At 71.7% G+C, this 56,432-nt stretch carries 51 protein-coding genes and 2 tRNA genes; 23 read left to right on the top strand and 30 right to left on the bottom strand.

Going from position 1 to position 56,432, the window contains the following annotated elements:
• Positions 1 to 59 precede the first annotated feature (59 nt).
• Positions 60 to 1,397: a M6 family metalloprotease domain-containing protein gene (locus CG719_RS15615; protein ID WP_100569229.1), complete on the bottom strand. Its 1,338-nt coding sequence runs from the start codon at positions 1,395 to 1,397 to the stop codon at positions 60 to 62.
• Between the two features lie 400 nt (positions 1,398 to 1,797).
• Here CG719_RS15615 and CG719_RS15620 point away from each other — a divergent pair, with 400 nt between their 5' ends.
• Positions 1,798 to 3,906, top strand: a complete 2,109-nt coding sequence (locus tag CG719_RS15620) for a putative bifunctional diguanylate cyclase/phosphodiesterase (protein ID WP_234375601.1) — start codon at positions 1,798 to 1,800, stop codon at positions 3,904 to 3,906.
• Between the two features lie 6 nt (positions 3,907 to 3,912).
• Here the strand turns inward: CG719_RS15620 and CG719_RS15625 are convergent, their stop codons facing one another.
• From CG719_RS15625 to CG719_RS15645, 4 genes are all read right to left on the bottom strand, one after another.
• Positions 3,913 to 5,061, bottom strand: a complete 1,149-nt coding sequence (locus CG719_RS15625) for an LLM class flavin-dependent oxidoreductase (protein ID WP_100569230.1) — start codon at positions 5,059 to 5,061, stop codon at positions 3,913 to 3,915.
• Positions 5,062 to 5,417: 356 nt separating this feature from the next.
• Positions 5,418 to 6,572 (bottom strand): glutathione-independent formaldehyde dehydrogenase, encoded by a 1,155-nt coding sequence (locus CG719_RS15635; RefSeq protein ID WP_100569396.1) that lies wholly within the window; start codon positions 6,570 to 6,572, stop codon positions 5,418 to 5,420.
• Between the two features lie 189 nt (positions 6,573 to 6,761).
• The gene (locus tag CG719_RS15640) at positions 6,762 to 7,493 is read right to left on the bottom strand and encodes a maleate cis-trans isomerase family protein (protein ID WP_100569231.1); all 732 of its coding nucleotides are present in this window, start codon (positions 7,491 to 7,493) and stop codon (positions 6,762 to 6,764) included.
• Positions 7,490 to 8,317, bottom strand: a complete 828-nt coding sequence (locus tag CG719_RS15645) for a maleate cis-trans isomerase family protein (protein WP_100569397.1) — start codon at positions 8,315 to 8,317, stop codon at positions 7,490 to 7,492. Before CG719_RS15645 ends, CG719_RS15640 begins: the two co-directional genes overlap by 4 nt.
• Before the next feature lie 200 nt (positions 8,318 to 8,517).
• On the opposite strand from CG719_RS15645, the gene CG719_RS15650 reads away from it, so the two are divergent.
• Positions 8,518 to 9,465, top strand: coding sequence for a D-2-hydroxyacid dehydrogenase (locus CG719_RS15650; protein WP_100569232.1), 948 nt, complete (start codon positions 8,518 to 8,520; stop codon positions 9,463 to 9,465).
• A gap of 18 nt (positions 9,466 to 9,483) precedes the next feature.
• The gene (locus CG719_RS15655) at positions 9,484 to 10,887 is read left to right on the top strand and encodes an amidase (RefSeq protein WP_100569233.1); all 1,404 of its coding nucleotides are present in this window, start codon (positions 9,484 to 9,486) and stop codon (positions 10,885 to 10,887) included.
• On the opposite strand, the gene CG719_RS15660 is transcribed toward CG719_RS15655, so the two are convergent.
• On the bottom strand, positions 10,868 to 11,362 hold the full coding sequence (locus CG719_RS15660; RefSeq protein WP_100569234.1) for a DUF3830 family protein: 495 nt from the start codon (positions 11,360 to 11,362) through the stop codon (positions 10,868 to 10,870). The genes CG719_RS15655 and CG719_RS15660 overlap by 20 nt on opposite strands.
• A gap of 228 nt (positions 11,363 to 11,590) precedes the next feature.
• Between CG719_RS15660 and ehuB the strand changes: the two genes are divergently transcribed.
• The 5 genes from ehuB (at position 11,591) to CG719_RS15685 (ending at position 14,921) form a co-directional block, all read left to right on the top strand.
• Entirely contained in the window at positions 11,591 to 12,490 is a 900-nt protein-coding gene (gene ehuB, locus CG719_RS15665; protein WP_100569235.1) for an ectoine/hydroxyectoine ABC transporter substrate-binding protein EhuB, read from the top strand.
• A 15-nt stretch (positions 12,491 to 12,505) separates the two neighbouring features.
• Positions 12,506 to 13,249, top strand: a complete 744-nt coding sequence (gene ehuC, locus CG719_RS15670) for an ectoine/hydroxyectoine ABC transporter permease subunit EhuC (protein WP_100569236.1) — start codon at positions 12,506 to 12,508, stop codon at positions 13,247 to 13,249.
• Entirely contained in the window at positions 13,246 to 13,890 is a 645-nt protein-coding gene (gene ehuD / locus CG719_RS15675) for an ectoine/hydroxyectoine ABC transporter permease subunit EhuD (RefSeq protein WP_100569237.1), read from the top strand. The genes ehuC and ehuD overlap by 4 nt, the downstream gene beginning before the upstream one ends.
• Positions 13,880 to 14,713 carry an ectoine/hydroxyectoine ABC transporter ATP-binding protein EhuA gene (gene ehuA / locus CG719_RS15680; RefSeq protein WP_100569238.1) on the top strand — a complete coding sequence of 278 codons (834 nt, stop codon included), beginning with the start codon at positions 13,880 to 13,882 and terminating at the stop codon, positions 14,711 to 14,713. The genes ehuD and ehuA overlap by 11 nt, the downstream gene beginning before the upstream one ends.
• Positions 14,714 to 14,847: 134 nt before the next feature.
• Positions 14,848 to 14,921, top strand: a tRNA-Lys gene (locus CG719_RS15685).
• Positions 14,922 to 14,964: 43 nt separating this feature from the next.
• Here the strand turns inward: CG719_RS15685 and CG719_RS15690 are convergent.
• From CG719_RS15690 to CG719_RS15705, 4 genes are all read right to left on the bottom strand, one after another.
• Positions 14,965 to 15,426, bottom strand: coding sequence for a DUF3592 domain-containing protein (locus CG719_RS15690; RefSeq protein ID WP_100569239.1), 462 nt, complete (start codon positions 15,424 to 15,426; stop codon positions 14,965 to 14,967).
• A gap of 99 nt (positions 15,427 to 15,525) precedes the next feature.
• A complete protein-coding gene (locus tag CG719_RS15695; protein ID WP_100569240.1) occupies positions 15,526 to 16,131 on the bottom strand; it encodes a lytic polysaccharide monooxygenase auxiliary activity family 9 protein in 606 nt (201 codons plus the stop codon).
• 118 nt (positions 16,132 to 16,249) lie between these two features.
• Positions 16,250 to 17,395: an SPFH domain-containing protein gene (locus CG719_RS15700; protein ID WP_100569241.1), complete on the bottom strand. Its 1,146-nt coding sequence runs from the start codon at positions 17,393 to 17,395 to the stop codon at positions 16,250 to 16,252.
• A gap of 73 nt (positions 17,396 to 17,468) precedes the next feature.
• Positions 17,469 to 18,770 (bottom strand): peptidoglycan-binding protein, encoded by a 1,302-nt coding sequence (locus tag CG719_RS15705; protein ID WP_100569242.1) that lies wholly within the window; start codon positions 18,768 to 18,770, stop codon positions 17,469 to 17,471.
• 186 nt (positions 18,771 to 18,956) lie between these two features.
• Here CG719_RS15705 and CG719_RS15710 point away from each other — a divergent pair.
• The 3 genes from CG719_RS15710 to CG719_RS15720 all read left to right on the top strand — a co-directional run bounded on the left by CG719_RS15710 (position 18,957) and on the right by CG719_RS15720 (position 23,438).
• Positions 18,957 to 19,033, top strand: a tRNA-Lys gene (locus tag CG719_RS15710).
• A 449-nt stretch (positions 19,034 to 19,482) separates the two neighbouring features.
• A complete protein-coding gene (locus CG719_RS15715) occupies positions 19,483 to 21,507 on the top strand; it encodes a glycosyltransferase family 2 protein (RefSeq protein WP_100569243.1) in 2,025 nt (674 codons plus the stop codon).
• The gene (locus CG719_RS15720; protein ID WP_100569244.1) at positions 21,504 to 23,438 is read left to right on the top strand and encodes a kelch motif-containing protein; all 1,935 of its coding nucleotides are present in this window, start codon (positions 21,504 to 21,506) and stop codon (positions 23,436 to 23,438) included. Before CG719_RS15715 ends, CG719_RS15720 begins: the two co-directional genes overlap by 4 nt.
• 83 nt (positions 23,439 to 23,521) lie before the next feature.
• On the opposite strand, the gene CG719_RS15725 is transcribed toward CG719_RS15720, so the two are convergent.
• The 8 genes from CG719_RS15725 to CG719_RS15760 form a co-directional block, all read right to left on the bottom strand.
• A complete protein-coding gene (locus CG719_RS15725; RefSeq protein ID WP_100569245.1) occupies positions 23,522 to 24,550 on the bottom strand; it encodes a glycoside hydrolase family 6 protein in 1,029 nt (342 codons plus the stop codon).
• 83 nt (positions 24,551 to 24,633) lie between these two features.
• Entirely contained in the window at positions 24,634 to 25,311 is a 678-nt protein-coding gene (locus CG719_RS15730) for a sortase domain-containing protein (RefSeq protein ID WP_100569246.1), read from the bottom strand.
• A 503-nt stretch (positions 25,312 to 25,814) separates the two neighbouring features.
• Entirely contained in the window at positions 25,815 to 26,594 is a 780-nt protein-coding gene (locus CG719_RS15735; RefSeq protein WP_100569247.1) for an HAD-IIA family hydrolase, read from the bottom strand.
• 150 nt (positions 26,595 to 26,744) lie between these two features.
• Positions 26,745 to 27,446 carry a phosphonatase-like hydrolase gene (locus CG719_RS15740; protein ID WP_100569248.1) on the bottom strand — a complete coding sequence of 234 codons (702 nt, stop codon included), beginning with the start codon at positions 27,444 to 27,446 and terminating at the stop codon, positions 26,745 to 26,747.
• A gap of 7 nt (positions 27,447 to 27,453) precedes the next feature.
• On the bottom strand, positions 27,454 to 28,578 hold the full coding sequence (locus CG719_RS15745) for a TIGR03364 family FAD-dependent oxidoreductase (protein ID WP_100569398.1): 1,125 nt from the start codon (positions 28,576 to 28,578) through the stop codon (positions 27,454 to 27,456).
• Positions 28,579 to 28,732: 154 nt separating this feature from the next.
• Positions 28,733 to 29,488, bottom strand: a complete 756-nt coding sequence (locus CG719_RS15750) for a GntR family transcriptional regulator (protein WP_100569249.1) — start codon at positions 29,486 to 29,488, stop codon at positions 28,733 to 28,735.
• 49 nt (positions 29,489 to 29,537) lie between these two features.
• Positions 29,538 to 30,266 carry a hypothetical protein gene (locus tag CG719_RS15755; RefSeq protein ID WP_234375602.1) on the bottom strand — a complete coding sequence of 243 codons (729 nt, stop codon included), beginning with the start codon at positions 30,264 to 30,266 and terminating at the stop codon, positions 29,538 to 29,540.
• Between the two features lie 219 nt (positions 30,267 to 30,485).
• A complete protein-coding gene (locus CG719_RS15760) occupies positions 30,486 to 31,661 on the bottom strand; it encodes an ROK family transcriptional regulator (protein ID WP_100569251.1) in 1,176 nt (391 codons plus the stop codon).
• A 141-nt stretch (positions 31,662 to 31,802) separates the two neighbouring features.
• On the opposite strand from CG719_RS15760, the gene CG719_RS15765 reads away from it, so the two are divergent.
• Together CG719_RS15765 and CG719_RS15770 are read left to right on the top strand one after the other, a co-directional pair.
• A complete protein-coding gene (locus CG719_RS15765; RefSeq protein ID WP_100569252.1) occupies positions 31,803 to 32,873 on the top strand; it encodes a Gfo/Idh/MocA family oxidoreductase in 1,071 nt (356 codons plus the stop codon).
• The gene (locus CG719_RS15770; protein WP_100569253.1) at positions 32,870 to 33,364 is read left to right on the top strand and encodes a heme-degrading domain-containing protein; all 495 of its coding nucleotides are present in this window, start codon (positions 32,870 to 32,872) and stop codon (positions 33,362 to 33,364) included. The genes CG719_RS15765 and CG719_RS15770 overlap by 4 nt, the downstream gene beginning before the upstream one ends.
• Before the next feature lie 42 nt (positions 33,365 to 33,406).
• On the opposite strand, the gene CG719_RS15775 is transcribed toward CG719_RS15770, so the two are convergent.
• Positions 33,407 to 33,859, bottom strand: coding sequence for an SCO4225 family membrane protein (locus CG719_RS15775; RefSeq protein ID WP_100569254.1), 453 nt, complete (start codon positions 33,857 to 33,859; stop codon positions 33,407 to 33,409).
• A 141-nt stretch (positions 33,860 to 34,000) separates the two neighbouring features.
• Between CG719_RS15775 and CG719_RS15780 the strand changes: the two genes are divergently transcribed.
• Positions 34,001 to 34,903 carry an LLM class F420-dependent oxidoreductase gene (locus CG719_RS15780; RefSeq protein WP_100569255.1) on the top strand — a complete coding sequence of 301 codons (903 nt, stop codon included), beginning with the start codon at positions 34,001 to 34,003 and terminating at the stop codon, positions 34,901 to 34,903.
• Between the two features lie 30 nt (positions 34,904 to 34,933).
• On the opposite strand, the gene CG719_RS15785 is transcribed toward CG719_RS15780, so the two are convergent.
• From CG719_RS15785 to CG719_RS15800, 4 genes are all read right to left on the bottom strand, one after another.
• Positions 34,934 to 35,821, bottom strand: a complete 888-nt coding sequence (locus CG719_RS15785) for a fumarylacetoacetate hydrolase family protein (RefSeq protein WP_100569256.1) — start codon at positions 35,819 to 35,821, stop codon at positions 34,934 to 34,936.
• A 170-nt stretch (positions 35,822 to 35,991) separates the two neighbouring features.
• On the bottom strand, positions 35,992 to 36,696 hold the full coding sequence (locus CG719_RS15790; protein ID WP_100569257.1) for a YidC/Oxa1 family membrane protein insertase: 705 nt from the start codon (positions 36,694 to 36,696) through the stop codon (positions 35,992 to 35,994).
• 91 nt (positions 36,697 to 36,787) lie between these two features.
• Entirely contained in the window at positions 36,788 to 37,153 is a 366-nt protein-coding gene (locus CG719_RS15795) for a DUF6412 domain-containing protein (protein WP_100569258.1), read from the bottom strand.
• A gap of 95 nt (positions 37,154 to 37,248) precedes the next feature.
• Positions 37,249 to 37,776, bottom strand: coding sequence for a winged helix-turn-helix transcriptional regulator (locus tag CG719_RS15800; RefSeq protein ID WP_100569259.1), 528 nt, complete (start codon positions 37,774 to 37,776; stop codon positions 37,249 to 37,251).
• 136 nt (positions 37,777 to 37,912) lie between these two features.
• On the opposite strand from CG719_RS15800, the gene CG719_RS15805 reads away from it, so the two are divergent.
• Together CG719_RS15805 and CG719_RS15810 are read left to right on the top strand one after the other, a co-directional pair.
• Positions 37,913 to 39,346 (top strand): MFS transporter, encoded by a 1,434-nt coding sequence (locus tag CG719_RS15805; RefSeq protein ID WP_100569260.1) that lies wholly within the window; start codon positions 37,913 to 37,915, stop codon positions 39,344 to 39,346.
• Between the two features lie 170 nt (positions 39,347 to 39,516).
• Positions 39,517 to 40,557, top strand: coding sequence for an SEC-C domain-containing protein (locus CG719_RS15810; protein WP_100569261.1), 1,041 nt, complete (start codon positions 39,517 to 39,519; stop codon positions 40,555 to 40,557).
• Positions 40,558 to 40,578: 21 nt separating this feature from the next.
• On the opposite strand, the gene CG719_RS15815 is transcribed toward CG719_RS15810, so the two are convergent.
• The gene (locus tag CG719_RS15815) at positions 40,579 to 41,520 is read right to left on the bottom strand and encodes a LysR family transcriptional regulator (protein ID WP_100569262.1); all 942 of its coding nucleotides are present in this window, start codon (positions 41,518 to 41,520) and stop codon (positions 40,579 to 40,581) included.
• 96 nt (positions 41,521 to 41,616) lie between these two features.
• On the opposite strand from CG719_RS15815, the gene CG719_RS15820 reads away from it, so the two are divergent.
• Both CG719_RS15820 and CG719_RS15825 read left to right on the top strand, forming a co-directional pair.
• Positions 41,617 to 42,804, top strand: coding sequence for a nuclear transport factor 2 family protein (locus CG719_RS15820; RefSeq protein WP_100569263.1), 1,188 nt, complete (start codon positions 41,617 to 41,619; stop codon positions 42,802 to 42,804).
• A 273-nt stretch (positions 42,805 to 43,077) separates the two neighbouring features.
• Positions 43,078 to 46,215: a DUF3427 domain-containing protein gene (locus CG719_RS15825; RefSeq protein ID WP_234375603.1), complete on the top strand. Its 3,138-nt coding sequence runs from the start codon at positions 43,078 to 43,080 to the stop codon at positions 46,213 to 46,215.
• A gap of 12 nt (positions 46,216 to 46,227) precedes the next feature.
• On the opposite strand, the gene CG719_RS15830 is transcribed toward CG719_RS15825, so the two are convergent.
• A complete protein-coding gene (locus CG719_RS15830; protein ID WP_199836662.1) occupies positions 46,228 to 46,887 on the bottom strand; it encodes an ATP-binding protein in 660 nt (219 codons plus the stop codon).
• A 216-nt stretch (positions 46,888 to 47,103) separates the two neighbouring features.
• Between CG719_RS15830 and CG719_RS15835 the strand changes: the two genes are divergently transcribed.
• Positions 47,104 to 47,949, top strand: coding sequence for a helix-turn-helix domain-containing protein (locus CG719_RS15835; RefSeq protein WP_100569265.1), 846 nt, complete (start codon positions 47,104 to 47,106; stop codon positions 47,947 to 47,949).
• Positions 47,949 to 48,167, top strand: coding sequence for a DUF397 domain-containing protein (locus CG719_RS15840; protein ID WP_100569266.1), 219 nt, complete (start codon positions 47,949 to 47,951; stop codon positions 48,165 to 48,167). Before CG719_RS15835 ends, CG719_RS15840 begins: the two co-directional genes overlap by 1 nt.
• Positions 48,168 to 48,226: 59 nt before the next feature.
• Here CG719_RS15840 and CG719_RS15845 read toward each other — a convergent pair whose 3' ends face one another.
• Positions 48,227 to 48,457, bottom strand: coding sequence for an e9imm peptide (locus CG719_RS15845; RefSeq protein WP_100569267.1), 231 nt, complete (start codon positions 48,455 to 48,457; stop codon positions 48,227 to 48,229).
• 163 nt (positions 48,458 to 48,620) lie between these two features.
• On the opposite strand from CG719_RS15845, the gene CG719_RS15850 reads away from it, so the two are divergent.
• Together CG719_RS15850 and CG719_RS15855 are read left to right on the top strand one after the other, a co-directional pair.
• Positions 48,621 to 49,343 carry a hypothetical protein gene (locus tag CG719_RS15850; RefSeq protein WP_159024886.1) on the top strand — a complete coding sequence of 241 codons (723 nt, stop codon included), beginning with the start codon at positions 48,621 to 48,623 and terminating at the stop codon, positions 49,341 to 49,343.
• Between the two features lie 328 nt (positions 49,344 to 49,671).
• Positions 49,672 to 51,576, top strand: coding sequence for an FHA domain-containing protein (locus CG719_RS15855; RefSeq protein ID WP_100569269.1), 1,905 nt, complete (start codon positions 49,672 to 49,674; stop codon positions 51,574 to 51,576).
• A gap of 176 nt (positions 51,577 to 51,752) precedes the next feature.
• On the opposite strand, the gene CG719_RS15860 is transcribed toward CG719_RS15855, so the two are convergent.
• Both CG719_RS15860 and CG719_RS15865 read right to left on the bottom strand, forming a co-directional pair.
• Positions 51,753 to 52,931, bottom strand: coding sequence for a M20 family metallopeptidase (locus CG719_RS15860; protein ID WP_199836653.1), 1,179 nt, complete (start codon positions 52,929 to 52,931; stop codon positions 51,753 to 51,755).
• Between the two features lie 20 nt (positions 52,932 to 52,951).
• Entirely contained in the window at positions 52,952 to 54,391 is a 1,440-nt protein-coding gene (locus CG719_RS15865; protein ID WP_100569270.1) for an MFS transporter, read from the bottom strand.
• Between the two features lie 123 nt (positions 54,392 to 54,514).
• Here CG719_RS15865 and CG719_RS15870 point away from each other — a divergent pair, with 123 nt between their 5' ends.
• Positions 54,515 to 55,501: an Lrp/AsnC family transcriptional regulator gene (locus CG719_RS15870; protein WP_100569271.1), complete on the top strand. Its 987-nt coding sequence runs from the start codon at positions 54,515 to 54,517 to the stop codon at positions 55,499 to 55,501.
• A gap of 26 nt (positions 55,502 to 55,527) precedes the next feature.
• On the opposite strand, the gene CG719_RS15875 is transcribed toward CG719_RS15870, so the two are convergent.
• Entirely contained in the window at positions 55,528 to 55,725 is a 198-nt protein-coding gene (locus CG719_RS15875) for a DUF1737 domain-containing protein (RefSeq protein WP_100569272.1), read from the bottom strand.
• 71 nt (positions 55,726 to 55,796) lie between these two features.
• Positions 55,797 to 56,270, bottom strand: a complete 474-nt coding sequence (locus tag CG719_RS15880) for a carboxymuconolactone decarboxylase family protein (protein ID WP_100569273.1) — start codon at positions 56,268 to 56,270, stop codon at positions 55,797 to 55,799.
• Positions 56,271 to 56,432: the final 162 nt, after the last annotated feature.

Raw genomic sequence — 56,432 nt, forward strand, 5'->3', positions numbered from 1 at the left:
CGCGAAGAGCGATCCGGTCTCGCCATCGCTGTATGTGTGCGGCATGCGCGCGACAGGCGTCACGCCGTGGTGATCTTGACGGTGTACGCGCCGGACGCCGTGCGGTTCTCCACCTCCACCCGGACCCCGTCGCCCGGCACGGTGAAGCTCTCCCCCACGTCGATCGGGGCGTCGGCGAGCGCGGGCTGGACCGAAGACTCCTCGCAGGCCCCGGTGTGCGGATGGGCGTCGATCACCTCGATCGGGCCGCCACCGGACTCCGCCCCGCTGCGCACCCGGTACACCAGCACCCCCTGCCGGCACCCGGTCACGTCGTTGCCGATCGACGCCCGCGCCTCGATGGCCAGCACGCTGTCGCTCCCGGTGCGCACCACCACCAGCTTCGTTCCGCCGCCGAGCCCGAACAGCGGCGGCCCGGCGGCGGCCGTCACCGACGGACCCTCCTCCGGCGGGCTCGCTCCCGCCGGGCCCGCCTCCACCGGCTCCAGGGTCACCCGGGTCGGCCCGCCTCCCCGCACGCAGGTCACCTGACGGGGGTTCAGCCAGCCGAGCTTCCACTTGTGCCAGGCGAAGAGGTCGGGGGACAGGCCGAACTGGCTGCCCATCAGGTCCCAGTCCCCGACGTAGGTGTCCCAGTCGCCCTTGCCGTCCGCGGGCCGGTGGTACAGGTCGGGCAGGTCGAAGACGTGCCCGGTCTCGTGGGCGAGCACCAGCCGGTCCGGCGGGTGCCGTTCGAAGACGGTCACCACCCGCCGGATCTCCTTGCCGTCGGCCACCAGCGGGGTGTCCAGGTTGACGACCTTCGTCGCGTCCGAGTCGACGCCGGGCGCGTCCGGGTCGGCGACGAAGTAGACGATGTCGTAGCGCGAGAAGTCGACCTGGGGATCGGCCGCGGCTAGCGCGTCCCGCAGATACGCGGTGCGGTCCCGGGCGTTCCAGTCACGGTGCACGGCGTACGCGGTGGACGGGCGCGGCATCCGGATCCAGCGCCGCAGCGGGTGGGGGCGCAGGGTGAACCTGCCGTACGACGCCTGTTCGAAGTACCGGCTGGTGGCCGGGAAGTGGTCGGCGGCGAGTTCGGCCGGGGTGGTCCGCGGGGTGGAGTCCGGGAAGGACAGGAACACGAGGACGGCGTTCAGCGTCCGGGTCGGCCGTACGTAGGCGGGGTTCCAGGTGTCCAGCCCCTCCGAGTGGTGGGCGTCCGTGCGTCGCAGGGCGCAGGGCGCGGGGGAGAACGGTTCGGCGACCGAAGGGCCGCCCAGGATCGAGGTGGCGGCGACCGCCGACATGGTGGTGAACACGGCCGCGGTACTGCGCAGCCTGGGACGTGCCCCGGCCAGGTTCAGCGCGTTGCGGACGTCATGGCCGAGTGCCTTCAGGGGCGGCTGACACGGCACGGGGACCTCCGGGGGCGGTTCACGGGACACCGACCCCAGCCTGTGGGAGTTTGGAGAAGTACGCCCTGTTTGTCTGCACCGGAAGGGTGAGGGAGGCGAGTTCACGGCAGGACGGCCCGACAGAGGTCCGGGAAAAGAACACCTCCGGACCGCTCACGGAACGTCACAGATGGTCAGCCGTACAAAGAACTCGTCCATGTGTGGTCGAAAACGATGTCGGTGAGTGGCCGGTCGTCGCGCGGGACAGGCGAGTGGCTGGAAGGGGTTCGCCGACGGCATCTATGATCGACACACTTTTCCTGCACTTTCCTGCGCGGACACGGGCCGGGACGCCGTCCACCAGCCGGCGGACCACCCGACGAGACCGAAAAGAAGACCGAGTGCACTGCGGGAGCGAGCGGTGAGCGGAACGTCCGAAGGGCCGACGCCCGCGGCAGACCTCATCCGACCTACTGTCACGGAGAGTGATGCCGCGAGGCCTCCGGGTACGGACCCGGTCGCGGCGGTCGCCGCCGAGCGGGCCGTGGCCCCCACCGCGCCCGCGCCCTCCGGCACCGGTCCCGCCGGGTTCCTGCCCGCCCACGGCCTCACCCGGATGGCGGAACCGGCCCCGGCGGCCCCCCGATTCACCGTCCTGGCCGAATCCGCACCGGCCGTCGTCGACCTGCTCGGGTCCGCACCACCGCCGGCCGGCACTGTCCCGGAACCGGAATCAGTCCCGGATTCCCACCCGGACGCCGACGCCCTCTCGGAGCCCGGCCCGGACGCCGGGGCCGAGCGTCCCTTTCGGTCCGCCTTCTCCGCGGCGCCGTTGGCGATGGCCGTCGTCGACCCCGAGGGCCTGGTCGTCAGTGCCAACGAGACCCTCGGCGCGCTCCTCGGCACCGGCCCCGACGAGCTGACCGGCCGGCCCGCCGCCGAGCTGGTGGACCTCGCCTCCGACGCGCGCACCCGCAACGCCTACGCGGAGGTGCTGCGCGGCCGGCAGGCCCGGCTGCGCTGCGCCCGCCGGCTCAAGCACCCGGACGGCCACCGGCTGTGGGTCCAGGTGACGGTCGCGCCGCTGACCCCCGGCTCCCCCGGCGTGCTGCTGTCCGTGGCGGACATCAGCGCCCGGCGCGAACTCCAGGCCCGGCTGCGGCACTTGAAGAACCACGACCCGGTGACCCAGCTGCCCAACCGCACCCTGTTCTTCGAGCGCCTGTCGGCCGCGCTGGAGACGGAGTCGTACGAGGGCGGCGGGAGCGGCCGGATCGGCCTGTGCTCCCTGGATCTCGACGGCTTCAAGGCGGTCAACGACACCCTCGGCCACCGCATCGGCGACCGGCTGCTCGCCGCCGTGGCCGAACGGCTGACCCGGTGCGCGGACGCGGCAGGGCACGGCCGGACCAGCACGCCGCTGGTGGCCAGGCTCGGCGGCGACGAGTTCGCGCTGCTCGTCGAGGACTCGACCGGCACCGAGCAGCTCGCGGAGCTGGCGGAATCGGTTCTCTCGGCCCTCCAGGAGCCCTTCGAGGTCGCCGGCCGGCGCCTGTCGGTGTCGGCGTCCATCGGCGTGGTCGAACGGCGCGCGGCCGGTTCGTCGGCCACCGCGCTGATGCAGGCCGCCGACACGACGCTGTACTGGGCGAAGGCCGACGGCAAGGCCCGCTGGACCCTGTTCGACCCCGAGCGCAACGCGCACCGCATGACCCGCCAGGCCCTGGTCTCCACCCTGCGCGCGGCCGTGGAGCGCGGCGAGTTCGCCCTGGAGTACCAGCCGCTGGTCGGCATGGAGGACGGGCGGCTGCGCGGGGTCGAGGCCCTCGTCCGCTGGCGGCACCCGGAGTTCGGCACGCTGACGCCGAATCGGTTCATCGCCCTTGCGGAGGAGGACGGCTCGATCGTCCCGCTGGGCCGCTGGATCCTGGGCACCGCCTGCCACCAGGCCCGCCGATGGCAGCTCGACCACCCGGACGAGCCGCCGATCTTCGTCAGCGTCAACGTGGCCGTCCGCCAGGTGTGGGACTCCGACCTCGTCGCGGACGTGGCCGAGGTCCTGGCCGAGACCGGTCTCGCGCCGCACCTGCTGCAGCTGGAGCTGACCGAGTCGGCCGTGATGGGCTCGGCCGGCCGGCCGCTCGAGGCGCTGCGCTCCCTGAACGACATGGGCGTCCACATCGCCATCGACGACTTCGGCACCGGGTACTCCAACCTCGCCTACCTCAGCCGGCTGCCGGTGTCGGCGCTGAAGCTGGACGGCTCCTTCGTACGCGGATTCCAGCACGAGGAGCCGGAGGGCGCGGCGAGACGGCCGAACCCCGCGGACGAGGTCATCGTGGAGGCGATGATCCAGCTCGCGCACCGGCTGGGGCTGACCGTCACCGCCGAGTGCGTGGAGACGTCCGACCAGGCGAGCAGGCTGCGCCGGATCGGCTGCGACACCGGGCAGGGGTGGCTGTACTCCCGGCCGGTGTCGCCGGACCGCATCTCCGAGCTGCTGGGCGGCCGCGCCTGCGGACGCGGCTGAGCCCGCTCAGTCGCCGGGCTGGGTACTGACGTCGGCCGGCAGTCCGTAGGCGTCCGCGATGAGTTCGTAGCTGCGCAGGCGTACGGCGCCGCTGTGCGCGTTGCTCGTGATCATCAACTCGTCGGCGCCGGTGCGCTTTTGCAGGTCGTCGAGACCGGAGCGGACCTCGTCGGGGGTGCCGTGGACGACGTTGGCGTTCCAGGAGTCGACGAACTCCCGCTCCATCGGGCTGAACTCGTACGCCTCCGCCTCCTCGGGGGTGGGCACGAGACCGGGGCGGCCGGTGCGCAGCCGGACCATGTTCAGGGCGGCGGCCAGCACCTGGCGACGCGCCTCGCGCTCGTCCTCGGTGGCGAGGGCCGCGACACCGATGAGGGCGTACGGGGCGTCCAGCACCGCGCTCGGGCGGAACGAGTCGCGGTAGAGGTCGAGGGCGGGGACGGTGTTCTGCGCGGAGAAGTGGTGGGCGAAGGCGAACGGCAGGCCGAGCGTGCCGGCCAGGCGGGCGCTGAAGCCGGAGGAGCCGAGCAGCCAGACCGGCGGGCGGTGCGGGGACTGCACGCCACCCGGGGAGGTCGCCTGGACCGGGCCGGGGACGGCGTGGACGCGGCGGTAGGGGTGGCCGTCGGGGAAGTCGTCGTCGAGGAAGCGGATCAGCTCGGCGAGCTGCTGGGGGAAGTCGTCGCCGCCCCGGTCGATGGGGGTCCCCCCTGCTCGAGCGGAGCCGAGAGCTTGGGGGAGTTCGGTGCGGCGCAGGGCGGCGGCGGTGGCGCCGTCCGTGCCGGGGGCGCGGCCGAGGCCCAGGTCGACCCGGCCGGGGGCCATGGCCTCCAGGGTGCCGAACTGCTCCGCGATGACCAGCGGCGCGTGGTTGGGCAGCATGACGCCGCCGGAGCCGAGGCGGATGCGTTCGGTGTGGGCGGCGAGGTGGGCGAGGATCACGGCCGGGGAGGAGGAGGCGACGCCCGGCATCGAGTGGTGCTCGGCGACCCAGTAGCGGTGGTAGCCGCGGGACTCCGCCGTCTTCGACAGGGCGACGCTGGTGCGCAGCGCGTCGGTGGCGGTGTGGCCCGCGCCCACGGTCACCAGGTCCAGTACGGACAGGGGTACCGGGGCGGTCCCGTGTGTGGTGCCCTTGATCTCGTCTCCCGCCACGGGTGCCTCCAGCTGGTTGACCGTTCACTTTCCTGATCGGGGTCAACAGGGCACCGCTGCCATTTGTTCCTTGCCCACCCACCCGCCCGTCTCGGTTGCGTTCAGAGGAACCGCCACGGGGCTCCGCCCCGGACCCCGGGGCGCGAGGATCCGCCGCGGACCCCGGGGCGCGTCACTTCGCCCCCCGCCCCCCGGACCGCGAAGCTCGCCCCCGGCCCCCCGGCCCCCCGGACCCCGGGACCCCCGGACCCTCGGATCCCCGGATCCCCGGACCGCGTGCCTCCGCCCCGGGCCCGTCGGGCCCGGGCCCGTCGGGCCCGGGGCGGAGGGCCCCGTGCGGCTCCCTCGGACCGTGTTCACGCCGCGAGCGCGTGACCCGGGTGGAGGACCACCTTGGTGTAGCCCTCGATCCGCTTGTCGAACTTCTGGTACGCCTGGGGCGCGTCGGCCAGCGGCAGCTCGTGCGAGACCACGAAGCTGGGCTTGGCGCGCCCGGCCATGATCAGATCGCGCAGCTGCCGGTTGTACTGCTTGACGTTGCACTGGCCGGTGCCCATCTGCTGGCCCTTCTCGAACATCTTGCCGATGGAGACCAGCAGCTGGCCGTGCTTGGCGTGCTCGTCGGGGCCGCCCGGGTCGGAGGGCACGTACAGACCCGGCACGCCGAGCATGCCGGTGGGCCGCACCGTCATGACGAGGGTGTTCAGGACGACGGCGGGCTCCTCGTGGCTGACGTCCTTGTGCGACTGGGCCTGGTAGCCGACGGCGTCCACACCCTTGTCGGTGCCCTCGCCGTTGGTCATCTCCTTGATCTGCTCGGCAGGGTCGCCCCTGGTGAAGTCGATGGGGATGGCCCCGATCTCCTCCGCCTTGGCGAGCCGCTCGGGCACCCGGTCGACCGAGAACACCTTCGACGCGCCGCGCAGCAGTGCCGAGTAGGCGGCCATGAGGCCCACCGGTCCTGCGCCGAAGACGGCGACGGACTCGCCGGGCTTCACCTGGGCGAGTTCGCAGCCGTGGTAGCCGGTCGGGAAGATGTCCGCGAGCAGGACGAAGTCCGTCTCGAACTCTTCGCCCGGCGGCAGCTTCAGGCAGTTGAAGTCGGCGAACGGCACCCTCAGCCGCTCGGCCTGGCCGCCGGTGTAGGGGCCCATCGCCACGTATCCGTAGGCGCCTCCGGCGAAGCCGGGGTTCACCGTGAGGCAGAACCCGGTCTTCCCGGCGAGACAGTTCTTGCAGAACCCGCAGGCCACGTTGAACGGCATCACGACCCGGTCGCCCCGGGACAGCGACGTCACGCCGTCCCCGGTCTCCTCGACGATGCCGAGGTTCTCGTGGCCGAAGACGATGCCGGACTGGGCGGCCGTGCGGCCCTCGTACATGTGCAGGTCGGACCCGCAGATCGCGGTGGACGTGACCCGTACGATCACATCGTTCGGGTGCTGGATCTGGGGATCGTCGACGTCCCTCACCGTGACGTTGAAGGGCTTTTCGTAGACGACGGCTTTCACCTGGGTCACCTCCGCGTCGAACGCTGGACGACGGCGGCGACGACGGGCCGTTGCCGGGGGGGACACCAACCAGGGGGATGACACAGGAAGGCGGGGGCGCTCGGTCGTCCCGGGCCCCGGGCGTTCTCGCTGCACCGCCGGACACTTCCAGAGTCCGCCCGCGTGACCGCGACCGCAACCGCGCCGGTGTCACGCCTGGACGATCGGCTCCCGTGTGAACAGCGCACCCAGAGCGGGGGCGTTGACGCGGCGGTCGGTGAGCCGCAGCGCCTCCCAGACGGTCACCTGGTTCGCCGTGAGGACGGGCTTGCCGAGCTGCTTCTCCAGGGCGGGCAGGTGGGAAACCGTGTGCAGGGCGGTGTCGGGCAGCAGGACCGCGTCCGCCCCGGGGACGTCCGCCTCGCGCGCCAGGGCCAGGATCTCCGCCTCGCCCCAGGTGCCCGCCTCGGCGGCGGTGACGATCCCGGCGCTGCGGGCGGCGGCCACCTCCACCTTCCCCGCGTGCAGGAAGTCCGTGAACAGGCGGGTGACGTCCTCGGGGTAGGTCGCGGCGACCGCGACCCGGCGGGCGCCGACCTCGGCCGCCGCGTGCACGAAGGCGAACGAGGTCGAGGAGGCCGGCGTGCCCGCCGCCCTGGCCAGCTCGCGGACCTGCTCGTGCGCGCCCTCCCAGCCGCGTACGAAGCCGCCGCTGGTGCACGCCCACACCACCGCCTCCGCGCCGGACAGCCGCAGCCCCTCCACGCCCCGGGCGAGCCGCTCGGGCGCGCCCATCTCGTACAGCGCGTCCACCCGGTGGACGTCCTCGCCGATGTCGGTGTGGACCAGGTCCACCCGGATGTCGCTGCCCAGGAGCTGCTCGATACGCGGATAGTCGTCCTCTGCGGAGTGGCCCGGGTAGAGGAATCCGAGTGCGGTCATGGCCTGCCTTCCTGCGGTTCGTCGGACAGTACGGGCCAGGCGCCGCCGTCCTCGTGCCGCGGCCTGGGCGGCGCGGGAGGCACACCGGACGGCAGCGCCTGGTACGGCCCCACGGGTCGGGTACCCAGCCGGCGCAGGGCAGCCCACATCGTGACCTGGTTGGCCGAGATCACCGGTATGCGCAGTTCGGCCTCCAGCTGCGGGATCACGTCGTAGGTCGGCAGGTTCGTGCAGGACAGGAACAGCGCCTGCGGCTGGTCGCCGCGGGCGGCGCGGCGGGCCATGTCGGCCACGCCGCGGTACGGCACCTTCCAGATGTGCCGGGTCAGCCCCATGCAGGCGCACCCGGTGACGGTGACGCCGGCCTCGGCCAGGTAGTCCTGGAGGGAGCGCGTCAAGGACACCGTGTACGGGGTCACCAGCGCCACCCGCCGGGTGCCGAGTTCCGTGAGCGCCTCGAGGAGGGCCCCGGGCGTGGTGACCGCGGCCACCGCGCCCGCCCGTGTCATCGCCGCGCACAGGGCGCGCTCGCCGGCGATCCCGCCGACGAAGCTGCCCGAGGCGCAGGCGTAGGCGACGACCTCGGGCGTGACGGCGGTCAGGGTGCGCACCGCGGCGGCGAGCGTCCGGTGCTCGCTGACCAGCCGGGCCAGGTCCAGGCTCACCTCGACCGGCATGAACGGCGTCCGGGTCAGGTGCAGCGAGACCTCGTCCGGCGCCCACCGCCACAGCTCGCGGTCCAGCGCGAAGTCGAAGGGGGCGACGACCCCGACTCCGCGCTGCGGGCGGGGTCCGCCGAGGAAGGAGATCCCCGTGCCGTTCATGTCGTTCGTGGCGTCCACGGCAGACACCTGCCTCACGTGCGGGAGACGGAGGGGCGCCGCCGACGGCAGGTGAACGACACGGTGGGACAGCGGAGAGCAACCGTCCGTACGGACGCCCGTGTTGACGATGGTGGATTCGGGTGCGAGCGTGGTCAATCCGTGCACGTCAGACGGCCGCCCCTTTCGAGAAACGGCTCGCCATGAGTGTCCCCGTCCTGCTCGTCCTGGACGCCGATCCGCCGCCGCGTCTGGGCCGGCTCACCGGCCGCGCCCGGATCGTGCGCACGGACGCGGCCGGGCTGGCCGCGCGGCTGCCCGAAGCGGACGTGCTGCTCGTGTGGGACTTCGCCTCCACCGCGGTGCGGGACGCCTGGCCGGGCGAGGGGCCGCGGCCGCGCTGGGTGCACACGGCGAGCGCGGGTGTGGACCATCTGATGTGTCCGGAACTCGCGGCGTCCCCCGCGGTGGTGACCAACGCCCGGGGCGTGTTCGACGAGCCGATCGCCGAGTACGTCGCCGCGCTGGTCCTCGCCCTGGCCAAGGACCTGCCGCGGACCCTGGACCTCCAGCGCGAGGGGCGGTGGAGGCACCGCGAGTCGCAGCGGGTGGCCGGTACGCGCGCGTGTGTCGTGGGCTCCGGGCCGATCGGCCGGGCGATCGCGCGCACGCTGGGCGCGCTGGGGGTGCGGGCGGCGGTCGTCGGCCGTGCCGCGCGCACCGGTGTGCACGGCCCGGAGGACCTGGACCGGCTCGTCGCCCGCGCCGACTGGGTGATCGCGGCGGCTCCGCTGACCGAGGAGACCCGCGGCATGTTCGACGCCCGCCGGTTCGGGCTCATGCAGCCCTCGGCGCGCTTCGTCAACGTCGGCCGGGGGCAGCTCGTCGACGAGGAGGCGCTCGTCCGGGCGCTCACGGACCGCTGGATCGCGGGCGCCGCCCTGGACGTCTTCCAGGACGAACCCCTCACCCCCGACAGCCCGTTGTGGCGGGTGCCGGGCCTGGTCGTGTCCCCGCACATGAGCGGTGACACGGTCGGCTGGCGGGACGAACTGTCGGCCCAGTTCGTCGAGTTGTACGGCCGCTGGGAGGCGGGCGAGCCGCTGCCGAACATCGTCGACAAGCAGCGCGGGTACGTACCGGGACACTGACCCCTGTCTGGAGGCGCGATGACCGAGCTCACCGAGCTGACCGCGGGAGAACTGCTCGACGGCTACCGCAAGGGCGAGTTCAGCCCCGTGGAGGCCACCCGGGCGGCCCTGGAACGGGCCGAGCGGATCCAGCCGGAGGTGAACGCGTTCGTCCGGATCACCGCCGAGGACGCCCTGGCACGGGCCCGTGAGTCGGCGGACCGGTGGCGGCGCGGAAGCCCGTCGGGGCTGCTGGACGGGGTGCCGGTCACCGTCAAGGACATCCTGCTGCTGCGCGGCCACCCGACCCTGCGCGGCTCCAGGACCGTGCAGGAGGAGGGCCGTTGGGACGAGGACGCCCCCTCGGTGGCCCGGCTGCGCGAGCACGGCGCGGTCTTCCTCGGCAAGACCACGACCCCCGAGTTCGGCTGGAAGGGCGTCACCGACTCACCGCTGACCGGCGTCACCCGCAACCCGTACGACCCGTCGCGCACCGCGGGCGGTTCCAGCGGTGGCAGCGCGGCGGCCGTGGCGCTCGGCGCGGGCCCGCTGTCACTGGGCACGGACGGCGGCGGCAGTGTGCGCATCCCGGCCGCGATGTGCGGGATCTTCGGGATGAAGCCGACGTACGGCCGGGTCCCGCTGTATCCGCCCAGCGCCTTCGGCACGCTGTCCCACGTGGGTCCGATGACCCGGGACGCGGCGGACGCGGCGCTGCTGCTCGACGTGATCGGGGTGCCCGACGCGCGGGACTGGTCGGCGCTCGGACCGGCCACCGGCTCGTTCACTCAGGCGCTGGCCGGCGGGGTGCGGGGGCTGCGGGTCGCCTACTCGCCGTCCCTGGGCGGACAGGTACCGGTGCGTCCGGCGGTCGCCACGGCGGTGCGCCGGGCGGTGGCGGAGCTGGCGGACCTCGGCGCGTACGTCATCGAGAGCGACCCGGACTTCGCGGAGCCGGTGGAGGCCTTCCACACCCTGTGGTTCAGCGGCGCGGCCCGTGTCGTCCAGCATCTGGGGCCCCAGCGGCGGCAGTTGCTCGATCCGGGGCTGCGGGAGATCTGCGCGGCCGGCGCCCGGCTGTCGGCGCTCGACTACCTGGCCGCCGTGGACGTGCGCATGGAACTCGGCCGCACCATGGGCCACTTCCACCAGAGCTACGACCTGCTGGTCACGCCGACGCTGCCGATCACGGCGTTCGAGGCGGGCGCGGAGGTGCCGAAGGGCTCGGGGCACCGGCGCTGGACCGGGTGGACGCCGTTCACGTACCCGTTCAACATGACCCAGCAGCCGGCGGCGTCGGTGCCCGTGGGCAGCGACGAGGACGGGCTGCCGGTCGGCCTCCAGATCGTGGCCGCGCGGCACCGCGACGAGCTGGTGCTGCGGGCGGCCCACGCGCTGTACGAGGCGGGGGTGGCGACCCGGCTCACGCCCGCCGGAAGGTGAGGGTCTCCCCCGCGGCGCCGGAGCGCCACAGGTCGTTGCAGGCCCGGGCCATGGCGTCCAGGCCCTCGGTGACCTGGCCCCAGACGATGCCGGGCACCCAGCCGACGTCGCCGTTGAGCAGGAGGTTGTTGCGTTCGTAGAACAGGGCGAGGTCCACGACCGTCGGCCCGGCGCCGGGTACGCGGTCGTAGCCGTAGGCCTGCGTGCCCAGTTCGGCGCCGGCGAACGAGAAGTAGCAGAGATCGCCCGGGATCGGAGTGACCGTCGGATTCTCCAGCGGTGGCTCCGCCCGGGCGAACGGCTCGAAGAGGGCGTAGATCTCGTTGCGCGCGTACTTCGCGTGGAAGACGTCCCCGCTCAGCGGGAGCGCGTCCCAGACCGCGGCGCAGGTGCGCGGCGCCCGGCCGTCCAGCAGCCGTGCCGTGCAGCGGATTCCGCGCCGGTCCAGCGCGACTTCGACGTGGCGTTCCGCCATGGCGCCTCCTCACGGTCGCTGAGGGCCCGTCTGCCCGAAGGAACGGGAGTTCACACCCGCCCCGCGCCTCCGCGTCCGCCTCCGCGCCCGGACACGGAACGGCATCTCCCCGGACACCGTTGGATCACATCCCCAAGTCCACCCGCATAGACCACTCAGAGCGGGCAGGCGCCACCACTGTCCGCGAAGGGCCCGAGCCGACGAGGCCCTCTTGGAGGGTGAGTATCCATGTCCGAGTTCCCCAACCTGTCCCGCCGGGGCTTTCTGACCAGGACGGCGGCCGTGGGCGGCATGCTCACCGTCCCCGGGCTGCTGGCCGCGTGCAGCAGGACGGACAGCGGCGACGGCAAGGGCTCGAAGCTGGCACAACTGAGGAAACAGGGCTATGTGAAGGTGGCCTACGCCAACGAGGCCCCGTACGGATTCGAGGAGGGCGGGCAGCTCAAGGGCGAGGCACCGACGCTGCACAGAGAGATCTTCAAGGCGCTGGGAGTGGACGAGCTGAAGCCGGCCTTCTCCGAATGGGACGGTCTGATCCCCGGACTCCAGGCCGGCAAGTACGACGTGATCAGCGCGGGCATGGCCATCATCCCGGAGCGCTGCCGGAAGGCGCTGTTCTCCGAGCCGGAGTTCGTCTCGCCCACCACGATGATGGTGAAGAAGGGCAACCCGAAGAACCTGACCGACCTCGCCTCCGCCAAGGCGGCCGGGGCGACCCTCGGCGTGATGTCGGGCGCGGTGGAGAAGGGCTACGTCACCGCCGCCGGGATCTCCGAGAGCGGCATACGGACGCTGCAGAAGCCGCAGGACGGAGCGGACGCGGTCGCGCAGGGCAGGATCGACGCCTTCGTGCTGACGGGCATCTCGCTGCGCTGGCTGGCCAGGACCAACCCGAAGGTCGAGGTCACCGAGTCGTTCGTGCCGGTGGTGAACGGCGTGAAGCAGTACAGCCCGGGCGGCGCCGTCTTCCGCAAGGGCAGCGAGGAACTCCGGGACGCCTTCGACGAGCAGCTGAAGAAGATCACCTCGGATCCGGACCGGTACGTGCGGCTCGTCGGGGAGTACGGGTTCGGCAAGGACACGATCCCGCCGGCGGACCTGAAGACCGCCGACCTGTGCAAGGGCTGACGGGGTCGCCTGCCCATGGCTGACTTCTACTCGTACTTCTTCGACCACATGTCCGCCGTGTGGTCGGGGCTCCTGGTGACGGTCGAGGCCACGGTCCTCGGATCGGTCGTCGCGCTCGCCCTGTCCTTCGTCTTCGGCTTCGCGGCCGGCAGCAGGCTTCCGCTCGCCCGGGGCGTGTCGCGGGTGGTCGTGGAGTTCCTCCGCGGCACCTCGCTGTACGTCCAGCTCTTCTGGCTCTACTACGCCTTCCCGCTGCTGGCCGGGTACGAGCTGTCGCCGCTGTTCTGCGGTGTGGTGGCGTTCGGCATGAACTACGGCGCCTACGGCTCCGAGGTGGTGCGCGGCGCGCTGAACGCCGTGCCCAGGGCGCAGTGGGAGGCCGCCGTCGCGCTGAACATGACGCCCCTGCAGCGCATGCGCCGGGTGATCCTGCCGCAGGCGTGGGTGCAGATGATCCCCTCGTTCACGAACCTGCTGATCCAGTTGCTGAAGTGCACCCCGCTGCTGTGGCTGATCTCCGCGGCCGACCTGACGACGGTGGTCCAGCAGATGCGTGACCGCACCGGCGCGACCACCTGGGCCTATCTGACCCTGCTGGTGATCTACTTCGTCCTCGCCTACGCGCTGACCCTGCTGATGAACGCCCTGGAGCGACACGCCAAGTCGCGGCTCGGCCTGCGCACGGACCGCCGCTCGCTGCTGCGCCGCCGCGGCCCCGGGCCGGCGCGCGAGCCCGAGACGGCGGGAGGCGCCTCGTGAGCTACGAATGGGACTGGGACGCGGTCCGCGACTCGCTGCCGCTGCTGTGGCACGGCTTTCTCACCACGCTGCTGGCCACGGTCCTCGGCACCGCGGTGGCCGCCGTGCTCGGCCTGCTCGTGGCCGTGGCCGGGCGGGCGCCGACCCGGCTGGTCACCGTGCCGGTACGGGCGGTCACCGAGTTCGTCCGGTCCACCCCGCTGCTGGTGCAGCTGGTCGGCGCCTACGCGGTCCTCAACACGGTCGATCCGCTGACCATCGGCGTCGCGGTGCTCGGCATCCACTACGCCTCCTACCTGTCGGAGGTGTACCGGGCGGGCATCGACGCCGTACCGAAGGGCCAGTGGGAGGCCTGCCGGGCGCTGTCCATGTCGCCGCGCCGCACCTGGCAGGCGGTGATCCTGCCGCAGGCGGTGCGCAAGGTGCTGCCGGCGCTGGGCAACTACGGCATCTCGATGTTCAAGGAGACCCCGTTCCTGGCCGTCATCACGGTCCAGGAGATGGTCGCCAAGGCCCGGGAGTACGGCGCGGACCACTTCACCTACGCCGAGACGTTCACACTCGCGGGCCTGTTCTTCCTGGCGGCAAGCTATCCGACCTCGCTTCTGATGAGAAAGCTGGAGAAGCGCCTTGGCCACTGACCCTTTGCAGAAGACGCCGCCACAGGCGCCCGAGAACGTGACGCCGGACGCGCCGCCCGCGGATCTGGTCCGCTTCGACCAGGTGGTCAAGCGCTTCGGCGGCCACGTCGTGCTCGACCGGCTGGACTTCGCCGTCCAGCGCGGTGAGCACGTGACGCTGATCGGGCCGAGCGGCTCGGGCAAGACGACCATCCTGCGGCTGCTGATGACGCTGGAGCGCGTCAGCGACGGCGTGATCCACGTGGACGGCGAGCCGCTGTCCCACATGCCCGGCCCGGACGGGGCCCTGCGGCCGGCGGACGAGAGGCATCTGCGCCGGATCCGCAGGAAGATCGGGATGGTCTTCCAGCAGTTCAACCTGTTCCCGAACATGAAGGTGCTCCAGAACATCACGGAGGCGCCCGTCAACGTGCTCGGGATCGGCCGCGACGAGGCGGAGGAGCGGGCCCGGGAACTCCTCGACCTCGTCGGACTCGCGGACAAGACCGACGCCCATCCCTCGCAGCTGTCCGGCGGCCAGCAGCAGCGGGTGGCGATCGCCCGGGCGCTCGCCATGCGGCCGGAGATCCTGCTCCTGGACGAGGTGACCTCGGCTCTGGACCCGGAGCTGGTGGCCGGTGTGCTCGACCTGCTGAGGGAGATCGCGCACACCACCGACATCACATTGCTGTGCGTGACCCACGAGATGAACTTCGCCCGGGACATCTCCGACCAGGTGCTGATGTTCGACTCGGGCCGGGTGATCGAGTCCGGGCCGCCGCAGAAGCTCTTCGGCGATCCCGACCACGAGCGGACCCGGGAGTTCCTGAGCGCTGTCCTGTAGGGGCCGCTCCGGGGGCGCCGGCGGCCTTCCGGGCCGCCGCGGCGCCCCCGGCCTCCGGGGTGGTCGAAGCACCCCCGAGGACCAGGTAGTATTTTCTTCGTCGCCGGCCGCGGGAAGCGGACGGCGGGAGTCATGCGCCGCTAGCTCAGTTGGTTAGAGCAGCTGACTCTTAATCAGCGGGTCCGGGGTTCGAGTCCCTGGCGGCGCACAGATGAAGGGCCCCTCGTGATGACGAGGGGCCCTTTTCGCGCCTACGGCAGGAAGCCGTCCGCCGTCGAGAAGGACGCGTGGACGACGACCATGAAGATCACGCAGCCGGTGATGAACACGCCCAGGAAAGCCAGCAGGCAGCCCGACTCCGCCGCGAGCTTCCCGCGCGCCGGGGCGTGGGCCGTCGCCCGCTCCGGCCGCTCCGCCACGTAGTGCACGGTGACGATGTCGCCCTCGACGACCGTCGCGGGTCCGTTGCTCTCCTCGAAGCGGACGCCGCGGCCGTCACGCGTGGTGAACTCGTAGACGTGGTGCAGCCTCGTGCGCACCATGCTCTCCCCGCCGCCGCTGGTCGTGGTGTACGTCCGCAGACACCGCGCCTCGGCCGTGAGCCCGCTGCCCCAGGCGCCGCGCACCTCCCGGGCCCGGCGGAGGACCCTGGTCAGCATCAGGACCGCGGCGCCGATCATGAGCAGCGGCACGACGTAGAACAACGCTTCCATGAGATCCCCCGAACTCCGGTGCCGCCGTGATCGGCCGGCGTGGGGGGAATCTACCCACGCCGGCCGGCCCGGCGGCTCAGGGAATGCTCAGATCCGCGCTCAGAACGTGACGTCGGAGCAGGCGTAGAACGCGTTGCCCGTGTCGGCGATCGTCCAGACCGCGAGGATGACGTGGTGGCCGCTCAGCCCGCTGGGCAGGTTGCCGCTGTGGCTGAGGGTGGACGGCGGGCGCTGTCCGTTGTAGGGCACCGTCAGGAACGGGGTCGTGTTCAGGTCGGCGCGGGTCAGGGCGTGGTTCTGGTTCCAGCCCTGCTTGGTCACGTAGTACTTGAAGTCCGTCGTGGCGTGCATGGCCGTGAACTGCCAGCGGAAGGTGTAGCTCTGGCCGCCGTTGACCTTGGTGGTCGGCCAGGCGCCGCCCGAGGGGGTCTTGGGGCTGTCGAGCTGGCTGAACCGGGTGTTGTTCCCGGAACAGAGCTGCCCGTCGGACGCCCCGGAGGCCGGGAAGCCCTTGGGGCCCTCGACGCTCTGCGGCTCCCACTGGATGTCGCCGCAGTTGGCGACGGTCCCGTTGTTGCAGAGCTTCTGCCGGCTGATGGGCAGGTCGGTGTAGCCGTGGCTGCTCGCGCCGCCGGTGGAGAGCACGAAGGCTCCGGCGGTCGCGATGCCGAGCACGGCTGCGGAGATCTTGGCCTTGGTGCGCATACTGCCGCTCCTGGAGACGTGGGGGAGGTTCAGTGAGCTGTGCAGGTCTAGACCAAGTTCAGGCTATTGCCGTTACTTGAACATGTCCATACCAAAGGCGGGACCTCCCCCGCCCCCGTCACGACCCCGGTTCCCGGCCTCCCGCGCAGAACGCCACCGTCAAATCCCGCACCAGCAGCTTGCGTTCGTAGTCGTCGAGATCGACAAGACCCCGCGTGGTCAGCCGGGTCACGGTGTCCTCCACCGAGTCCACCACCGAAGTGAGCATGGTCGCCCGGTGCCGCGCGTCCAGTGCGGCGACGCTGCGCCGGTGCATGGCGGCGGCGACCTCGGGCGCGTACTCGACCCGGACCGGCCGCACCGAGAACACCTCGAGACCGACCGGCGCCACCTCCCGCGCCACCAGCCGGGTCAGCGTGTCCGCGGGGGCCGCCCCGCCCCGCGCGGCGCCCGGCGGGTCCACCGGCACCCGGGCCAGCGCCGCCTCGACGCACTCGCGCAGATACGTCTCGTGGTCGTCGATCGCGAGCGTGGCCCGCGCGGTGTCCCGCACCCGCCACACCACCAGCACCACCACCCGCAGCGCGACCCCGCCCGGATCGGCGGCCGGCATCGGCTCGCTGCGCCAGTGCCGCAGCCTGACGTCGATCGGGCGGCGCGGCATCAGAGGATTGAGCCACAGCAGCCCGGTGCGCCGGACGGTCCCCCGGTAGCGGCCGAACAGGCCGAGCACCCAGGCCCGCCCGGTCCCGCCCCGGGCCAGTCCGCCGAAGCCGAACAGGGCGAGCGCTCCCGCCCCGGCGTACGCGGCCCACTGCGGTCCGCCGAGTCCGGCGCCCGCCGGCTCCGGCAGCCGCAGCGCCTGCGCCGCGACGTCCGGCAGCACCCCGGCCCACCACGAGGTGAGCACACAGCCCGCCGCTCCGCAGGCTCCGGCCAGCACCCCGGCCGCGCCGGGCAGCACGCGCGCCGGGTGCTCCGCCAGTTCGGGGTCCACCTCCGGCACCGGGCGGGCCGGCGCGGGCACCCGGCGCCCGCGCCCCAGCCGCGGCTGCTCGCCCGTGCCCTTCCTGCTGCCCACCACCGCGGGCCTGGCCGCCAGCGGGGCCGGACCGGGTTCGTCGCGGAACAGCAGATGGACGGGGATCTCGGTGGTCGACTCGTTCTGGATGAGCCGGGGGGCACAGCGGCCCGCCCGGCCGTCCGGTGCCGTCATCGCCTCGCGCCCGTCGGATTCGGGTGTGGGGGACGTGGTCGTACTCATACCTGCCTCCAGCCTCCGCGCCAGATGGTTCAGACGTTCGTACGGTGGGTCGGCGGCCCCGCGGGGACCGCGGTCATGCGAAGAGCCGGCGCCAGGTGTCCGGCCCCGGCAGGCCGTCCGCCGCGCCGCCCCGCCACCCCTGGGCGCGCTGGAAGGCCTCGACGGCCCGCCGGTCCGCGTCCGACCAGCGCGGCCCCGGCCCGTTCCGGTAGAACCGGCCGTACCCCTTCCGCACGAGCTGCCGGCCCAGCTCGGTGACGTAGCGGTTCTCGGCGCCGGGCCGGAACATCTCCCGTCCCGGATAGCCGGGCACCCCGTGCGAGGCGGGGGCCGCGGCCTTGATGTCCTTGCCCTTCCCGGTCACCAGCAGCCGCCACGTCCCCGGCCCCGGCAGCCCGTTCGCGGCCGCCCCGGTCCAGCCCTGGGCCCGCTGGAAGGCCCGGGTGGCCCGCCGGTCCGCCTCCGACCAGCGCGAGCCGGGCCCCTTGGCGTAATAGGAGGCGCCGCCGCGGGCGGCGAGCATCCGGCCGAGGCGGGCGACATGCGGGTTGTCGGCGCCGGGACCGAAGTACGCCGCTCCCGGGTACGGCGCGGAAGAGGGCGCGGCGGGGGCGGCCAGGTCCCGGGTCAGGCCCTTGTAGCGGTAGGGGACGTACCGCTTGGAGTTGCTCCAGTAGGCGTACGGGGTGGTGATGCGGCGGGTGTGCGGCGGCACCTGCTCGTAGGCGGTGTACGAGATGTGCCGCGGGTCCTTCCAGCCGCCGAAGAGCACCACGTGCGAGCCCTTCTGGGGGTTGTCGGGGTTGTGGAAGAGCAGGATGTCGCCGGGCTGGAGCTGGTCCTTGGTGATCCGCACCGCGTACTGGCCGAGGCTGCCCGTCCACTCGTTGCGCGGCAGGTTCCAGGCCATCGAGACGTAGCCCGAGCAGTCCTGGCGGTATCCGTCGCGCCAGAAGCGGCTCATGCTGTACGGCACCCGGGCGTCCAGCCACTTCTTGGCCCGGCCGACGATCAGCGACCGGGTGGTGGCGCCGATCGCGAGCGGCTCCCCCTCCTTGACCGGCCGGTTCGGCCCGTCCGGCCCGAACAGCGCGCTCACGCCGCCCTGCGGGGTCCCGGACTCGCCGCCCGGGGGCTGGTCGGCCCGCGGGGCGGACGGCCGGCCCGCGGTATGGGTGGCTGCCGCCGCCGGTACCGCCTGGCCCGCGCCGAGGGCCGCGGCGGTGACGGCCGCCACGACCAGCGCCCGGTGCGCGGCGGCCGGACGGGCCGGGGTGCGGCCGGACGGGGAGCGGAAGAGGCCGCGTCCGCGCACGCACCCGGGGCAGTCGCAGTCGCTCGCGGGATCGATGTCCTCGAACACCGGAGACCTCATGCGATCTTCCTCACAGTCAATAGGTGTATATCCCGATCTGTGCACGTTGATCATTGCCACAACTGTCCACCGGGCGCGAACATTGACGGTCCGAATGATGTACAGGGCGGCCCGGCCGGCCCCGGGGGCCGGACACAGGTGGTCGGGAGGCCCCCGCAGGTCATGTAAAGTGAACGATGTCAGTAGGCGCCGCTAGCTCAGTTGGTTAGAGCAGCTGACTCTTAATCAGCGGGTCCGGGGTTCGAGTCCCTGGCGGCGCACCACGACAAAGGCGAGCCCGGTCCCACAGGACCGGGCTCGCCTTCGCGTTTTGGCGGCCGAACCCCCTCGACGCACGTTCTTCCCGCAATGCGCGCGTATGGCCGGTAAACTCCGAGTTTCGCGTCTTGCGATCATGCTGAGCACCGTAGAACCCTGGATGTCGAACTGCCGCCTCTTTGGCGGCACTTGGGGGGTGTGAGGGATGTTGGGGGGTGTTGGGGGGTTGTAGGAGCCGGTTGTCCGGCGGCGCGGTGAGCCGTGACTCCCGCGCGCCGACGGCTGCCATGCGGCGGCCGGACAACCGGCGGGCCGCGATGCCTGTCTCCGGGGTGGGACCGACGACCAGGTGATCCGCGGCCGGCACGCACACGTCCGTCACGGGCCGAGGGGGGCCTCGAACGGGCGAAGGAACCGACGAACACGCGCTCGCATGCGTGTGGGGGGATGAGTCATGACGTCGACGCCGACGGGCGCCCGGCACGAATCCGATCCTTCTGAGACGACCCGGCTGAGAGTGCCGGGACACCGCACCGGCACCACGGGGACCTTCCGCAGAATCAAGAAGTCCCTGCCGAAGTACGACTACGAGCACTACAGCCGGCTCGCCGGCCCTCTCACCGAGCCCGACCCGGACAAGCCGTACACGGTGCAGTACCGCTCGCTGATCTCGCAGGAGCCGCACCGCGTCCGGGTCGCGCTGATGCTCGCGGCCGCGCCGCTGCTGTCGCTGGTCCTGCTGGCCTGGCTGCTCCAGCCGGCGCACTGGACCGTACGCGACTACCCGGCCTACGACTTCCTGCCGGCGCTCGACATGGTGATGCTGGTCTCGATCGGCCTGATCGAGTTCTTCCGCTGCATGAACGTGCTGTCCAACGCGCACGCCACCCTGGTCGCCCGCGACCCGGTCCCGGTGGTGCCGCAGAGCGGCACGCGGGTCGCGTTCCTGACCTCCTTCGTGCCCGGCAAGGAACCGCTGGAGATGGTGACCAGGACCCTGGAGGCCGCCGTACTGCTGCGCCACCGGGGCCTGCTGCACATCTGGCTGCTCGACGAGGGCGACGACCCGGAGGTGAAGGAGGTCTGCGCGCGCCTGGGCGTGCACCACTTCAGCCGCAAGGGCGTCGAGCGCTGGAACCAGGCCAAGGGCCCGCACCGCGCCAAGACCAAGCACGGCAACTACAACGCCTGGCTCCAGGCGCACGGCGACGAGTACGACTTCTTCGCCTCCGTCGACACCGACCACGTGCCGCTGCCCAACTACCTGGAGCGGATGCTGGGCTACTTCCGCGACCCGGACGTCGGCTTCGTGATCGGCCCGCAGGTCTACGGCAACTACGACACGTTCGTCACCAAGGCCGCCGAGTCGCAGCAGTTCCTGTTCCACGCGCTGATCCAGCGGGCCGGCAACCGCTACGGCGCGCCCATGTTCGTCGGCACCTCGAACGCCGTGCGGATCAAGGCGCTCAAGCAGATCGGCGGACTGTACGACTCGATCACCGAGGACATGGCCACCGGCTTCGAGATGCACCGCGCCAAGAACCCGGCGACCGGCCGCAAGTGGAAGTCGGTGTACACCCCGGACGTGCTCGCGGTCGGCGAGGGCCCGAACGCCTGGACCGACTTCTTCACCCAGCAGCTGCGCTGGTCGCGGGGCACCTACGAGACGATCCTCAAGCAGTACTGGAAGGGCTTCGGCACCCTGCCCGCGGGCAAGCTCTTCAACTACACGATGATGATCATCTTCTATCCGATGTCCGCCCTCAACTGGATCCTCGCGGCGCTGAGCTGCGCGCTGTTCCTGGGCCTCGGCGCCTCGGGCGTGAACATCGACCCGACCGTGTGGCTGATGCTGTACGGCAACGCCTCCGCGCTCCAGATCGGCCTGTACGTCTGGAACCGGCGCCACAACGTCTCCCCGCACGAGCCGGAGGGCTCCGGCGGGGTGGCCGGCATGGTGATGTCGGCGCTGTCGGCGCCGATCTACGCCCGCTCGCTGATGGACGCCGCACTGCGCCGCAAGAGCAAGTTCGTGGTGACCCCGAAGGGCGAGTCGGCGAGCCCCGACACGCTGTTCGGGACGTTCCGCATCCACTGGTTCTTCATCCTGGTCTTCGGCGGCTCGCTCGTCGCGGGCTTCGTCCTCGGGCACTCCCACCCGGCGATGGTCACCTGGGCGATCTTCGCCATGCTCGTCACCGCCACACCGATCTTCGCCTGGCGGTGGACCCTGCGGCAGGAGCGGCGCCGGCAGGCGACCGCGTCCGCCGCGCCTCAGCCGCCGGCCGCGGTCGCGGCGCACCCGCACCGGGCGCACACACCGGCCCAGGGGACGCCGGTCCCGGCGGCGGAGGTACCGCCGGGGCAGGGACCGGGCAACGCGGGCAGGCAGGGGCCGAGTTGGGCCGGAAAGGACGCGGCGACGGGCGAGCACACCATGGAGATCGCCCTCGGTGGACTGGGGGGACGTAAGGAATGAAGGACCAGGCCGGCCTCCGGCGCGCCCGACGGCTCGGGATCGGCGCGGTGGTGGTAGTCGCTCTAGCCGGGATGAACGGGCCGTGGCTCTACCGCTTCGGCACGGAGCGCTATCACGAGTACAAGATCAACAAGCCGGAGTACAAGGCCGAGAACGGCCACTGGGAGATCGTCGAGTTCCCCGAGGAGTACCGGCAGAACACCATCCACGCCGTGCTGCTGCACACCGGCAAGGTGCTGATGGTCGCGGGTTCGGGCAACAACAAGAAGAACTTCGACGCGCGGCGGTTCGACACCCGGATCTGGGACCCGGTCAACGGCACGATCAAGAAGGTGCCCACGCCCGAGGACCTGTTCTGCACGGGCCACACCCAGCTCGCCGACGGCAACATCCTGATCGCCGGCGGCACCAAGCGCTACGAGAAGCTCCAGGGCGACGTCACCAAGGCCGGCGGCCTGATGATCGTCCACAACGAGAACCCGGACAAGCCGATCACGCTGCCCGCGGGCACGACGTTCACCGGGAAGGAGAACGGCAGGACGTTCGTCTCCAAGGACCCGGTGCTGGTGCCGCGCGCCAAGAAGAACTTCGACAAGGCCGGCCGGTTCCTGGGCAACACCCCGGGCCTGGGCCGCATCTACGTCGAGGCGCAGAAGAGCGGCGCCCGGTACGAGACGGGCAGCCAGGACAACTACCGGATCCAGGGGCTGTCCGGCGACGACGAGCGCAACACCTACGGCATCGCGGAGAAGCTCGCCCTGGACAAGAAGGACTTCCAGGGGATCCGGGACGCCTACGAGTTCGACCCGGCCGCCGAGAAGTACATCAAGGTCGACCCGATGAACGAGGCCCGCTGGTACCCGACGCTCACCACCCTGAGCGACGGGAAGGTCCTCAGCGTCTCCGGCCTGGACGACATCGGCCAGCTGGTCCCGGGCAAGAACGAGGTCTTCGACCCCGGGACCAAGAAGTGGACGTACACGCCGAAGGTCCGCCAGTTCCCGACCTACCCGGCGCTGTTCCTCCTGCAGAACGGCAAGCTGTTCTACTCCGGCTCCAACGCGGGGTACGGTCCGGCCGACGTGGGCCGCGACCCGGGCGTCTGGGACGTGGACAGCAACGAGTTCACCAAGCTGCCCGGTCTGAGCGACGCGCGGATGATGGAGACCTCCGGCACGGTGCTGCTGCCGCCCGCGCAGGACGAGCGGTTCATGGTGATCGGCGGCGGCGGGGTGGGCGAGTCCAAGCTGGCCAGCCGGAAGACCCGGATCATCGACCTGAAGTCGAAGAACCCGCGCTTCACGGACGGCCCGACACTGGAGAAGGGCACTCGCTACCCGCAGACATCGATCCTGCCCGACGACTCCGTCCTGGTCTCCGGCGGCTCGGAGGACTACCGGGGCCGGGGCGACTCCAACATCCTCCAGGCCCGGCTCTACGACCCGGCGACCAGCACCTTCAAGCGGGTCGCCGACCCGCTGGTGGGCCGCAACTACCACGCCGGCTCGATCCTGCTGCCGGACGGCCGCTTGCTGTTCTTCGGCTCCGACTCGCTCTACGGCGACAGGGCCGACACCAAGCCCGGCACGTTCGAGCAGCGCGTCGAGATCTACACGCCGCCGTATCTGTACCGGGACGCGCGGCCCTCACTGTCGGGCGGCCCGCAGACCATCGCGCGGGGCGCCTCCGGCACGTTCACCTCGCAGCACGCCGGCACGGTCAAGAAGGTCCGGCTGATCCGCCCGAGTGCCTCCACGCATGTGACGGACGTCGACCAGCGCTCGATCGCGCTGGACTACACCATGTCCGGCGACAAGATCACGGTGACGGTGCCGAAGGGCCGGAACCTGGTGCAGTCGGGGTGGTACATGCTGTTCGCCGACGACGACCAGGGGACGCCCAGCGAGGCACAGTGGGTGAAGGTCCCGTAGCCCCGCACACAGTCCGGTAGCCCGGCAGGCAAAGGGGGCGCCCTCCGTTTCGGAGGGCGCCCCCAAGTCATGTATTCACGCCGCTACTTGCCGGCCCTCGCCAGCTTCAGGGCGTAGTCGGCCCACCAGTCCCCCGCCTTCGGGCCGCCCTTGCAGGTGCCGTCGGACTCGCCTGGCCGCTTGACCCACAGATACGCGTCGGCAAGCGGGTCGTCCGTGCTGGTCGTGGGCGTCTCGCCGAGAGCCCGCCCCGGCGGGTTGCACCAGCGTTCGCCCGGATCCCCGCCGTCGTAGGGGCCGTTGCCGTTGCGGCTGGTGTCGACGACGAAGTGCGTGCCGCCGAGCCTGGCGGACAGTTGCCTGCCGTAGGCGAGGGAGTCCTGGGTGGGGTAGAAGTTGGAGACGTTGACCGCGAAGCCGTCGGCCCGGTCCACGCCCGCGCGGCGCAGCGGCTCGAAGATCTGGTCCGGGTGGCCCCAGCCCGCGTTGCCCGCGTCCACGTACACCTTGGTGTTCTTCAGGGACTTGAGCCGTTCGACCGCGCCCTTGAGCAGGTCGTAGCGCTCGTCCTGGAACTCCTCAGGGGTGCAGCCGTCCACCAGGTGCAGCAGGGCGTCCGGCTCCAGGACCACCGTGGCCGGGCGGTCGCCGATACCCCGCGCCACGCCGTCCACCCAGGCGCGGTAGGTGTCCCCGTCGGCGGCGCCGCCCTGCGAGTACTGGCCGCAGTCGCGGTGCGGGATGTTGTAGAGGACGAGCAGCGCGGTGCGGCCCGCCTTGTCGGCGGCCTCGGTGAAACCGCGGGCCTCCGGCTCGGGGTTCTCCGGGCCGATCCACTCGCCGGTCGGCTGCCCGGCGATCTTCCGGATCTGCTCGGCCTCGGCCTTCTTCCCGGACTTGAGGTAGACGGCGACCTGACGGGCCGCGCCGCTGTCCGGGTTGACCCAGAACGGGTCGGCCTCCCTGGGCTGTTGGGTGATTGCGGCGCCGTCGTCCTTGTCATCGCCCCCGGAGGCGCACCCGGCGGCCAGCAGTGCCGCCCCCAGCACCGCCACGGACGCCCGGACCCCCGCCGCACGGGCACACGAGAGGGCCCCCCTCATGCCGTACATGCCATCCCCCTTGGTGCACTCGGCCGGTTCCCATGCTGTCACAGCTCACAGATCGTCCGAGGGCTCTCGACGGGCACGAGGGCTCATTGACCGGCGCCCGTGAGGTGCGCCGACACGACCACGTGCGCCGTGCAGCCGCCGCTCTCCCGGTCGGCGGTGGCGCCGCAGCCGATCAGCCACAGCTCGGCGCGGCCCTGCTGCCGTGCTCCGGACGCCTGCCGGACGTCGAGACCGTCGCGGGGCAGGACCTCGACGTCGTCGACGGTGAAGTCGGCGACGCTGCCGTCGTCGCGGACCACCCGGACCGCCTCGCCGGGACGCAGCGAGCCGATCCGGTCGAACGCCCCGGTCCCGTTTCCGGCGCCGAGGTCGCCCACCAGCAGCGCGGTCCCGGACGCGCCCGGTTTCACTCCGGCGCCGTACCAGCCGACCGTGCCGGACCGGTCCGCCGGCGGCGGTTCGACGGCGCCCCGCGCGTCCAGGCCGCGGGCCACCACGGGTGCCCGTACTCCCAGGCCGGGAATGTCCAGGCGCCGCGGCGGGGCGTCGGCCGGCGGGTCGGCCGCCGCGGGCGGCCGGTCCGCGGAAGGCCGGCCGGCCGCGGCCATGTCCCCGGTCGCCGACGGGGCCAGGGACTCCCGTACGTCGGCCAGATCGCGTCCCCACAGCCACAGCCCGAGCAGCAGCACCACCCAGGCCAGGCCGGCCAGGAGGCGCCCGGTGCAGCGGGAGCGGGTGCGGGTGCCGTCGTGGTCGGACATGACGGTCCCGCCCTCAGCGCGACCCGCGGTCGCGACGGCCGCGCGCCCGTGGGAGAAGGACGGCCGCCCCGGCGGCACCGGCGAGCACCAGCCCGGTCACCTCGTGCGCCGCGCCGGGCGCGGGCGGAGCGGCGGGTGCGGGGGTGGCCCCGGGGGTCCGGGTGGCTGGAACGAACAGTGCCGGTGGTGTGCGTGGTGGGCTCGGGGGAGCCGCGGCCACGGGTGGCTTCGACGGCGCTACGGCGGCGAGGGCGCCCGGGGCCGCCGGAGGGCCGGACGGAAGCGGACCGCCCGTGCCCGTTCCGTCCACGGCGTCGGCCGCCGGGACGAGTGCCGCGGCCGCCAGAAGTCCCGTGCAGAGTGTGAGGCGCAATGGACCCATCGTGAAACCTCCGCCATCAGGAGACTCCCGACGGGCCCGGGCCGCATCCGCTGGGGTGCGGTGCTGCTCCGTACGGGTGAGAAGAGGTTTGTGAACGGGAAGCGGTTCGCGGACGGGGCTCTCAGATCCGCTCGACGAGGTCCGCGATCGAGTCGACGACGTGGGACGGCCGGAACGGGTAGCGGTCGATCTCGCCCGGCTGCGTGACACCGCTGAGCACCAGGAACGTCCGCATCCCCGCCTCCAGGCCCGCGAGCACATCGGTGTCCATACGGTCGCCGATCATCGCGGAGGTCTCCGAGTGGGCACCGATCGCGTTCAGCCCGGCGCGCATCATCAGCGGGTTGGGCTTGCCGATGAAGTACGGCTTCCTGCCGGTCGCCGCGGTGATCAGGGCGGCGACCGAGCCGGTCGCGGGCAGGGCGCCCTCGGCGGACGGGCCCACGTTGTCCGGGTTGGTGGCGATGAACCGGGCGCCGTCGTTGATCAGCCGCACGGCCTTCGTCATGGCCTCGAACGAGTACGTCCGGGTCTCGCCCAGGATCACGAAGTCCGGGTCGTGGTCGGTGAGGATGTAGCCGATGTCGTGCAGCGCGGTGGTCAGGCCGGCCTCGCCGATGACGTAGGCGCTGCCGCCGGGCCGCTGGTCGTCGAGGAACTGGGCGGTGGCCAGGGCGGACGTCCAGATGTTCTCCATCGGCACGTCAAGGCCCATGCGCTGCAGGCGGGCGTGCAGGTCGCGCTGGGTGTAGATGGAGTTGTTGGTCAGCACCAGGAACGGCCGGCCGGAATCACGCAGCTTCTTCAGGAAGGCGTCGGCACCGGGGATCGGAACACCCTCGTGGATCAGGACACCGTCCATGTCGGTGAGCCACGACTCGATGGGCTTGCGGTCTGCCATGTGCTTCGGCCTCCTGCCGTACGCGTACTTGCGTGAGTCCAGCCTAGCCAGTGGCCGGATCCTGCCGGTGGCCGGTTCAGCTGATGGACGGCCCGAGCAGCGCGATGACCTCGCCGGGTTCGACGGTGACGGAGTCGAAGCGGATTCCCATCATCCGGCTTCCCTGAACAGGGCGGGCAACTCGGCCACGGAGCCGAGGACATGGGTGGCGCCGGCGTCGTGGAGGTCCTGGGCGCCGTGCGCGCCGGTCAGCACTCCGGCGACGACGCCCGCCCCGGCGCGGACGCCGCTGAGCACGTCGTAGGAGGTGTCGCCGACGACGGCCACCTGCCGCACGCCGTCGGCCGCCTTGGTGCGGACGAACGCCTCCAGGACCATGTCGGGGTAGGGCCGCCCGCGCCCGCCGGCGTCGGCCGGGCAGAGGGTGAGCGGCACGAGATCCCGCCAGCCGAGCGCGTCGAGGATCGCGTCCTGGGTGACGCGTGCGAAGCCGGTGGTCAGCACGACCGTGCGGCCGTCGGCCCGCAGCTCCTCGACGGCCTCGCGGGCGCCGGGGACCGGGGCGATGAGGCCCCCGTCGACGAGGTCGCCGTACGCCTTCTCGAAGGCGGCGTTGGCGCGCTGGGCCAGGTCCTCGGCGCCGAACAGGTGCCGGAAGACGGAGATCTTGGACTCGCCCATGGTGGCGCGGACGTAGGCGAGCTTGCCGGCGTGGTCGGCGGAGCCGGGCTCGACGCCGAGTTCGGCGGCGGCCGCGGCGAAGGCGCGCTCGACCAGGCCGCCGTCGGCGACGGTGGTGCCCGCCATGTCCAGTACGACGAGGCGGATGTCGTTGGTCGTCAGGTCGGTCATCGGTTCCTCACCAGTCCAGTTCGTCAGCGGTCTGCTCGGCGATCGCGGGTGCGCAGGTCATGCCGCGCCCGCCGGGCCCGGTGACCAGCCACACCCCGTCGCGCACCTGCTGCCGGTGCACGACCCGGCCGGGGTCGGTGCACTGCGCGTACACGCCGGCCCAGCGGCGGCGGACCTTCGGCAGCGGACGGCCGAGGAGGGACTCCACGACACGGGTGAGGTGCTCGTAGGGGTCCTCGACGGTGTCGAAGGCGAAGGGGTGCTCGTACTCGTGGGTGTCGCCGATGGTGAGTCCGCCGTCGGCGCGCTGCACCATGAGGAGCTGCATCCGGTGGGCTGCGGCGATCTCGGCCTGCGGCCGGCCGGCGTTGAGTTCGTCCAGGGCCTCGGACGCGTAGGCCGGGTAGTACCGGAAGCTGTCGGCGTCCGCGACCGACGTCGGCAGCGGCTCGCCGAGCGGGTCGGTCTGCATCATCTGGAGCCGTACGCGGCGGACCGGCAGGCCGGGGCCGGCGAGTTCCCGTACGAGTCCGCCGAGCCAGGCTCCCGTGCACAGCACCACCGCGTCGGCGGTGTGGACGTCGCCGTGGTCGTCGCGGACGGCGCCCTCGCCGACGACGTCCCGGACCTCGCGCCCGGGCAGAAAGGTGTAGTTCGGGTGCTTGAGCAGTTCGGCGCGCAGGGCGAGCTGGGCGGTGCGCGGCTCGACGGCCGCGTCGCGCTCGCAGTACAGGGCCGCGTCGAACTCGCCGCGCAGGGCGGGGTTGAGGGCGCGGGCCTCGTCCGGGGTGAGCAGCTCGCGGCCGCGGACGGCGGCGTCGGGGCGGGCCACGGCGGCCTCGGCCACGGCGCGTTCGAGGTCGCCGCGGACGGGGGTCAGGGAGCCGTTGGCGCGGAAGCCCAGCGCGGGGACGCGGCCGCCGATCTCCTCCCACAGTTCCCGGGCGCGCAGGGCGGTGTCGAGTTCCTCGCCGGCCGCGCGGCCGCTGACCCATATCTGCCCGAAGTTGCGCAGCGAGGCGCCTCGGGCCTCGGCCTCGCGCTCGATCTGTACGACCTCGTGGCCGCGTTCCACTGCGTGCCAGGCGTGCATGGTGCCCACCACGCCGGCTCCTACGACTGTCACTCTCACGACGACCACGTTCCTTTCGGATGGGGAACCACAGGGGTCCTGCTGACAACGAGAGCCTGAACGAGTCGGCAGAATTGGGCTAGACCCGTTATCTTTTCGTTATTCGCAGGGGGTGGATCGGCCCGGTTCGTCGGTGGCGCCGGCGGGTGGTGGCTCAGCCGCGCAGATGGGTGGTGAAGGAGAACCGGTCCCCCCGGTACAGGCTCCGCACCCGCTCCAGCGGGCGCCCCTCCGTGTCGCGTGAGACGCGGTGGATCAGCAGCATGGGGACCGCGGGCGGGGTGCCGATGAGCAGGGCCTCGCGCGGAGTGGCGAGCACCGTCTCGATGCGCTCGTCGGCGTCTCCGAAGGCGATGCCCAGTTCCTGGAGGTAGGCGTAGAAGGACGAGTCCGGGTCGAATCCGGTGTCCAGGTCGGGTACGCGGGCCACCGCCACGTAGGTGCTCTCCAGGCCGACCCGCTCCTCGTCCGCGAGGAGCACGCGCTCCAGGTGCCAGACGGGCTCGCCGCGGGTCAGGCCCGTCTCGGCGGCGAGGGCCTCCGGGCAGGGGAAGCGGTCCAGGGTGACGAGGGAGCGTCCGGGGGTGCGGCCCTGCCGCCGTACGCCTTCGGTGTAGCTGACCAGGGACAGCGGCTGCTCCAGCTTGGGGCCGGCGACGACCGTGCCGCGGCCCTGGCGCCGCAGCTTGCCCTCCAGGACGAGTTCGCGCACCGCCTGCCGCACGGTCTCGCGGGCGACCCCGTACTCCTCGGACAAATCGCGCTCGGTGGGGATCGGGCGGCCCTCGTCCAGTCCGCCGACGAGGTCGTCGATCCTCGCCTTCACCGCGTAGTACTTGGGAATGCGGCCGTGCTCCGGAATACCGGAACGCACGGGGGCGCCGGGGGCCTGGTCGTTGGGGTAGTCCACGCGGGAGATCGTCGCAGATCCGGGCGGGGGCTCGAGCGGTGGCTCGGGGTCAGCCGCGTCTGCGGGTCAGCGTCAGGGCGCCGCCGGTGGCGAGCAGCGCGGCGGCGACCGTGAGCGCTCCGGGCGGGGTGACCGGGCCCGTGCGGGCGAGTTCGCCGGGAACGTGGTCGCCGGGGGCGTGGCGGCCGCGGGGCGGCCTCGGGTGGTGCGGGCCGGTGTCGGCGTCGTCGGGGTCCGTGTCGATGCGGAACGCGTAGTCGTCGGACTGGCCGACCCAGTCCCCGTTGCCGTCGTGCCGCTGCACCACGGCGGCCGTCGCGGTGACCTCGTCGGCGACGGCGTCGGAGGTGATCTCCAGCCGAACCGTCACGGTGACGGTCTCGCCCGGGCCGACGGTGAAACCGGGCGGACCGGCGTCGAAGGGACCGACGAGTTCCTGCTGATCGGTGGTCTCGAAGGACACCGGATGCGCTTCGGAGCCGTTGTAGAACTCCATGTGGGCCTGGTCCGCCCTGAGAGCGCGCCGGGTGTCTACGAGCACCACGACCGGGTGGATGGCGGAGCAGGTGCGGGAGGTCGTGTTGGTGAGGTCGATGAGGAAGTCGCCGTATCCGCCGCCCGCCCAGTAGGTGTCGGGGCCCCCGTGGATCCGGCTGGTGATCGGGAACTGACGGTCGTCCGGCCCGGCGCAGGTGAGCCCCGACACGGCATGGGCCGGTGCGGCCGGAAGGGCGACGGCTGCGGCAAGGCAGAGGAACAGGGACGTGCACAGGCGCATGAACACATGACCGTGCCGGACAGCCCGGCCCCGGCAGGTCAGCCACCCCGACCCGCCCACGAACGCCCCCACAAGTCCGCCCGATCGGCCCCGGGGACGGGCGCGGGCCCCAAAGACACGCGCGGGTCCGGGCGGGCCAGGCGGGCGAAGGCGGGCACGCGAGGCCGGACGAGGCCGAGGCGGACACGCGCGGCCGGACGAGGCCGAGGCGCCCGGCAGTCAGCCGTCCCCCCGGCCGAACACCGGCGCGAGCAGCAACTGGGCCGCGCCTTCCGCGACCCCGCGCTCACCTCCCGGCGCGATCCGGACCGGCACCGCGTCACCCGGCGCGCCCTCCCGCCGGGCCCGCGCCACGAGCACGTCGGCCACGCCCGTCACGAACGCCTCCGGAGCCGCCGCCACCGTACGGCCGCCGAGCAGCACCAACTCGATGTCCAGCAGGCCGACGAGGTTCGCGGCCCCGGCCCCCAGCACGCGCGCCGCCTCCGCGATCTCCCCCCGTTCCACGGCCGCGAGGCACAACACCTCGACGCACCCCCGGTCCCCGCACCCGCACAACGGCCCGTCCAGCTGGATCACCTGGTGCCCGAACTCACCCGCCCCGGTCCGCGCCCCCCGGTGCACGCGCCCTGCGATCACCAGCCCGGCCCCGAGCCCGGTTCCGAGGTGGAGGTACGCGAACGAACGGCCCTCCCCCGCGACCGCCAGCCCAAGCGCCGCCGCGTTCGTGTCCTTGTCGACCACGACCGGCACCCCGAGCCGCCGCGCGAGCGCGTCCCGCAACGGAAACCCGTCCCACTCCGGAAACCCGGTCACCCGATGCAGCACCCCCCGCCGATGATCAAGCGGCCCGGGCAACGCCACCCCGGCTCCGAGGAGGGTCCGGACGTCGGAGGGCCGGGCGCGAGTTCCCTCGGCCGTGGCCGCCCCGGCCTCCGCCGCTCCGCGCCCCAGCACCTCCCCCACCAGCCCCTCCACCTCGCGAGCCACCGTCGCCACGACGGACTCCGCGCCCGCGCCGAGGTTCAGCGGGCCACGGCGTTCGCCGGTCACGGTGCCGTTCAGGTCGACGACGACCAGACGGAGTTCGTCGCGCTCGACGTGGACCCCCACCGCGTGCCCCGCCTCCGGCACCAGTCGCAGCACCGTGCGCGGTTTACCGCCCGTCGACGCCCGCCGGCCCGCCTCCGCCGCGAGGCCCTGCTGCCGCAGCCGTGCCGTGATCTTGCTGACCGCCTGCGGAGTCAGCCCGGTCCGCTCCGCGAGTTCCAGCCGGCTGATCCCCTCCGCGCCCGCCCCGCGCAGCAGATCGAGCACCAGCGCGGCGTTGTGGCTGCGCAGGGCCGGCAGGTTCACCCCCGCCGTCCCCCTGCCCGTCACTCCCGAGACCGTCACCGCGTCCGCTCCGCCCTTCCACCGCTCACACAGCACTACTCACACAGCACTGCTCACAGAACACGGTCCACGCAGCACCGCTCTCGTAGCCATTCTGCCCGCCGCTTGCACTTCGGCAACAGCGTTGCGAAAGTAGGGCCCATGACTGGCACCCCCCTCCGCGTCGGCCTCGTCGGCTATGGCCTCGCCGGCTCCGTCTTCCACGCCCCGCTGATCGCCGCGACAGAGGGCCTGGCCCTGGACACGGTCGTCACCTCGAACCCGCAGCGGCAGGAGCAGGCCCGCGCGGACTTCCCGGACATCCGCCTCGCCGCCGCCCCCGACGAGCTGTTCGCCCGCGCCGGCGAGCTGGACCTGGTCGTCCTCGCCTCCCCGAACAAGACGCACGTCCCGCTCGCCATGGCCGCCCTGAAGGCGGGCCTGCCGGTGGTCGTGGACAAGCCGATCGCCGGGACCGCGGCCGAGGCCCGCGACCTCGCCGCCCTGGCCGACGAACGCGGACTGCTCCTGTCCGTCTTCCAGAACCGCCGCTGGGACAACGACTTCCTCACCCTGCGCCGGCTGCTCGCCGAGGGCGAGCTGGGCGACGTATGGCGGTTCGAGTCCCGTTTCGAGCGCTGGCGTCCGCAGCCGAAGGGCGGCTGGCGCGAGTCCGGCGACCCCGCGGAGATCGGAGGCCTGCTGTACGACCTCGGCAGTCACGTGGTCGACCAGGCCCTGGTGCTGTTCGGCCCCGCCACCCTGGTGTACGCCGAGTCGGTGGTGCGCCGCGCCGGCGCCGAGGCGGACGACGACACCTTCATCGCGATCACCCACGCCAATGGCGTCCGCTCCCACCTCCACGTCTCCGCGACGGCCGCCCAACTCGGCCCCCGTTTCCGGGTGCTGGGTTCCCGGGCGGGCTATGTGAAGTACGGCCTGGACCCGCAGGAGGCCGCGCTGCGGGAAGGCACCCGCCCGAACACCGACGGCTGGGGCGTCGAGGACGAGGCTCTGTGGGGCCGCGTCGGCTCCGGCGACTCGCCACTGACCGGCGGCGGCCGTCCCGTACCGAGCGTGCCCGGCGACTACCCGGCGTACTACGCGGCCGTCGCCGCCGCCCTCCGCGACGGCGCCCCGAACCCGGTGACCGCCCAGGAGGCCGCCGCCGCCCTCGACGTCCTGGAGGCGGCCCGCCGCTCGGCCCGTGACGGCGTGGCGGTGCCGCTGTGACGAACGACGCGCGCCCGGCCCCCGCGGCCACCCCGAGCATCGAGGAACTGGAGGCCCAGGAACGCCGTCTGGTCCTCCCCCGCTTCACGTACGACGACGCCTGGGCGCTGGGCTCGCTCCTCGTGGAACTGGCACGGGAGCGGCAGGCCCCGGTCGCCGTCGACATCCACCGCGCCGGCCAGCAGCTCTTCCACGCGGCCCTGCCCGGCTCGACCCCCGACAACGACGCCTGGATCGCCCGCAAACGCCGCGTGGTGGAGCGCTACGGCTGCGCCTCCTACCTGGTCGGCGCCCGATTCCGGGCCAAGGGCACGACCTTCGAGGCCTCCTCCCGCCTGGATCCTGACCTGTACGCGGCCCACGGCGGTTCGTTCCCGCTGCACGTCGAGGGCGCGGGCGTGATCGGCGCGGTGACGGTGTCCGGACTGCCGCAGCTGGAGGACCACCGGATGGTGGTCGAGGCACTGGAGCGGTTCCTGGGCGAGGGGTGAGGGAGCACGAGGATCACCGCCGGCCCACCCGCCCGGTCGCGTTCAGAGGCGCCAGAGCAGCGCGATCAGGCTGACGAACGCCAACAGGCTCATCGGAACCAGGAAGGGTGAGACACCGGGCCGCCGGGAGGCCGAACGGGACAGTGCGGCGATGGTCCTGGCATTCGCCAGGGCCGCTGCCGTCCAGAACACCGTCCAGAGCGGTTCGAAGAGCCAGGCCGGGGAGTCGGCGAAGAAGTTGTAGCCCAGCAACCAGTTGAAGCCGTCGTTCAGCGACACCACGGCGGCCACCAGGAGCGTCCAGGGCATGCAGAGGATGACGGCCAGGAACCGGGCCGTCGAGTCGGTGTCCACCAGGCCCAGGCCCTCGGCCGATGCCAGGATCCCCAGAACGGCGACAGAGCCGACGTATGCGCGGGTGGTCCAGTCGCTCGTCGCGTCGTTCAGAGCGCAGCGGGTGTTCAGGGTGGCGGTCACGAGCAGCCCTTCGCTCAAGGTGATCCCTCCGGGGTCACTCAAGATCAAGATTACTGCTCCAGGGGGAAGCCGCGGATTGTCCCGGGACGCCCTCCGGTTGGGGACTGCCCCAGGCGCGACGATCAAGCCACAGCACCCCATCCGGAGGGATCGGAACCGATGAACGACACCACAGGCCACGCGCACTCCTTGCGGGAGACCATCGGCCGGTACGGCATCTGGAGCATCGGACTCCGCTCGGAGAACGCGGCCCGGCGCGGCGAACTCGCCGAGGCGGCCGCGGAGTTGGAGGAACTCGGCTACGGAACCATCTGGCTGGGCGGCAACAGCACCGCCCGCAACGCCGCCCCGCTGATCGAGGCGACCGGGCGGATCGCCGTCGCCACCAGCATCCAGAGCGTCTGGCAGCAGGACGCCGGCGACAGCGGGGCGGAGTTCACGGCGCTGGAGGCCGCCCACCCCGGCCGCTTCCTGCTCGGGCTCGGAGTGAGCCACGGCCCGCGTGTGCAGCAGTACCGGAAGCCGTACTCGACGATGGTCGGCTATCTGGACCGGCTCGACGAGCTCGACCGGTCGGGTGAGGGCGGCGTGCCCGCCGGGCGCCGCGTCCTGGCCGCCCTCGGCCCCAGGATGCTGCGGCTCGCCCGGGACCGTGCGGCCGGCGCGATCCCGTACCTGACCACGCCGGACCACACCGCGCAGGCCCGCGAGATCCTGGGCGAGGCGCCGCTGCTGGCACCGGAGTTCAAGGTCGTCCTGGAGACCGACCCGGCCCGCGCCCGCGCGGTGGCCCGCGAGTACCTCGCCCCCTACCTGGAGCTGCCGAACTACACCGACAACTTCCTGCGCCTCGGCTTCACCGACTCCGACGTCACCGGCGGCGGCAGCGACCGCCTGATCGACGCGGTGTTCGCCTGGGGCGAGGAGTCCCAGATCCGCGAGCGGATCGAGGCGTTCCACGCGGCGGGCGCCGACCACGTGGCGCTCCAGGTGGTCACCGCCGGCCCGCGCGACGCCCTGCCCAGGGAGGCGTGGCGCAGCCTGGCCCCCCTGCCGGCGTGACCGGACCGCACCGCCCCAACCCGCGGTGCGCTACGCGTCCTTGAGTTCCTGCCGCTGCCGGCCAAGACCCTCGATCTCCAGCTCGACCACGTCTCCGGCCCGCAGATACGGCTTCGGCTCGGGCTGCCCCAGGGCGACCCCGGCCGGTGTACCGGTGTTGATGACGTCCCCGGGGTACAGGGTCATGAACTGGCTCACGTAGCGCACGACTTCGGCGACGGGGAAGATCTGGTCGGCGGTCGACCCGTCCTGCCTCAGCTCGCCGTTGACCCACAGGCGCAGCGGCAGCGCCTGCGGGTCGGGGACCTCGTCGGCGGTGACGAGCCAGGGGCCGAGCGGGTTGAACGTCTCGCAGTTCTTCCCCTTGTCCCAGGTCCCGCCGCGCTCGATCTGGAACTCCCGCTCGGAGACGTCGTGCGCCACCGCGTACCCGGCGACGTGCGCGAGCGCCTCCTCGTGCGACTCCAGGTAGCGGGCCGTACGGCCGATGACGACCGCCAGTTCCACCTCCCAGTCGGTCCTGGCGGCGCCGCGCGGCACGAGCACGGTGTCGTCCGGCCCGACCACGGTGTCCGACGCCTTGAGGAAGATCACCGGCTCGGCGGGCGGCTCGGCGCCGGTCTCGCGGGCGTGGTCGTGGTAGTTCAGCCCGATGCACACGACCTTGCCGATCCGCGCGACCGGCGGCCCGATCCGCGACGCGTCCGGGTCGGGCCCGGTCCCGTCAGGACCGGTCCCGTCGAGCGCGGGCAGCTCGCCCGCGGCCGCGGCGTCGCGGATCCGGGCGAGTGCCGCGTCGTCGGCGAGCAGCGCGCCGTCGATGTCCGGGACGATGCCCGACAGGTCGCGCAGGACCCCGGTCGCGTCCAGCAGCGCGGGCCGCTCCGCACCCGCCGTGCCGACTCGCAGCAGCTTCATGTGTCCAACTCCCTCGATCGCGGGGCGCCCGGCCGATGAAGGCGACCTGGGTGCGGCGGACGCGGCCATCGGAGGACTGGTCGATCGTCCAGGGTCGACCAGCACTCCGCAAGACGGCGTTCACGTACTGGACCGTAGCCCCGCCTGTGGGAACGGCCGGGCCCGCGCGCTCACCGGTACAGCAGGAACCGCTCGGCCGCGCTCCACGCCGTACTGGTCACCACGTACAGCGCGGCGGCCAGCGGCACCACCGCCACGGTGACCAGCGTGAAGAAGGACATGTACGGCATGGCCCTGCCGACCGCGCCCACGGCCCCGCCGCTCCCGCCCGCCATACCCGCCACGTCCGTCGCGTCCAGGGACTTCCTCGCCCGGACGAAGTTGAACGCGGCGACCACGGCCACCACCGCGAACAGCCCCAGATACACGGCTCCGGCCGCCCCGAACGCCCCGCCGCCGGCCAGGGCGTCGGCCCACCGCCCGTCGAGCGGCGCGGCCAGCAGCCGGTGGCCGAGCAGTCCGGCGCCGTCCGCGTCCGGCGTCGAGAACAGGTGGTACAGCAGGAAGAAGGCGGGCAGTTGCAGCAGGCTGGGCAGGCAGCCCGACAGCGGCGACACCTTCTCCTCGGCGTGCAGCTCCAGCACGGCCTTCTGCAGCTTCTCGGGGTTCTTCCGGTACTTCGCGCGCAGCTCGCCGATCCGCGGCTGCAACGCGGCCCGCGCCTTCTGCCCGCGCGCGGCGGCCCGGGAGAGGGGGTGGAGGAGGAGTCGCACGAAGGCGGTGAACAGGACGATCGCGGCGGCGGCCGCCGAGGCGTGGAACAGCGGCTGGAGCAGGTCGGCGAGTTGCTCGACCAGGCCGGCGAAAACGGACATGAGTGAGCCCTCCGGGGGTCTCGTCGTGCCAGGCGTACGGCGATGGCGTACGGGGATGACGGCATGACGACCCGCGCGGGGTCACTCGGTTTCACACGGTGGGGTGAGCGGTGCCCTGCGCGGTGGTCGCCGGGAGGGCGTGCCCGGGTGCCCTGGGCCGCGGCCGGCCCGCGGCGTCGGGGTCGCGCTGGGGCAGGAAGGCCGTACGGCGGTCCCGGTCCCGGATGGCCGTACGCACCCGGGTGGGCGGTACGGCGGGTGTGCAGCGGGAGGCGAGCACCGCGCAGGCGACGAGCGCGGAACCGGCCGCTGCGGTCGCGGCGAGCGCGAAGGCCACGGTCCCGGAGAGGCCTCCGGCGGCGGACAGGGCGACCGGAAGCAGGACGAAGAGGGGCAGGAAGAGAGACAGGAGCAACGGCACGGCGGAGGGACGCGTGGCGACACGACTGCGGATCACGCCGGCTCCCTCCCATGGGGGTGCGCCGCGGTGCTCCGGCACCTGCGGCTCACTGTCCCGTTGTCTCGTCATCTGCTTGTACAGGGCTCATCCGGTTATACAGGATCGATGTCGAGCGGTTGCAGCAGCCGCCTCGGCTTGAGCAGGGCCCGGCCGACCGGATCCGCCGGGTCCGGATCGAGTCCTGGTCCCGGCTCCATGAGGACGTCCTCGACCGGTACGACGGTTGCACAGGCGGGGCACTCGCCGTACGGCCCGAGTTCGGTACCGCAGTCCGCGTGCCGGAAGTAGCGCAGCCGGACCTCGGTGAAGTGCTCGCGCCCCCACAGGCCGAGGGCCCGCAGGGTGGGCCACAGCGCGATCCCGCGCTCGGTGAGGACGTACTCGTCACGGGGCGGCGAGTCCTGGTACCGCCGCTTCTCCAGGATCCCCTCCGCCGTCAGCGTCTGGAGGCGGGCGGCGAGCACCGCGCGGGGAATGCCGAGGTGGACCAGGAAGTCGTTGTACCGCCGGACCCCGTAGAGCGCGTCGCGGATGACCAGCATCGTCCAGCGCTCACCGATGATCTCCAGCGCGCGGGCGATCGAGCACTCCTGCGTCGCGTAGTCCTTGCCCAGTGCCATGCGTCCACTGTAGCCACTTTCCGAGCACTTGGTTCAATGACCGAACCTTGGGGTGTTACGGTTTCGGAGCAGGTCGGTTCAATGACCGAACCTACGTGAGTCTCTTCTCCGCACAGCCCCTCGGAAGGACGGACCCATGACCGGGCCGAACTCCCCCACCACCTCCCCCGCGGCCCCCACGGCAGCGGCCGCCACCACGCGCACCGCCGCCCCACGCCTCAAGCGCCGGGACGGGCCTCCGCACCCCCGGTTCACTCTGGCCGTGACCAGCGCGGCCACCACCGTGGCCCTGATGACGTACACGGCGCCGATCGTCACCCTCCGCGGCACCGCGGCCGCCCTGCACACTCCCCTCTCCGCCCAGGCATGGCTGCTCAACGGCACCCCGCTCGGCCTGGCCGCCCTCCTCCTGATCGCCGGCAGCCTCGCCGACGACTACGGGCGCCGCCGCGTCTTCCTGGCCGGCACGCTGACCCTGGGCCTGACCACCGTGCTGGGCGCGCTGGCGACGACGACCTGGCAGTTCACGCTGGCCCGTATCGCCCAGGGCGGGGCGAGCGCGGCGCTGCTGGCCAGCAGCCTGGGCCTGCTCGTGCACGCTTTCCCCACCCCGCGTGGCCGGCTCCACGCGACCGGCGTCTGGGGCGCCTTCGTGAGCGGCGGCATCGCGGTCGGCCCGGTGGTCACGGGCGCCCTGCCCAACTGGCGGGCCGCCTACGCCGTCCTGGGCGTCGCCGCCCTGGTCACGGCCGCACTCGGCACCCGCACCCTGTCGGAGTCCCGGGCGCCGAGGGGCGGCCGGCCGGACGTCCTCGGCGCACTGACCTTCGCGCTGGCCCTGGTGGCCCTGGTGGCCGCCCTGACCCTGGGCCGGGACGGCTGGCTGCGGGTGCCGGTGGGACTGCTGCTCGCGGCGGCCGTGGCACTGCTCGGAGTCTTCGCGCTCCTGGAGCGCCGCACCGGCACGCCGATGATCGACCTGTCCCTGCTGCGCCGCCCCGGCTTCCTGGCGTCCTCGGCGGGTGGACTGTTCACGGGCCTGGCGGTGATCGGCCTCTTCAGCTTCCTGCCCGCGGTGCTCCAGCAGACGCTGGGCATGTCGCCGCTGACCAGCGCCTGGCTGCTGCTGCTGTGGTCCGGCACCGGTTTCGTGGTGGCCCTCCAGGCCAAGCGCCTGGCGGGACGGGTGACGCCGCGCCGGCAACTGGTCCTGGGCTTCGTCCTCCACGCGGCCGGCGTCCTGACGATGCTCGGCGCGATCGGCTCCGGCTCCTGGCTCCGCCTGCTGCCGGGCCTGCTCCTTGGCGGCGTGGGCACCGGCCTGCTGAACGCCTCGCTGCCCCTCCTGTCGGTGGAGTCGGTCCCGCCGGAGCGCGCCGCGATGGGGTCCGGCGCCCAGCAGACCCTCCGCTACATCGGCTCCTGCGCCGGAGTCGCCCTGACCATCGCCCTCGCGACGTCGACGGGCAGCCTGTCCAGGGGCGCCGACGTGGCGATGGCGCTGTCGGCGGGACTGGCGCTGGCGGGCGCGGTGGGCGTGGGGGTGGCGCGGGAGCGGAAGCGGGGATGAGGGCGCGGGGCGGGACGTACCGGCGCGGACCGGGGACCTAGGGAGGACGGGGCCGGGCTCGGGGATGCCTCGGGGATGGGCCCCTGGGGATGAGGTCCCCTGGGGACCCCGGATTCCCCTGGCCTGCAGATACCTCACTTTTGTCACTCCCCGGCAGTACGGTGTCCTCCATGCGCCCCGCCACGCCCGCCGAAGACGCCGACCACGCCACCGAAGCGGCCCGCCTCGAGCGGACCGCCGATCTGTACCCCGAGGACGCCGAGGCCCTCCTCCTCCAGGCCGCGGCCCACCGGGAGTTGTCCGGCGACCGCCCCGCCGCGACGACCCTCTACGACCGGCTGCTGTCCTCCGACGCCGCCCTGGAGAACCCCCACCTGGTCCGGGCCCTCAAAGCCGCCAACCTCTGGGAGTACGGCCACGAGGCGGAGGCGAGAGCGATCATCGAGGGCGTCCGTTCCGCGGCGCCCCGCGACCCGGCGCCCTGGGTGATCGTCGCGGAGTCCCTGGAGGCACACGACGAACTCGAAGCAGCGCACGAGACGTTCACCCAGGGCGTGGAGCTGCTTCTCGCGGAGGCCCAGCAACCCCCGCGCGCCACCCACCCGCTCGTCTTCGGCCGCCACCGCGTCCGCCGCATGCTGGGCGCGGGCCACGACGACTGGGACATGCTGGCCGACACCCTGCACAACTCCCCGGTCCCGCTGGACGAACTCCATGACCCGAAGCGCGTCTGGTCCCTCGGCTCGGAGAACCCGGCCGAACTGCAGGCGGAGATCACCCGCCTCCGCGCCGAACTCGGCGCCTACCGCGCGGCCCTCTCCCGCCCCTTCCCGGTGGCGGTCCTGCACTGGCCGGCGGAAGAACTGTCCGAACTGCTCACGGCCTACGACGGCCTCACGTCCGAATACCCCTCCCACGCGACCCACTTGGCGACGATAGAGGCCTCCCTGCGCGAGCTGGCCTCCTCCGGCACCCCCAACCTGGGCATCGTCACGGGCACGGTTCCCTCCTACGAGGCCTTCGCCGCCTCGGAGGCCGCCTCCCCGTCCGACCCGACGCTGCTGCCCCAGTACGCGACGACCCTGGCGGCCCGGGGCCGCGCGGTCGCCTGGCCACCGCAGCGGGGGTCACAGTGCTGGTGCGCCTCGGGGCAGGCGTACGGGGAGTGCCACGGGGCGGCCAAGCCCGCCGAACCCGCCGGAACCGTCTGAGCGCGCCGGAGGCGAGCGGGTTCAGTCCCGCTCGTGGGCGCCGGCCTCAGCCGGCCGGTGCGCGGGCCGGCCGGGACGACTCGCGCCGAAGGCCGTCACGAGCAGGTCGAGCAGCGGCGCCGAGCAGGGGTGCGGGTCGCGGCGCGGAGTGAGCGTATGGATGCCGCGGGTCGGGGGATCCACGAGGGCCACCGTGGTGACATCGGTCCGCAGCGCGCCGCCCAGCACCCCCGGCATCAGCGCGATGGCGTGGCCGGCCGCGACCAGCGCCAGCTTGCCGGGTAGATCGGCCGCGGCGAGGTCGATGCGGGCGGTCACTCCGGCGCGGGCGGCGTGCTGGCGCAGCAGCGCCGCCGAGCCCTCGTTGTCCTCCACCCAGGTCTGGTCGGCCAGGGCCTGGACACGCACCGGGGCGCCCCCGGCCAGCGGGTGGCCGAGGGGCAGCACGACGACCATCTCGTCCATCCCCAGGAACCGTCGTTCGAGACGCGGGTCGTCGGGCAGCCCCGGCGGCGCGTCGGTGACCACGGCGAGGTCCAGGTCGCCTGAGACCACACGGTCGTACAACTCCAGGCTGAGTCCGGGCGACAGGCTCCACAAGACCGTTCCGGCGGTGTCCAGCAGGCGGCGTATCGCCACGGGCACGATCCCGGCGGCCAGGGAAGGCGTCGCACCGACGGCCAGGCGCCGTACCGGCGCACCGTCCCGCAGGTCCCGCACGGCACGAACCGCCCGGTCGGCCTCGGTGAGCGCGGCCGTCGCGTGACGGCGGAACACCTCCCCGGCAGGCGTCGGACGCACACCACGCGCGTGCCGCTCCACCAGCGGCACCCCGAACTCGCGCTCCAGTCCGGCGATCTGCCGGGAGACGGCCGACTGCGTGTAGCCGAGTTCGTCGGCCGCGGCCGACAGCGACCCGAGCCGGCACACCGTCACGAAGGCCCGCCATGAAGTGAGCGTCATGGCCCGCAAGTATGCCCGCCGGTATGCGAATCCCGCAGACCTGCCCTGCGAGATCTGCGCTTGTCGCAGTCCTCGTGGTGTCCGAGGCTCGGACGCATGACCACACCTCACACCGTTCGCACTGTCGCCGTGCTCGGCCTGGGCCGCATGGGCGCCGCGATCGCGGCCCGACTCGCCGGCCAGAACTGGGACGTCGTCGGCTGGACCCGGTCCGGCCGCCACGTCGCCGGCGCCGTCGAGACGACTCGCGACCCGGAGGACGCCGTGGCGAAGGCGGACGTCGCGCTCCTGGCACTGTTCGACGGACAGGCGTGCCGGCAGGTCGCCGACCGCATCCACCCCGCCCTGCGACCGGACACGATCGTGCTGAACACCAGCACCATCGCCCCCGCCGAGGCCGCGGCACTGGCACGGCGGCTCGGCCCGTCCTACGTCCACGCGCCCGTGCTCGGCTCCGTACCGGCGGTGGCCGCCGGCACCCTGCGGATCCTCGCCGCCGGAGAGCAGGACGCACTCGCCGGCGTCCAACCGCTGCTGCGCGCGCTCGGCACCGTACGGCCCGTCGACGACGCCGCCACCGCCGCGGCGCTCAAACTGATCGCCAACAGCAGTCTCGCCGGCGCCGTCCTCGCCCTGCGCGACGCACTGCGGCAGGCCGACGCCCTGGGCCTCCCCCGCGCCCAGGCGCTGGACGTCCTCGAACTCGGCCAGCTCGGCGGCCTGGTCACCCGCAAGCGGACCTTCCTCGCAGACGGGGCGGCCTCGACCACGGCCCCTGGGGAGTTCACGATCGGCGCGCTGGCCAAGGACATGGCGCTCCTGGCCACCGCGTCGAACAGCCCCCTGCGCAGCGCGGCCGACCTGGCCGGCACCCCGGCCGACCCGGAGGCCGACATCGCCGTGGCCGCCACGGTTCCCGCCGTGGACGACGCCGTGCTCGAACCGCTGCGCCGCTACATCGAGGGCCACGCCACCGGCGACCCCGCCCACTTCCGCGAGGCGTTCCTGCCCACCGCCCACATCGAGGGCATCCGGGACGGCGCGTTCGCGTCATGGCGCCTGGACGAGTACTGCGGGCTCTTCCCCGGCCACCCGGCCACGGACGAGCCGGCCCGCACCCGCCGCATCGACACCGTCGACGTCCACGGCACCGTAGCCACCGCGACCATGACCCTCCGCCACGGCCCGGACACCTTCACCGACGTCTTCCTGCTGGTCCGGGCCGAGGGAAGGTGGCGCATCGCGAACAAGGCGTACCACCGGACTCCCCGGCCGGCGGCGTGACCGTCCTGGCCCTCTCATCACAATGGTGCCGGGCCGCCGGTTCCGGCGGTGCTGTGGCTGATGGCGGGGGTGGCCGCGGCCCTGCAGGCCGTCCACGACGCGGGCATCGTGCAGTGAAGTAGACCGCGATGCCGGAAATCGGCTTCATAGCCATGGACATGGTCGTCTGGCGGGCAGCGTAGCCAGATCTCCTCCATGCGCTGCATCCAGGTTCTTCGATTGTCAGCGGCCCCTGTTACAACAGAGCCACTGAAACGTGATCGAGGGGACTTGGTGACGGAATCACAGGGTGGGGGCCAGCCGGTCGCTGGCGTGTACGAACGGCTGATCACTCAGGACGTGCGCGATGAGCTGGGGCAGCTCGCGGCCATGGGGTGGAAGGCCGTCGACGCCGAGGTGAGCAAGGAGTCCTCACCTCACGTTCTGGCCCGGCATGTCGGCGAGGTGGTCGCCCGCACGCTCAACCAGCTCCCCTCCGACCAGCGCGTCCCCTTCGTCAACAAGGTCCTGGAAGCTCTGGCCGTCAGCCAGACCGACGCCGAGCCCGTCAGCACGGTCGTCGACGGCCCCCGCCAACTGCTCGCCCTCGCACAGCAGGAGGCGCCGGGAGCCTATGCGATCCGCCCCCTCACTCCGCTGTCCGAAACCTCGTTGCTCACGAACTCGCCGGATGACCTCAGCCTGGGTGCCGAGCTTCGCGCCGAGCTCGCGACCGCGGACCGTATCGACCTGCTTTGCGCGTTCGTGAGGTGGTACGGCATCCGAGTCCTGGAGGACGCTCTTCGCGCCGCCAAGGAGCGCGGCGTACAGATCCGGGTCATCACGACCACGTACATGGGAGCCACCGACCGTCACGCGCTCGACCGGCTGGTGCGGGACTTCGGTGCGACCGTCAAGGTCAACTACGAGATCCGCTCCACACGCCTGCACGCCAAGGCCTGGCTGTTCCGGCGGAAGACGGGCTTCGACACCGCCTACGTCGGCAGCTCGAACCTGTCCAGAGCCGCACTGCTCGACGGCTTGGAGTGGAACGTACGGCTGTCGTCCGTCGCCACACCCGCGGTGCTGAACAAGTTCGAGGCGACGTTCGACGCGTACTGGAGCGACACCGCCTTCGAGGCATACGATCCCGATCTCCACGGCGAACGCCTCGATGGAGCGCTCGCCCAGGCGGGCGGCACCAGCTCCACCACCGACCTGAAGATCAGCCTCTCCGGTCTCGAGGTACGTCCCTTCCCTCACCAGCGGGACATGCTGGAGCGGCTCACCGTCGAGCGGGAGCTCCGTGGGCGGCACCGGAACCTGCTGGTCGCGGCGACCGGTACCGGGAAGACGGTGATGGCCGCCCTGGACTACCGCAGCCTGTGCAAGGAGTCGGACGGCAGCCGGCCGAGGCTGCTGTTCGTGGCCCACCGCAAGGAGATCCTCAAGCAGTCTCTGCGTACGTACCGAGAGGTGCTGGACGACGCGTCGTTCGGCGAGCTGCTGCACTCGGGGCAGGACCCGCGCGACTGGAACCACGTCTTCGCCAGCGTCCAGTCTCTCGATGTGCAGCAGCTTGAGCAGCTGGCCCCCGATCGTTTCGACATCATCGTCATCGACGAGTTCCATCACGCCACCGCGACGACGTACAGGCGGGTCATCGACCACTTCACGCCGAAGGAACTCCTCGGTCTGACGGCGACCCCTGAGCGGATGGACGGACTCAACGTCCAGGACGAGTTCTTCGAGGGCCGGATCGCCGCCGAGATGCGGCTGTGGGAAGCCCTGGAGAACGACCTCCTGTGCCCCTTCCACTACTTCGGTGTCCCTGACGGCACCGATCTGACGAACCTGGGCTGGCAGAGAGGCTCGTACACCGACCAGGAGCTCGGCAACCTCTACACGGGCAACCACGCCCGCGCCCGGATCGTGGTGAAGCAGATCCGGGACAAGGTCTCCAACCCGGAAGCCATGCGCGCGCTCGGCTTCTGCGTGACCAAGGCACACGCGCACTTCATGGCGGACTTCTTCCGCGAGGCCGGTTTCAACGCCGTGGCACTCGACAGCGACTCACCCGCCGACACGCGCGCCCAGGCCTTGTCTGACCTGCGCGGCGGCAACCTCCAAGTGATCTTCTCCGTCGATCTGTTCAACGAGGGCCTCGACATCCCCGACGTCGACACGCTGCTCCTCCTCCGCCCTACCAACAGCGCCACCGTCTTTCTCCAGCAACTGGGCCGGGGGCTGAGGCGTACCGAGACGAAGCCGGTACTCACGGTCCTCGACTTCATCGGACAGCACAGGGCGGAGTTCCGCTTCGAGGACCAGTTCCGGGCACTGACCGACCTCTCGCGGAACCGGCTCATCGAGCACATCGAGCACGACTTCCCGCAACTGCCGTCCGGCTGCCAGATCATCCTGGAGGGCAAGTCCAAGGACCTCATCCTCGGCAACATCCGCACTCAAGTGAACGCCACGGTCAAGACGTTGGTGAAGGAGGTCCAGGCCTACAGCACGCCGCTCCTCGCCGACTATCTTCGGGAGAGCCGCCGGGAGATCAAGGAGCTCTACAAACGCGAGAACTCCTGGACGACCATCCTGCGCCGGGCCGGTCTGATCGAGGAGTCCGCGTCGGCTGAGGAAGCGGCCCTACTCAAGCGGGTCCACGCTTTCCTCCATGTGGACGACCCGGAGCGCGCGGACGCCTACCTCCGCCTCCTCCAGGACGATGCTCCACCGTACGAGGAACTGGGCCCGACGGATCAGTCGTACGCCCGCATGCTGTTCTTCAACCTGTGGGACAACGCGGGAGGCTTCACCAGCTTCCAAGAGGGCCTTGCATCGCTTCGTCCTCAGCAGGCGTTCCGGGATGAGTTGCGACAGGTGCTGTCTCACGTCATCGAGCAGGCCGACCACTTCCCCATCTCGCTGTCCGGCCGCCTCAGCCAGGTCCCGCTGAAGATTCACAGTGCCTACAACCGCTCGGAAATCCTCGCCGCCCTCGGTGTGGCCCGCTTCGGAGGGCAGATGCCGCGCTCCTTCGCTCAAGGGGTCCAGTGGGTCGAGGAGCTCCAGACGGACGCCCTGCTCATCACGCTGGAGAAGAACGAGAAAGACTTCTCGCCCACCGTCCGGTACAAGGACTACGCCTTGAGCCCGACGCTCTTCCACTGGGAGTCGCAGAACGCAACGGCCGAGGGCTCCCGAACCGGGATGCGGTACCGACAGCACGAGCAGCGCGGCAGCCACGTTCTGCTGTTCATGCGGCGCTACAACGACACGGACATAGGCAAGCCCCAGCCGTGGATGCTCCTCGGCCCGGCGACGTACCAGTCCCACACGGGCAGTAAACCGATGGCGATCACCTGGCGCTTGAAGCACGATCTCCCGGCGGACGCCTGGACGTACTCGGCCATCACGGCGAGTTGATCCACGACACCGCTAAAAGTCGGCGGGTTCGGCCTCGGCTTCGAAGTGCGCCTGAGCTCGCTCCAGAACCTCGTCCGGGTCCCGGCCATGGGCGCCGAGCCAGTGAAGGAGGTCGGCGATCACGTTGATCGCCGTCTCCTCCGCCACCGCCGTCCCGAGCCGAGTGAGCCGGGAGCGTTGTGGCAACTTCGCCACGTCGGTATAGAGCCCGAGCACGTGCACGGCTCGAGCCATGCGCGGCCCCGAGGTGTGCCCGTCGTCCGCGGACAGACTCGTGCCCAGCTCACACCAGGTGGCCTTGCGTCCGTCGGTGAGGTCGACGCCCCAACGGTCGGTGATGGCCTCGATAAGAGCCATACCGCGACCCGTCTCGGCGTCCGAGTCCGCGTCCGTAAGGATCGGAAGGACCCGCGGATCAGGGTCGTGGACTTCGATACGTAGGCGGGTGCCGTTCATGAAGACGGCGAGCGTGGTCGGAGTCGCGGGCCCCACGTGCTTGATGACGTTGGCGACGAGCTCGCTGACGCACAGCTGGGCGGCGTCGCTGACTTCCTGCAAGCCCCACAGCTCCAGGTGGAGCCGCAGCAGGCGCCGCAGTGCGGCAACCTCTTCCGCCTGCGCCAAGAACGGCAGTTCCCATGCCCTTCTTGGCATGCATCCGGCGCATTCCATGATGTACCCCGCTTCCTCACTCAGACTGTCGACGAGGCCCTGTGCGCTCGGTGACCTCACAGCAACCAAGAGTTGCAGTGAGAGTTCCAAAATGGAACTCTCATCTCCAACGAAGAGGAGCGCGACGCAGCACAACGCGCCCCGGCGCGCGCCACCTTGCCGTCTCTGCCGAGAGGCGACGACGATCTATCCGCACCGACAGGAAGGGTCACAGGCATGACGGTTGGACCAACCACCCGTAGGCGCCAACTGGGAGCTGATCTACGTCGGCTCCGCGAGCTCAAGGGGCTGACTCTGGAGGAAGCGGGCGCTCGCGTCGGGATCTCGAAGGCGACCCTCAGCCGCTACGAGACAAAGGAAGGCTCGGTGAAGTGGCCGGCCGTCGACGCTCTTTGTCGTGAGTACGGCGCGACGGATGAGGAGCGTCTGGCTCTGGTGGAGCTGGCCAAGGGCGCAAAAATCCAGGGCTGGTGGCGCTCCCTGGCCGACCCCATCCCCGAGTCCATGAACCTCATGCTCACCCTCGAAGACGAGGTCGTACGCGAGGACCACTACGCCTGCATGTACGTCCCCGGCCTGCTCCAGACCCGCGCCTACGCCGAAGCGGTGCACCGAGCCTCGGAGGTGCAATGCCCGGAGCGCGAGGTCCAGCACATGGTCGACATCCGCATGAAGCGGCAGGAGTTGTTGGATCGTGAGGAACCACCGCGCATCTGGTGCGTGATCGACGAGGCAGCGCTCCGACGACAGGTAGGCGGTCGGGAGGTCATGCGGCAGCAGTTGGAACACCTGCTTGCTGCGTCCCAACGCCCCCGAATCAACATCCAGGTACTCCCGTTCTCGTGCGGCGCCCACGCGGCAGCCGTCGGCAGCTTCGCCGTCCTCCGTGGTCAGGCACCCGAACTCGACGTGGTGTACGTAGACCTCATCGGCGGCGGCCTCTTCATGGAGAAGCCTCAGGAACTGGAGCGCTATAGGCTGGCGTTCGAATACCTCAGCGCTCAGGCACTCGACTTCGAGTCCTCCGCTGAGCTCATCGAGCGGATTAGCAGGGAGCGTTGATGGCAACGTCGGCAGAAGTGCCCTGGTTCAAGTCCTCTTACAGCGGCGGCAGTGGGACCGAGTGCATAGAGGCCGCCTTCGTCGCGTCCGGCGTACTCGTGCGGGACTCCAAGCAGCCCGGGCACGCCCATCTCACCGTGTCGGCGGAGGCATGGACGGGCTTCGTCGCTGGCGCACGCCACACCCAATTCGCCGGCCGCCACCGCCCCACTGCGTAAGTCCCGCCTGGCGCCCGGTGCAGTCTCGCGACCCGGCGAACCAGGGGTGGACGGGTCCCTCACAAGGCGATCGGTCGATATGTCAAGGCCTGCTCGACCACCTCGTCGGCTGAGAGCGCTCGCTCTGGCGGCCAGTAGATCAGGTCGGCGACCCACCCGGTTGGACAGGCCAGGGCCCTGTCGAGCATGTCCAGCCAGTTGCTCGCCTCCTCATCAGAGGCGTAATCCACGTCCATGATCCGCTGCACGAGTGTGACGGCCTGAGCCCTGCTCATCTCCACTGCGCCCATCAGATCCCCCTTCCTGCGCAGGAGCGCAATGGGCCCATGCGAGCTGGCGAACCTTGGTACAGATTCAGTCACGATCGGGTGACTTTCACCGTTTCAGTGCAACTGCACACGCCCTTCACCAGTCACACAAGGGCAACACGTAAGACATGCACCAGGGGAACCAATGAGCCAGCAGTACCCGCAACAGCCTCAGCAGCCCAGCTGGGGAGGCCCGCAGCAGCCGGGGGCGCCCATGCCTCAGCCGCCGAAGAAGAGTGGTGCGGGGAAGATTGTCGGGTTCGGCTGCCTCGGTGCCTTCGCTCTGTTCATCGTGATCGGCATCATCGGCTCGATCGTGGGTGCCGGAGACAGTAAGAGCGACGGCAAGACCAGCTCCACCAAGAGCAGCGCCCCGAGCGAAGACGCCAAGGCCGACGATCTCGCCGAGACCACGACCTCTGTCCTCAGCGGCAACATCACCTCCTGGGTCGACAAGATGACCAGCCGCGGCGTCACCTGGGAGAAGCAGGGCACCAAGGAGAGCATCGCCGGACTGCCGCCCACCCGCGACTGGTTCGGCGAAGCCAAGGGCGCCACCTTCAGCGCCCCCTCCTTCGTCGCCCACGCCATCACCGACACCCGCCGAGGAATCCTCAGCCTGTCCTGCGACGCCGCCGGCATCCCCGAGGGCGACCCCTCCGAGCAGGTCGCCATCTTCACCGACTGCGTAACGGCCGCCGCTCTCGACGGCATCGACGACGCCAAGGTCCGCACCTGGATCCAGGCCAAGCTGCCCGCCATGTACGGCAAGGACGGCATGCAGGCCGAACACCTCGAACTCGGCAAGGCCACGCTCAGCATGGACACCGCCGGGGACACCGCCGCGATCAGCATCGAGTCGCAGTAGTGACCTTCGGCGGTTGTGGTTCTTGAGGCCCGTTGCCGCGCTCCTCAGGAGGTGCCGTAGATCCCATCGGGATGGCCATCCTCCCCTCCTTGCCCAGCGATCCCAGAAGTTCTCCCACACCCCTCCCGCCCCACCACGCCTGATCTGCACCTTCCTGTCGTGCGGCCTTGCGCGGGGGCGACCTTGGGGCGAATCTGGAAGCCGCCCGTCGAGGGCTGCGGCAACGGGCGTGGGGGGCCAGCTGTCTGTGCCGAGCTGCCGGATTTCGGGACCGCGCACGCCGAGGTGGGCCGAGGGCCAGTACGGACAGATCCAAGGGGGAGTGGCCATGCCGGCTTCGATCACCGGGCGTGTGGGGCCCCTGGCCGGGCGGCGGTTCCCCGTCGGCGCCGCGCCGGTCACCTTCGGGCGCAGTGGTGACAGCAGTGTCGTGATCGCCAGTGGGCGGGCCTCGCGCCTGCACGCGGAGGTGCTGCGCGAGGCGGGCCGCTACGTCCTGTACGACCGCGGAAGCCGCAACGGGACGCTGGTCAACGGCAATAAGGTGACGTCCCACGTCCTCGCGTCCGGCGACGAGATCACCATCGGCGACGAGGTCTTCGGCTTCGAGATCCCCGAGTCGATGGAGACGATCACAGATGTCCTGGGCCCGCTCGCGACCGTCGCGCCGGGCCCGGTCCTGAACGTCACCGTCTCCGGCGGCGGGCCCGTGGGGTTGGGCTTCGCCCTGCTGCTGGAGCACCTGATGGGCCGCCGTGTGGCCATCACGATGTACGACGGCCGCTGGACCGAGGACGGTTCGCGGGTCGTCTGGAAGAACGAGGCACAGGGCAACGTCCGGCGGCAGCAGGTCGTGACCGTCCAGAGCCGCCAGTACCTGAACCTCCCCGAGGAGGTCCAGGAGCGCCTGTTCGGCGCCGGCGCGTACACCGAGATGTGGCCGGCCGGGCCGGACTCCGTGCAGGGCTACGGCCCGCGGAACATCCGGATCGCATACGTCGAGGACGTACTCCTCGAGATGGCGAACGAGAAGTCCGACCGGATCCGGCTCGTGCCCAGCCGCTTCGACCCGGCCGAGCAGCGTGAGGCGGTGGTCAAGGACCACGTGCTCGCCATCTGCGAGGGCGGCCGTTCGCGGACCCGGGACCACCTCGCCGACAAGTTCGGCGCCCCCGACGCGTCGATCTACTCCCTGAACGGCCACCACGTCCAGGACGTCGTGCTGGGCCTGCGCGTGAAGTCCGACCTGCCGGACCCCATGGCCGTCCTGCTGACGGTGGCCCAGAACCGCTTCCTGCTCAACTCCCTCAGCGGCGAGGGCTTCCTGAACATGCGCCTCACCGACGCCGAGGCCCAGGAGGTCATCGGGGTCGACCCCGTGCGGCACGTGTTCGAGCAGTGTGTCGCCTCGCGGCCCTGCCTCATGGGCCGCAACGACGAGGGCGACTTCCGCTGTTCGACCCATGGCACGCTGTTCCTGCCCGCCCTGGTCAAGGGTTCGGCCCTGTGGAAGCGCGTACTGGAGGGCCTGGTCCTCTTCGGCGTCACCGAGGAGAATCTGAGCGCCGTCACCGGGTTCCGCCTGGACATGGTGCAGCGGCCCCGCTTCACAGCCCGGCTCCACTCCGCGACGTCCGCCACCCCGGGAACGTACGGGTTCCTGCTCGGGGACGCGGCCAACGCCATCCACTTCTGGCCGGGCCGCGGGCTCAACAGCGGCCTCGCGTCGGCCATCTCGCTCGCACGCTCCCTCAGCAACGCCTGGCGGGGGAAGGCCTTCCGCGACGCCGACTTCGTCCGTCACGAGGCGGCGATGTCGATGCTCCAGTACCGGCACAAGAGCCGCGCCTGGAACGCCATGGTCACCACCGACGAACACGGCGACACCTGCGCGATCAAGGACACGATCGCGCAGAGCATCGAGGCGGCCGCGCCGGACGCTCCGAACGGCGCGGCCGGCAAGGCGGACGAGGCGGACCTCGACGCGTTCATGGACCGGCTGCGGGAGGTCCGCGACCGCCTCTCACCGCGTGTCCCCGGCATGCCGGACGACGCGACCCTCCGCGACCACCTGCGGAAACTGAAGCCCGAGACCATCCGCACCCTGCTCGCGAGCGGCGCCTGGGACACCCTGACCGTCGGCGGCGAAGAGGTGGACATCGACATCTTCTACCGGCAGATCTCCTCGCCGGCACCCGTCATGAAGCAACCCGATCCCCGTCTCAAGGCCTGAGGACCACAGGAACTAGTGCTGTGGCCGGGAAGGTTTGCCGGAAAGCTCGCGGCGTCCGGTGCGGTGCATCGCAAGGCGGAGCATCGCCCGTGTACTGGATGTACTCGGGTGATGCGACAACGCGGCGAGGTGCCGTGCCGGGCGTCGCGAGCCGGTGAACCTTTCCGGTCACAGCACTAGCGACGGCCGCGCTCGGCCAGTCGCTTCAGCAACCGGCTCCGCTGCTCCTCGTCGGTCGCCAGGCCCAGCGCGGTCCAGGCCATGGCGAGCCCGCCGTCCAGGACGGCGAGATCCGCGCTCGCGGTCGTGCCGTAGCGCGTGAACTCGGGGTTGTGCATGATCGCGTCGCCGCAGTCGTAGCCGATCATGGGATGGATGGACGGCACGATCTGCGAGACGTTGCCCATGTCCGTCGAGCCGCCGCGCAGCCGGGGATCGCGCGGCGGCACGGTGCGGCCGAGGTCGCCCGCCGCCTCGCGGTACAGCGCGCACATGTCCAGGTCCTGCCGCAGATCGGCGTAGTCGTTGCCGACCGTTTCGAGCGCCAGCTCGGCCCCCGTCGCCAGTGCCCCCGCCTCGAAACAGGCGCGCACCCGTGCCTGGAGTTCCCGCAGTTCGTCGATGGTCTCGGCGCGGCAGTCGTAGTCCGCCGTCGTACGGCCGGGGATGACGTTGGGTGCCTCGCCGCCGGAGGTGACGATGCCGGAGACGACCGCGCCGGGCGTCATCTGCTGCCGGTAGGCGCTGATCGCGACCTGCGCGATCATCATCGCGTCGGCGGCGTTCACCCCGCGGTGCGGCATCGCCGCCGCGTGCGCGGTACGGCCGGTGTACACGACCTTCCAGCTGCTGATGGCGAGCGAGGTCATGCCGACGGCGTCGGTGGGCGCGGCGTGGGCCATCATCGCCGCAGCCACGTCGTCGAAGGCCCCTTCGCGCAGCATGTCGGCCTTGCCGCCGCCGTACTCCTCGGCGGGCGTGCCGAGGAGTTTGACGGTGACGCCGATGTCGTCGGCGACCGAGGCGAGCGCGAGGGCGGCGGCGGTGGCGGCGGCGCCGTTGACGTTGTGGCCGCAGGCGTGGCCGATGCCGGGCAGCGCGTCGTACTCGGCGCAGATCCCGATGACCAGGTCCCCGGAGCCGGCGGTCGCGGTGAACGCGGTCGGCAGGCCGCACACGCCTCGCTCGACCGCGAAGCCCGCGCCCTCGACCAGGTCGGCGATCTTCCTGGCGGACCGGTGCTCCTCGTACGCGAGCTCCGGCTCGGCGTGCAGGCTGTGGCTGAGCGCGAGGACCTGGTCCTGCGCGCGGGTGAGGGTGTCGCGGCAGCGTTGCTTCAGCCGGGCTCCGGTCACGGAACTTCCTTCGGCGCCGGTCACAGGGCCTCCTTCACGGGGCGGCGGTAGAGCAGGGAGACGAGCGCGCCCGCGAGGGACACGGCGGCGCAGATCGCCCAGGCGTGGGTGTAGGCGGTGACGGCGGGCAGCGACCTGCCCGCGACGGTCTCGGCGGCGAAGACCGAGAGCACCACGGCGGCGCCGAGCGAGCCGCCGACGTTGATGAGGAGTTCGTTGATGCCGGAGCCCACCGAGGTCTGGTCGTGCGGTACGGCCTCGACGGCGAGGGTCCGGGTGGAGTGCTGGAGCAGCCCGCTGCCGAGACCGACGACGGCGGTGCAGGCGAGGTAGGGCACGAGGCTGCTGTGGGAGAAGTACACGGCGAGGTTGCCGGCAGCCATCAGCAGCGAGCCCGCGAAGAGGGTCCGCCGGTCGGAGAGCCGCGCGGCGACGACGGGCGCGACCAGGGCGCCGAGCACGAGCGCCAGCATGTTCGGCAGCAGCGCGAACGCGGTGGCCAGCGGGGTGAGCCCGAGCCCGTAGCCCGCCTCGGCCCGCGAGGTGCTCAGGAACACCGGGTTGGCGACCAGCAGACCGAGCATGCAGGAGCTGAAGGTCAGGGTGACGATCGCGACCACGACGACGTTGCGGCGCCGGAACAGGCGCACGTCCATGACGGGCGCCGAGGTCCGCAGCTCGGCCAGCACCCACACCGCGGTCACCAGCAGGCCGCCGACCAGACAGCCCAGCGTCTTCGCCGAGTTCCACTCCCAGCCGGGCGCGCCGCCCTGCCCGAGCCCCAGCGTGACGGCGACGAGCCCGACGCACAGCAGTCCGGCGCCGAGCCAGTCCGCGGACCCGCCCGGCCGTTCCTCGGTCTCCGGCAGCAGCGGCCAGGTGACCGCGAGGGCGAGACCCACCGCGACGGCGGGCACCCACAGCGCGGCGGTCGGCACCGCCACGTACTCGGCGATCAGGCCGCTGCTCACCGTGCCCAGTGCGAGCCCGCCGACCAGCGCGGCCACCATGAAGCTGATGCCGCGCCGGCTCTCGTCGGCGGTGCGCCGGTTGCGCAGGATGCCGACGAGCAGCGGGAAGAAGCCTGCGAACGCTCCTTGGAGCACCTGCCCCGCGAGCAGCATCCCGAACGACCGGCTCAGCCCCACCAGGAGCGAGCCCGTCAGGACGATGGCCAGGTTCCAGCGCAGCACGCGACGGTGGCCGTGCAGGTCGCCCAGCCGGGACAGGATGGGCGTGAAGGCGACGCTGGAGAGCAGGTTCGCGATGCTGATCCAGTTCAGCTGGGCGACGTTCACGTGCAGGGTGGTGGTGAGCCCCTTCAGCAGGGGGCCCAGGAAGCCCTGGGTGATGCCGCTGGACAGCTCCACCAGGACCAGGGAGACGATCACCGCCGCGACCGGGGTCGGGCGGAGGGCGGATCTCGCGGGTGAAGGGGCGAGGATCGGGGTGTCGTTCATGGAAGCCGCACCTGTTCACGAAAAGTGGCTGGCGGAAAGTGCCACTCAAGGTCGCCCGAACGACTTAGTCTCGGCAATGAATCCCCGAAGATTCAGTGGAAACAAGCATTTGAGAGGTGATCGTTGGCGGATTCAGTCAAGCCCGGCGAAGCGGTGCCGTCGGTCCTGGACGCGCTGGACCACGCCATCCTCCGGCTGCTGGCCCGCGAGCCGAGGGCCGCCTGGGCGGATGTGGCGGGCCGCCTCGACGTGCATGAGCGCACCGTCGCACGCCGGCTGGACCGGCTCATCGGCTCCGGCCTGGTGCGGTTCACGGCGTTCCTGGTGCCCGAGTACCTGGGCGAGGGACTGGTCGTGGAGCTGGCGGTGCGCTGCGCGCCGGGGAAGCTGCACGCGGTGGCCCTCGCGCTCGCGCGCCGCCCGGACACACGCTCCGTGGACGTGGCCACCGGCTCGCCCGAGGTGCTGGCCGAGGTCCTCGTGCCGGGGCCCGAGCAGCTCCTGAGCACGGTGGACGGGTCGATCGCCGGCATTCCCGGCGTCACCGACGTGCACACGGCGGTGGTCCTGCGGCTCCTGCTGACCGCCAACGACTGGGACCCGTACCGCCAGGAGCCCACACCGTCCCGCCGTCGCGTCGCCGAGGGCGGTGTCCTGCCCGAGCCGCTGGTCATCGACGAGCTCGACCGCCATCTGGTGGCTCTGCTGGAGCGGGACGCGCGCATGCCCATGGCCCGGCTCGCCCGCGAGCTGTGCGTGAGCGAGACCACGGCCCGGCGCAGGCTCGCCCGGCTCATGGACTCGCACGTGCTGCACCTGCGCCTGCACGCCGAGCCCGGTGTGCTCGGCTTCCCCGTCGAGGCCCGCTTCCGGCTCTCCGTCGAGCACCGCGCGCTGGAGGCGGCCGTACGCCGCCTGGCCCGTGAGCCCGATGTACGGCATCTGGTCATCACCACCGGCCGGGCGAACGTGCTCGGCTACTCCAGCCACCGCTCGGCCCAGGACGTGCACGCCTTCACGACCCGGGTGTTCGCGGAGCTGGACGGAGTGACGGGGGCGGAGGCGGCACTGTTGCTGCGTTCGTACAAGAGGGCCGGGGTGGTCGTCTGACCCGCCCCGGCCCCGGCCGCACGGCCCTACGCCCGCTCCCCCGGCCCCGCCGGCCAGACCACCGCCTGGGCGACGACGACGTTCTCGCCGTCGAAGGTGAGGGCGGGGCCTTCGTGGAGTCGGTAGCCGAGGTCGAGCGCCTCGCTCACGCGCCGGCAGAACGAGGCGTCGTCCGGGCCGGTCAGGACCCGGTAGCGGGGCAGTCCGTCTGGTGGTGTGGTCATGGGGGAAGGGTCTCAGGCCCGCTCTGTGTGTCCGTGAGCGGGCCGCCCTGTCGACCGGGGCCGGGTCCGGGTCAGCCGAACATGCCCGGTTCGTAGTCGCCTGCCGGCTGCTGGACGATGACATTCAGGCGGTTGTAGGCGTTGATCATGGCGATGAGGGTGACCAGGGCCGCCAGCTGGTCCTCGTCGTAGTGCTTGGCGGCGTCGGCCCACGCCTCGTCGGTGACGCCGCCCGCCGCGTCGGCGATGCGGGTGCCCTGCTCCGCCAGTTCGAGCGCGGCGCGTTCGGCCTCGGTGAAGACCTTGGCCTCGCGCCAGGCGGCGACCATGCTGAGGCGTACGGCCGTCTCGCCGGCGTGGGCGGCCTCCTTGGTGTGCATGTCGAGGCAGAAGCCGCAGCCGTTGATCTGGCTGGCGCGGATCTTCACCAGTTCCTGGGTCGACGCCGGGAGCGGCGAGTCCGTCACCGTCTTGCCCGCGGCGTTGATCTGACGGAGGAACTTGGCCGCGAGGGCGTTGCCGAAGAGGTTGAGACGGGCTTCCATCCTGGGCTCCTTGTGGTTGTTCACAGCAGTTCGCTCTGCTCTGTTCTTCTTCGTTGCGCTTCGTTGCGCTGCGCTCGTTTTCGCTCGCATACCTACGACGGGCGCGGCCCGCGATGTGTGACAGACCCGCCGCGACAATCGACGTGACCTGCGTCTCACCGC

Source organism: Streptomyces sp. CB01373 (assembly GCF_002803075.1).
GTDB lineage: Bacteria > Actinomycetota > Actinomycetes > Streptomycetales > Streptomycetaceae > Streptomyces.

Coding starts and splice junctions, on each gene's coding strand:
- CG719_RS15640 (WP_100569231.1), bottom strand. CDS start 7,493: ATGACCGCACTCGGATTCCTCTACCCGGGCCACTCCGCAGAGGACGAC.
- CG719_RS15645 (WP_100569397.1), bottom strand. CDS start 8,317: ATGAACGGCACGGGGATCTCCTTCCTCGGCGGACCCCGCCCGCAGCGC.
- CG719_RS15650 (WP_100569232.1), top strand. CDS start 8,518: ATGAGTGTCCCCGTCCTGCTCGTCCTGGACGCCGATCCGCCGCCGCGT.
- CG719_RS15655 (WP_100569233.1), top strand. CDS start 9,484: ATGACCGAGCTCACCGAGCTGACCGCGGGAGAACTGCTCGACGGCTAC.
- CG719_RS15660 (WP_100569234.1), bottom strand. CDS start 11,362: ATGGCGGAACGCCACGTCGAAGTCGCGCTGGACCGGCGCGGAATCCGC.
- ehuB (WP_100569235.1), top strand. CDS start 11,591: ATGTCCGAGTTCCCCAACCTGTCCCGCCGGGGCTTTCTGACCAGGACG.
- ehuC (WP_100569236.1), top strand. CDS start 12,506: ATGGCTGACTTCTACTCGTACTTCTTCGACCACATGTCCGCCGTGTGG.
- CG719_RS15690 (WP_100569239.1), bottom strand. CDS start 15,426: ATGGAAGCGTTGTTCTACGTCGTGCCGCTGCTCATGATCGGCGCCGCG.
- CG719_RS15695 (WP_100569240.1), bottom strand. CDS start 16,131: ATGCGCACCAAGGCCAAGATCTCCGCAGCCGTGCTCGGCATCGCGACC.
- CG719_RS15700 (WP_100569241.1), bottom strand. CDS start 17,395: ATGAGTACGACCACGTCCCCCACACCCGAATCCGACGGGCGCGAGGCG.
- CG719_RS15705 (WP_100569242.1), bottom strand. CDS start 18,770: ATGAGGTCTCCGGTGTTCGAGGACATCGATCCCGCGAGCGACTGCGAC.
- CG719_RS15715 (WP_100569243.1), top strand. CDS start 19,483: ATGACGTCGACGCCGACGGGCGCCCGGCACGAATCCGATCCTTCTGAG.
- CG719_RS15720 (WP_100569244.1), top strand. CDS start 21,504: ATGAAGGACCAGGCCGGCCTCCGGCGCGCCCGACGGCTCGGGATCGGC.
- CG719_RS15725 (WP_100569245.1), bottom strand. CDS start 24,550: ATGTACGGCATGAGGGGGGCCCTCTCGTGTGCCCGTGCGGCGGGGGTC.
- CG719_RS15730 (WP_100569246.1), bottom strand. CDS start 25,311: ATGTCCGACCACGACGGCACCCGCACCCGCTCCCGCTGCACCGGGCGC.
- CG719_RS15735 (WP_100569247.1), bottom strand. CDS start 26,594: ATGGCAGACCGCAAGCCCATCGAGTCGTGGCTCACCGACATGGACGGT.
- CG719_RS15740 (WP_100569248.1), bottom strand. CDS start 27,446: ATGACCGACCTGACGACCAACGACATCCGCCTCGTCGTACTGGACATG.
- CG719_RS15755 (WP_234375602.1), bottom strand. CDS start 30,266: ATGCGCCTGTGCACGTCCCTGTTCCTCTGCCTTGCCGCAGCCGTCGCC.
- CG719_RS15765 (WP_100569252.1), top strand. CDS start 31,803: ATGACTGGCACCCCCCTCCGCGTCGGCCTCGTCGGCTATGGCCTCGCC.
- CG719_RS15780 (WP_100569255.1), top strand. CDS start 34,001: ATGAACGACACCACAGGCCACGCGCACTCCTTGCGGGAGACCATCGGC.
- CG719_RS15785 (WP_100569256.1), bottom strand. CDS start 35,821: ATGAAGCTGCTGCGAGTCGGCACGGCGGGTGCGGAGCGGCCCGCGCTG.
- CG719_RS15790 (WP_100569257.1), bottom strand. CDS start 36,696: ATGTCCGTTTTCGCCGGCCTGGTCGAGCAACTCGCCGACCTGCTCCAG.
- CG719_RS15800 (WP_100569259.1), bottom strand. CDS start 37,776: ATGGCACTGGGCAAGGACTACGCGACGCAGGAGTGCTCGATCGCCCGC.
- CG719_RS15805 (WP_100569260.1), top strand. CDS start 37,913: ATGACCGGGCCGAACTCCCCCACCACCTCCCCCGCGGCCCCCACGGCA.
- CG719_RS15810 (WP_100569261.1), top strand. CDS start 39,517: ATGCGCCCCGCCACGCCCGCCGAAGACGCCGACCACGCCACCGAAGCG.
- CG719_RS15815 (WP_100569262.1), bottom strand. CDS start 41,520: ATGACGCTCACTTCATGGCGGGCCTTCGTGACGGTGTGCCGGCTCGGG.
- CG719_RS15820 (WP_100569263.1), top strand. CDS start 41,617: ATGACCACACCTCACACCGTTCGCACTGTCGCCGTGCTCGGCCTGGGC.
- CG719_RS15830 (WP_199836662.1), bottom strand. CDS start 46,887: ATGGAATGCGCCGGATGCATGCCAAGAAGGGCATGGGAACTGCCGTTC.
- CG719_RS15835 (WP_100569265.1), top strand. CDS start 47,104: ATGACGGTTGGACCAACCACCCGTAGGCGCCAACTGGGAGCTGATCTA.
- CG719_RS15840 (WP_100569266.1), top strand. CDS start 47,949: ATGGCAACGTCGGCAGAAGTGCCCTGGTTCAAGTCCTCTTACAGCGGC.
- CG719_RS15845 (WP_100569267.1), bottom strand. CDS start 48,457: ATGGGCGCAGTGGAGATGAGCAGGGCTCAGGCCGTCACACTCGTGCAG.
- CG719_RS15850 (WP_159024886.1), top strand. CDS start 48,621: ATGAGCCAGCAGTACCCGCAACAGCCTCAGCAGCCCAGCTGGGGAGGC.
- CG719_RS15855 (WP_100569269.1), top strand. CDS start 49,672: ATGCCGGCTTCGATCACCGGGCGTGTGGGGCCCCTGGCCGGGCGGCGG.
- CG719_RS15865 (WP_100569270.1), bottom strand. CDS start 54,391: ATGAACGACACCCCGATCCTCGCCCCTTCACCCGCGAGATCCGCCCTC.
- CG719_RS15875 (WP_100569272.1), bottom strand. CDS start 55,725: ATGACCACACCACCAGACGGACTGCCCCGCTACCGGGTCCTGACCGGC.
- CG719_RS15880 (WP_100569273.1), bottom strand. CDS start 56,270: ATGGAAGCCCGTCTCAACCTCTTCGGCAACGCCCTCGCGGCCAAGTTC.